38 protein-coding genes and 1 tRNA gene (2 of these 39 cut by a window edge) are annotated in these 57,671 nt (G+C 66.1%); 13 read left to right on the forward strand and 26 right to left on the reverse strand.

Annotated elements, in window-relative coordinates:
- The 6 genes from mobF to ssb form a co-directional block, all read right to left on the reverse strand.
- On the reverse strand, positions 1-3,362 hold the 5' portion of the coding sequence (gene mobF / locus ABZT47_RS28750) for a MobF family relaxase (protein ID WP_354848664.1). It extends 841 nt beyond the left edge of the window; only the first 3,362 of its 4,203 coding nucleotides appear in the window; it begins with the start codon at positions 3,360-3,362; its stop codon lies off the left edge, out of view.
- Between the two features lie 1,163 nt (positions 3,363-4,525).
- Positions 4,526-4,855: a MazG-like family protein gene (locus ABZT47_RS28755; RefSeq protein ID WP_354848667.1), complete on the reverse strand. Its 330-nt coding sequence runs from the start codon at positions 4,853-4,855 to the stop codon at positions 4,526-4,528.
- Positions 4,856-5,048: 193 nt separating this feature from the next.
- Positions 5,049-5,249: a hypothetical protein gene (locus ABZT47_RS28760; RefSeq protein WP_354848670.1), complete on the reverse strand. Its 201-nt coding sequence runs from the start codon at positions 5,247-5,249 to the stop codon at positions 5,049-5,051.
- Between the two features lie 470 nt (positions 5,250-5,719).
- Positions 5,720-6,697: a DUF4192 domain-containing protein gene (locus ABZT47_RS28765; RefSeq protein ID WP_354848673.1), complete on the reverse strand. Its 978-nt coding sequence runs from the start codon at positions 6,695-6,697 to the stop codon at positions 5,720-5,722.
- A gap of 141 nt (positions 6,698-6,838) precedes the next feature.
- Positions 6,839-7,222: a hypothetical protein gene (locus tag ABZT47_RS28770; protein WP_354848676.1), complete on the reverse strand. Its 384-nt coding sequence runs from the start codon at positions 7,220-7,222 to the stop codon at positions 6,839-6,841.
- Between the two features lie 475 nt (positions 7,223-7,697).
- Positions 7,698-8,198, reverse strand: a complete 501-nt coding sequence (gene ssb / locus ABZT47_RS28775) for a single-stranded DNA-binding protein (RefSeq protein WP_354848679.1) — start codon at positions 8,196-8,198, stop codon at positions 7,698-7,700.
- A gap of 97 nt (positions 8,199-8,295) precedes the next feature.
- On the opposite strand from ssb, the gene ABZT47_RS28780 reads away from it, so the two are divergent.
- The gene (locus ABZT47_RS28780; RefSeq protein ID WP_354848682.1) at positions 8,296-8,532 is read left to right on the forward strand and encodes a hypothetical protein; all 237 of its coding nucleotides are present in this window, start codon (positions 8,296-8,298) and stop codon (positions 8,530-8,532) included.
- A 227-nt stretch (positions 8,533-8,759) separates the two neighbouring features.
- Here ABZT47_RS28780 and ABZT47_RS28785 read toward each other — a convergent pair whose 3' ends face one another.
- From ABZT47_RS28785 to ABZT47_RS28820, 8 genes are all read right to left on the reverse strand, one after another.
- Positions 8,760-9,908 carry a DUF932 domain-containing protein gene (locus ABZT47_RS28785; RefSeq protein WP_354848685.1) on the reverse strand — a complete coding sequence of 383 codons (1,149 nt, stop codon included), beginning with the start codon at positions 9,906-9,908 and terminating at the stop codon, positions 8,760-8,762.
- Positions 9,909-10,267: 359 nt separating this feature from the next.
- Positions 10,268-11,140 (reverse strand): hypothetical protein, encoded by an 873-nt coding sequence (locus ABZT47_RS28790; protein ID WP_354848688.1) that lies wholly within the window; start codon positions 11,138-11,140, stop codon positions 10,268-10,270.
- Entirely contained in the window at positions 11,140-13,317 is a 2,178-nt protein-coding gene (locus ABZT47_RS28795) for a UvrD-helicase domain-containing protein (protein WP_354848691.1), read from the reverse strand. Before ABZT47_RS28795 ends, ABZT47_RS28790 begins: the two co-directional genes overlap by 1 nt.
- The gene (locus tag ABZT47_RS28800) at positions 13,314-19,796 is read right to left on the reverse strand and encodes a DEAD/DEAH box helicase (protein ID WP_354848694.1); all 6,483 of its coding nucleotides are present in this window, start codon (positions 19,794-19,796) and stop codon (positions 13,314-13,316) included. Before ABZT47_RS28800 ends, ABZT47_RS28795 begins: the two co-directional genes overlap by 4 nt.
- A complete protein-coding gene (locus ABZT47_RS28805) occupies positions 19,793-24,940 on the reverse strand; it encodes a class I SAM-dependent DNA methyltransferase (protein WP_354848696.1) in 5,148 nt (1,715 codons plus the stop codon). Before ABZT47_RS28805 ends, ABZT47_RS28800 begins: the two co-directional genes overlap by 4 nt.
- On the reverse strand, positions 24,940-27,858 hold the full coding sequence (locus ABZT47_RS28810; protein WP_354848699.1) for a DEAD/DEAH box helicase: 2,919 nt from the start codon (positions 27,856-27,858) through the stop codon (positions 24,940-24,942). Before ABZT47_RS28810 ends, ABZT47_RS28805 begins: the two co-directional genes overlap by 1 nt.
- 77 nt (positions 27,859-27,935) lie before the next feature.
- Complete coding sequence (locus tag ABZT47_RS28815) at positions 27,936-28,970, reverse strand: serine/threonine-protein kinase (RefSeq protein ID WP_354848702.1); 1,035 nt, start codon at positions 28,968-28,970, stop codon at positions 27,936-27,938.
- Between the two features lie 211 nt (positions 28,971-29,181).
- Positions 29,182-29,520 carry a hypothetical protein gene (locus ABZT47_RS28820; protein ID WP_354848797.1) on the reverse strand — a complete coding sequence of 113 codons (339 nt, stop codon included), beginning with the start codon at positions 29,518-29,520 and terminating at the stop codon, positions 29,182-29,184.
- On the opposite strand from ABZT47_RS28820, the gene ABZT47_RS28825 reads away from it, so the two are divergent.
- The 10 genes from ABZT47_RS28825 (at position 29,446) to ABZT47_RS28870 (ending at position 44,468) form a co-directional block, all read left to right on the forward strand.
- Entirely contained in the window at positions 29,446-29,646 is a 201-nt protein-coding gene (locus ABZT47_RS28825) for a hypothetical protein (RefSeq protein WP_354848802.1), read from the forward strand. The genes ABZT47_RS28820 and ABZT47_RS28825 overlap by 75 nt on opposite strands.
- A gap of 4 nt (positions 29,647-29,650) precedes the next feature.
- Positions 29,651-30,877, forward strand: coding sequence for a helix-turn-helix domain-containing protein (locus tag ABZT47_RS28830; RefSeq protein ID WP_354848800.1), 1,227 nt, complete (start codon positions 29,651-29,653; stop codon positions 30,875-30,877).
- 54 nt (positions 30,878-30,931) lie between these two features.
- Positions 30,932-32,185, forward strand: coding sequence for a hypothetical protein (locus ABZT47_RS28835; RefSeq protein WP_354848704.1), 1,254 nt, complete (start codon positions 30,932-30,934; stop codon positions 32,183-32,185).
- On the forward strand, positions 32,182-35,484 hold the full coding sequence (locus ABZT47_RS28840) for a hypothetical protein (RefSeq protein ID WP_354848707.1): 3,303 nt from the start codon (positions 32,182-32,184) through the stop codon (positions 35,482-35,484). Before ABZT47_RS28835 ends, ABZT47_RS28840 begins: the two co-directional genes overlap by 4 nt.
- A gap of 168 nt (positions 35,485-35,652) precedes the next feature.
- Complete coding sequence (locus tag ABZT47_RS28845; RefSeq protein ID WP_354848710.1) at positions 35,653-38,553, forward strand: RNaseH domain-containing protein; 2,901 nt, start codon at positions 35,653-35,655, stop codon at positions 38,551-38,553.
- Between the two features lie 357 nt (positions 38,554-38,910).
- Complete coding sequence (locus tag ABZT47_RS28850) at positions 38,911-40,923, forward strand: P-loop NTPase fold protein (RefSeq protein ID WP_354848712.1); 2,013 nt, start codon at positions 38,911-38,913, stop codon at positions 40,921-40,923.
- A gap of 125 nt (positions 40,924-41,048) precedes the next feature.
- Entirely contained in the window at positions 41,049-41,660 is a 612-nt protein-coding gene (locus ABZT47_RS28855; RefSeq protein WP_354848715.1) for a hypothetical protein, read from the forward strand.
- A gap of 11 nt (positions 41,661-41,671) precedes the next feature.
- Positions 41,672-43,027 (forward strand): Qat anti-phage system QueC-like protein QatC, encoded by a 1,356-nt coding sequence (gene qatC / locus ABZT47_RS28860; RefSeq protein ID WP_354848718.1) that lies wholly within the window; start codon positions 41,672-41,674, stop codon positions 43,025-43,027.
- The gene (locus tag ABZT47_RS28865; protein WP_354848721.1) at positions 43,024-43,782 is read left to right on the forward strand and encodes a TatD family hydrolase; all 759 of its coding nucleotides are present in this window, start codon (positions 43,024-43,026) and stop codon (positions 43,780-43,782) included. Before qatC ends, ABZT47_RS28865 begins: the two co-directional genes overlap by 4 nt.
- A 605-nt stretch (positions 43,783-44,387) precedes the next feature.
- Positions 44,388-44,468: transfer RNA gene (locus ABZT47_RS28870), tRNA-Val, on the forward strand.
- Between the two features lie 80 nt (positions 44,469-44,548).
- On the opposite strand, the gene ABZT47_RS28875 is transcribed toward ABZT47_RS28870, so the two are convergent.
- The 9 genes from ABZT47_RS28875 to ABZT47_RS28915 all read right to left on the reverse strand — a co-directional run bounded on the left by ABZT47_RS28875 (position 44,549) and on the right by ABZT47_RS28915 (position 51,683).
- Positions 44,549-45,685: a site-specific integrase gene (locus ABZT47_RS28875; RefSeq protein ID WP_354848724.1), complete on the reverse strand. Its 1,137-nt coding sequence runs from the start codon at positions 45,683-45,685 to the stop codon at positions 44,549-44,551.
- The gene (locus ABZT47_RS28880) at positions 45,685-47,349 is read right to left on the reverse strand and encodes a replication initiator (RefSeq protein ID WP_354848727.1); all 1,665 of its coding nucleotides are present in this window, start codon (positions 47,347-47,349) and stop codon (positions 45,685-45,687) included. The genes ABZT47_RS28875 and ABZT47_RS28880 overlap by 1 nt, the downstream gene beginning before the upstream one ends.
- Positions 47,346-47,507 carry a hypothetical protein gene (locus ABZT47_RS28885; RefSeq protein ID WP_354848729.1) on the reverse strand — a complete coding sequence of 54 codons (162 nt, stop codon included), beginning with the start codon at positions 47,505-47,507 and terminating at the stop codon, positions 47,346-47,348. The genes ABZT47_RS28880 and ABZT47_RS28885 overlap by 4 nt, the downstream gene beginning before the upstream one ends.
- Positions 47,504-48,925 carry an FtsK/SpoIIIE domain-containing protein gene (locus ABZT47_RS28890; RefSeq protein WP_354848732.1) on the reverse strand — a complete coding sequence of 474 codons (1,422 nt, stop codon included), beginning with the start codon at positions 48,923-48,925 and terminating at the stop codon, positions 47,504-47,506. Before ABZT47_RS28890 ends, ABZT47_RS28885 begins: the two co-directional genes overlap by 4 nt.
- A 94-nt stretch (positions 48,926-49,019) precedes the next feature.
- Positions 49,020-49,328 carry a hypothetical protein gene (locus ABZT47_RS28895; RefSeq protein ID WP_354848735.1) on the reverse strand — a complete coding sequence of 103 codons (309 nt, stop codon included), beginning with the start codon at positions 49,326-49,328 and terminating at the stop codon, positions 49,020-49,022.
- Entirely contained in the window at positions 49,325-49,609 is a 285-nt protein-coding gene (locus ABZT47_RS28900; protein ID WP_354848738.1) for a hypothetical protein, read from the reverse strand. Before ABZT47_RS28900 ends, ABZT47_RS28895 begins: the two co-directional genes overlap by 4 nt.
- The gene (locus ABZT47_RS28905; RefSeq protein ID WP_354848740.1) at positions 49,606-50,025 is read right to left on the reverse strand and encodes a plasmid replication, integration and excision activator; all 420 of its coding nucleotides are present in this window, start codon (positions 50,023-50,025) and stop codon (positions 49,606-49,608) included. Before ABZT47_RS28905 ends, ABZT47_RS28900 begins: the two co-directional genes overlap by 4 nt.
- Positions 50,026-50,147: 122 nt before the next feature.
- The gene (locus ABZT47_RS28910; RefSeq protein ID WP_354848743.1) at positions 50,148-50,879 is read right to left on the reverse strand and encodes a GntR family transcriptional regulator; all 732 of its coding nucleotides are present in this window, start codon (positions 50,877-50,879) and stop codon (positions 50,148-50,150) included.
- 444 nt (positions 50,880-51,323) lie between these two features.
- A complete protein-coding gene (locus ABZT47_RS28915) occupies positions 51,324-51,683 on the reverse strand; it encodes a hypothetical protein (RefSeq protein ID WP_354848745.1) in 360 nt (119 codons plus the stop codon).
- 376 nt (positions 51,684-52,059) lie between these two features.
- Between ABZT47_RS28915 and ABZT47_RS28920 the strand changes: the two genes are divergently transcribed.
- Together ABZT47_RS28920 and ABZT47_RS28925 are read left to right on the forward strand one after the other, a co-directional pair.
- Complete coding sequence (locus tag ABZT47_RS28920; protein WP_354848749.1) at positions 52,060-53,487, forward strand: helix-turn-helix domain-containing protein; 1,428 nt, start codon at positions 52,060-52,062, stop codon at positions 53,485-53,487.
- Positions 53,484-54,011, forward strand: coding sequence for a flavoprotein (locus ABZT47_RS28925; RefSeq protein ID WP_354848752.1), 528 nt, complete (start codon positions 53,484-53,486; stop codon positions 54,009-54,011). Before ABZT47_RS28920 ends, ABZT47_RS28925 begins: the two co-directional genes overlap by 4 nt.
- 905 nt (positions 54,012-54,916) lie before the next feature.
- Here the strand turns inward: ABZT47_RS28925 and ABZT47_RS28930 are convergent.
- The 3 genes from ABZT47_RS28930 to ABZT47_RS28940 form a co-directional block, all read right to left on the reverse strand.
- Complete coding sequence (locus ABZT47_RS28930; protein ID WP_354848755.1) at positions 54,917-55,372, reverse strand: hypothetical protein; 456 nt, start codon at positions 55,370-55,372, stop codon at positions 54,917-54,919.
- A gap of 1,754 nt (positions 55,373-57,126) precedes the next feature.
- Positions 57,127-57,306: a hypothetical protein gene (locus tag ABZT47_RS28935; RefSeq protein ID WP_354848758.1), complete on the reverse strand. Its 180-nt coding sequence runs from the start codon at positions 57,304-57,306 to the stop codon at positions 57,127-57,129.
- A gap of 40 nt (positions 57,307-57,346) precedes the next feature.
- A protein-coding gene (locus tag ABZT47_RS28940; protein WP_354848761.1) for a hypothetical protein crosses the window boundary here: on the reverse strand, positions 57,347-57,671 show its end. It continues 374 nt past the right edge of the window; the window shows 325 of its 699 coding nt (coding positions 375-699); its start codon lies off the right edge, out of view; the stop codon is at positions 57,347-57,349.

The raw sequence follows: 57,671 nt of genomic DNA on the forward strand, positions 1-57,671 counted from the left end.
CCCTCACCGATGTAGCGACCGGTGATGAGCCAGGGCAAAAGAGTGGACTCCGGGGCGGCCTGGGGCGGAGCCGGGTGGCTCTCGACATGGTCGCGGATGCGCCACGCGAGCAGACGTCCCGGCGTCTCGGCAGTCAGCAGGTCGTCATCTCGTGCGGTGACGGCGAGGAGGTGCCGGACCGGCCAGCCGCGGGCTTCGGCCTGGGTGAGGGCGGTGACGGCGGAGGGCCATGCGTCGCAGCCGGTGATGGCCTGCGCGAGTGGGCGGGGCAGTGTCTGGTGGGCGAGGTCGGTGTAGGTGTGCTGGGCGAGCAGTGTGGCGGCGTGCTGGCGGCGGGGGACGAGCGTGGCGAGGGAGCGGGCGTCGTCGGCGGCTCGCTGGATGGTCTCGGTGGCGGAGATCTCGTTGCCCTCGCGGCTGATGATGTTGTGCAGGATCTCGCGGGCGGCGTATTGGCGGGCATCGTGGCGGACCCGGTCGAGGCGGTCGTCGGGGTCGTAGGCGAGCAGTTCGTGGGTGACCACGTGCAGGACGGTGCGGTGCCGGGCGCGGGAGAGCACGACGTAGAGGTTCTCTCTGCTCATCTCGGAGGTGATCAGCGGGTGGGCGGTGTCGACGGTGGAGCCTTGGGCGCGGTTGGTGGTCGTGGCGTACAGCAGCTCGACGTTGGCGGCGGCGTAGTCGGCGGGCAGGCGCACGCTGGCGCGGTGTTCCAGGTGCTGGACGGTCAGCGATCCGTCGCGGTGACGGGCCTGGACCGACCAGGCGTCACCGTTCTTCACCCAGTCCTTGCCGCGGTGGACGCGCAGTGTGCGGTCGTTGCGCCGGGTGACGATCCAGTCGCCGGCGCCCGCCCGGTTGCCGTCGTGCAGCGCAATACCCTCGGTCTCGACCTGTCCGGCTTCGATGCGGTCCAGCCGGGCTTGGGCGGCCAGGGCGGTGACGTTCACGCCGGTCGCGGCGGCCATGAGTGTGGTGCGTCCGGCGAGCATGTCGGCCTTCCAGCTCGCGTAGGCCTCCTCGATCATGGCTTGCCGCGATCCGGACCTGATCCGGTTCTGGGCGAGGTAGAAGTCCAGGCCGGTGGAGTCGCCGAGGCGGATTTTCAGGGTCGCTTCGGCTTCGGCGGGGTCGTTGAACCGGTAGAGGGTGGTGAGCTCGACCGCTCCGGCCTCGGTGGCGATAAGGCGTAGTGCGCCGCCGGATTCGACCGCGCCGAGCTGGCGGTGGTCGCCGAGCAGACGCACGACGGCGCCGCGGCTCGCGGCGATCTGGACGAGCTTGTCGAGCGTGAGAGTGCCCGCCATTCCGGCCTCGTCCAGCAGCACCACATCGCCCGGACCGAGCGCGAACATGCGCGCCTGTTCGGGCACCGGTTGCCCTGCCCGGAGCTGGGCGGCGTGACGTCCGCTGGTGTGCTCGTGGACGAACTTGTGCAGGTTCTCAGCACGCACGCCCAACTCTCTGCCCAGGACGTCAGAGGCGGCCGAAGAAGTCGCGAGCGCCACGAGACGTTGCCCGGCCTGCGCCGCGACGTGCGCGTAGGCGCGCATCGCGGTGGTCTTCCCGGCACCGGCCGGGCCCAGCCCCGCCACCACCAGCCGATCATCGGTGGCGAACGTGGTCACAAGCCGGCGCTGACCTGCGTCCAGCGTGACGCCATCGGCGTCGAACGCCCGCAGCGCCGCGGCGACCTGGGCACCGGTAACCTCCACCCAGGTCGAGGTCGTGGCGGCGGCGACCAGGCGCTGCTCGGCGTCCAGGATGAGGCGGCTGGTGAAGCGCGTGGCGGCGTGCTCAACGAACACTGAAGACCCGTCCGAGCGCCGCAGCGGCTCCGGTTCCGTGAGCGGTCCCGCCCGGTCCACCGGTAGGCACAGTGACGGCGACAGGCACGATTCGACGACCCGGGTGACCAGTGCCTGGTGCTGTTCGGGGCCGTCCAGGACAACCTCGGCGCGGACGAGCCGTTCGGCTTCGGCGCGCAGGTTCCACACCGTCCAGGTGGAGCGCATCTGCGAGACACCGGCGACGACCGTGGCGGCCAGAACTGCGATGTCGACATCCGATGCGGCTGCGGATGCGCGCGGCGGGCCGTCCGGGACGGCGCTCATGAGGCGGCCGATGGCGCCAGGCCCGAACCGCTCGGTGAACGACTGCGCCCAGTCGGCGCGCATCTCCTGAAGGGAACGCGGGGTCTTCTTCGCGTCGCGGGTTTCGAGGTTGGCTTGGCGGGCGAGCCGATGGGCGATCTGCCGGTTGGGGTCGTGACCGTGCTCGCGGCGGAACCGGCGCAGGAGCTGCTCGTAGCGGGCCTCGATGTCGGTGCGCCGCGAAGAGAAGAACTCGATGAACTCCAGGCCGATGCCGGTGATCTCCCAGATCGGCTCCCGCTGGTCGCGGGTGTCGGATCGCGCGGTGAAGGTGACCGGGATCCGCCGGCGCAGTTCGGTCTCGAAGGCGGTGTTGTAGAACTCGCTGGCCGCCACGGTGATGCGGTACAGCGCGCGGGCATCCAGGCTGCGCCACTTGCCGTCGACGCCTTGGACCTTGCTGGAGATGGCGACGTGGGTGTGCAGGTTGGGGTCACCGGCCCGGCTGTCGTAGTGGTCGAACATGGCGGCGATCAAGCCGTGCGTCTCGATCTGCGCGAGGCCGCCCTTGCCGGTCCTGGTGAAGGCGGCGTGCTGCTCAAGCATCTCCATCGCCGCGTCGCGGGCGGCTTCATGGGCGTGGCGGACGGCCTGCCGCACGTGCGGGCGCGTATCCAGCGCCCACAGCAGGGCGGCCGACTTGACCGGCGCGAACACGACGTCGAAACCGGCCACGGCGGCCCGCGCGCGCCGCGATTCCTCGGCCTGGACGCGGCTCACCTCGGCCTGGGTGGCCGCCCGGCCGGTCTGCTGCTCGATGACCTCCAGCCGCTTGCCGACCCGGCGGGTGAACTGCTCCAGCGGCTGGTACACCGGGAACCGCGACCCCAGCGTGGCCGCGCGGATCGCCGCGTCCTGGAGTGCGTCGAGCTGCCGCTCGGTCATGTCGGCCCTGAGGTGCTCGGCGAGGTGGCGCTGAATGATGGCGTCGGCACGCGGGTGCATGCCGGCTCCGTACAGGGCCTGCATCTGATCCTCGCTGACCTGCTGACCGTCCAGGCCCAGCAGAGCCGCACCCCGCCCCGTCCACCGGCCTGGGGGGTTGCCTTTGGCCGTGTAGTACTCGGCCGCGGACTGCCCTCGTTCCCACTGCACGTCCCCGCCCGCGACCTGCCGGGTGAGGTAGGTGTAGCCGTCGCCGGCGGTCAGTTTGTGGGTGGTCATCAACGCGACCACCCCGATGATCGTGGGCTTCGCGGGACGCGCCACCACAGGTTACAGCCATCGGACGGACGTGCCCCGGCCGGCTTGCGAACCGGCCCGGATGCACGCGGCGGACGCTCCAGCGTGCCAAGCGGGAAGGCTGCCGAAGACTGTTCGACGGGCGTGCGCTCGGCGCGGCCGCGGGGCTGGGCCGCACTGGCGGCGGGCTGATGCCGCTGGAGGTGCAAGAGGTGTCTTGTTGCCTTCGCTGTGGAGGTGGGCGTCTTCGCCGTACGGGCGGACGAGTGGTGGGGGAGCCGAGGCGGGTGCACGGGCCGGTGCGGGCAGGACGAGAGCGCGCACGCTGGGCCGGCGGAGGGCCGGCGTGCGTGTGCGGGGGGTACAGGGCGGATGCCACAACGGGGTCCTGCCTTGACAACGCTCATATACATCAGTTTAAGGTGGGGCGATGAGTTCGGCCAGCGTGTAAATGATGGTGAGGTGGCTGATTGGGGCAACGGACGACTTCTCGGCGTGCGGCCGCGCTGAGGAAGGCTAGGGAGGCCAAGGCCGCCAGGGACGCCGAACGACTGCTGCGCGAGCGCCGCATCGAAGCGGCGCTCGCGGACTTCTTCGAGTCCTCAAGCCTGGCGGAGCGGATCAGACAGGACGCTGGCCGCAGAGCAGAGAGGATTCTGGCCGATGCCGAGCGCGAGGCGCGTCACGCTGATGCCGCGGCCGGCGCGGCGATTCGGGTGTTGCGTGAGCTGGGTCAGACCAACGCTGATATCGCTGGCCTGTGTGGAGTGAGCGTTCGCCTCGTCAGGAGCATGGCTAACAGTGCATCCGGCGAATTGCCCGACGTGCACGACAATCGGCGATCAAAGGATGACGCGGAAAGCCACGACGGGTACGGTCACGTTGCGGCGGTGCGCGGGCAGGTGAGCGCAGACGGCGGCCCTGTACCCGGTCATCCAGCGGGATTCTTCGCCGCTGGTGGGGAACCCCCCAGTGATATGGGTTCCCCGCATGGCGGGGGGTGGGGAAGCTAGCGTCCGGGGGCGGAGGCGCGTCTCCGCCCCCGACCGTTCACCACGAGGTGCAGAGGTACGCCACAGCGCTGCGCGCGGGCTGAACGCGGCGGTCGGCATGGCCACCGGCGCCTGGGCCGAACGGTAGTCCTCGTCACCCGGAGCTGTTCGCTGATCGGCCCCTGGTGGCGGTGCTGATCAGGTCTTTGAGGTGGATGCCAGCGAGCGGGCAGTCACCGTCGTCACGTGTGTGCGGAGCAGCTGCGAGGCTTCGGGATTGCGGGAGCGGAGCGCGACCATGGCGGTGAGGATGACGTCGCACAGTTCGGCGTCGACGTCCTGCCAGGTGTGGGTGAAGCCCTTGCGGGGGTTCTGGCCGAAGGCGCCGACCACGGCCGCGGCAACCTCGCCGGCCTCCTCGGAGACCTTGAGGATGCGCAAGAGCAGTTCGGTGTCCGTCGCCTGTTTGCTCTCACCGTCTAGCCAGGCTACGAGCTGTTCGACGTTCTGCCAGATGTTGGCGTCCATGACCGCGAGAGTAGCGGGCCCCATTCTGACCAAGGAGACGCAACAGAACAGGAGCGCCTGGTCCGTTCGCCAGCCGCTCCGGGGTGGCGCTCCAGCGCGGGCGGCCGGCTTCGCAGCGGCTTGCGGTGAGCAGGGTAATGCGCAGTCCTGTGGGATGCCGGGCGGAGGCCGCGCCTGCGCCCGGCGCCCACGTTCACCAGCGGGCGGCCATCTCCTCGGGCAGCTCCGTGGCGGAGGTCTTGGCGTTGGCGATCCACGTCGCGATCTCCACGCGCCACGGGTCCTGCTCACCGCAGTCCGTTGCCTGGGCAGCGAGGGCGCGGAGGTCGACGGGAGCGGGGAGCCACGCGGGACGCTCGGCGGTGGCGAAGGTCTGGAGGGTGCGGTGGTTCATGGTCGGGCTCCGTTCCGGGGCGGGAGGGGGAGGGCTCCCGTGCGGTGTTCCTGTGCCTCGACCCCCAAGCGGGCACGGCCGTGTCGCGCAACTTCCACGCCAGGGGTTCCAAGATGTTTCGGACGAAGGAGAAAGATCTTGGAACTCCGGAGCCGACGTCGGCGAAGCACTTGCTTCGCGGAGCTGGCAGCAGGTTGCGCGACGCGGACGGGTCTGCTGCGCTCGTGGCATTGGAATGCCGTGGGGGAGCCCGGCTGACGACCATGCGGTGCCCGGCGCCGCCAGCCGACCGGTGCGGTAACGACGGCCACCATTTCCTGCTTATGCCGTTGGTGCCGCCGAGACAGTGGGGCGTGCTGCATGTGGCGGAACCACGGCCCGGCGCAGAACGACGCCCCGAGCATCGTGGTGAAACGGCAGGCGCGTCTAGGGAGGTGCCGCCTCCTTGGACGCGTCTGCGTGTCCTGTCCTCAGGCGTCGGGCAGCATTTCCAGCATGCCGTCGAAGCGCTCACGCACGGTCTGCGGGGGGAGGCCGTAGCGCAGGCAGTCCTCGATCAGAGCGGCCATCCGGTAGGACGGGGCGACCTCGGCGCATCGCTCGAGGGCGATCTTGGCCAGGGTGCCGTCCCCGTTGATGTAGGCGAGGAAGGCCAGCAGCGCCGCCGGCGCGGCGGCGTACTCGCCGATCGCGCGGCGAGTCGTGTCCTGCCACAACCGCAACTGCTGCTGGGAGTCCAGGGTGAGCAGCCGGGCCCAGGCCTCGTCGCGTACGCGAAGGTGGATAAGGACGATCGACAGTCGCGCCGTCTCCTCGTCGGTGAGCCTGCGGTCCTCACCGATGAGCGAACGGACCAGTTGCAGCCCTTCGTCGAGCAGCAGCCGGGAGGCTGGCCCGTCGCTCAGGAACTCCTGCTGGGCGCGCTCGGTCTCGGCTGCCATCCACACCCGGTCCTCGCCCTCGACCGGTGCCACCATCGCGGCCATCTCCTCGCGGCTGCGGTAGGCGACCAGTCCGGCGAAGGTGGCCTGGGCGGCCAGCTGGGAGGCGTTGATGTCGTAGGGCCGTCCTTCCCTGGGACAGCACTGCGGGTCGGTACACATCAGAGACCACCAGCGGCCGCCGTCCACACGGACCACGTCCTTCACGGCGAGGGTGTCGGCCAGTGTGTCCCACGCCTGGGTCAGCAGCGGGACCGTCATGTCCTCGCTGCCGTAGCCGAGCAGGACCGCGGCCTCGGCGTCGTTACGAACCATGAGGCCACGCATGTGCGCCAGCAGGGCCTTGTAGTGTTCGCGCCTCACCAGATCGAAACGCAACGTGAAACTGCTACCCGGTCCCAAGCCGATGACGACCAGTGAGTCGGTGGGGTGGAAGCCGAGCAGGTACGGCGTGACCGCGACGGCGTTGGACGGGCTGGTGATGACGAGTCTGTGGGAAAGATTCACGGCGAAGTCCTTTACATACCTCGACAGGCAACAGGAGAAGCGAGAACGGCGGGAATCCGGCGGGACGCGCGGCCGGACCGTGCGGGGGAGATGGGGTCCGCGTGCCCCGGGCGACCTCGGCCGCCCGGGGCGAAGGACCGATCAAGCGGCAGAGACGCTCGCGAGGACGGAGTCGGTCTGCTGGGTCTGGACCGAGACGTGGCGGATCTTCTCCAGCGTGAAGACGGCGCTGCCAGAGATCCACTCGCCCTTCTTGTTCTGCCAGGGCTTCTCCACCCGGACGTTGTCGGCGACGATCTCGACGAAGGCGCCGAGGGGGAAGTCGCGGACCAGGCGCTCGGACATCACCGTGTCGTAGGTGACGATCTTGACGCGGGTCTCGGCGGTGGTGGGGATGCCGGCGGAGTTGTAGAAGCGGCGGGTGACCAGGACCCGCAGCTCGCAGCCGACGCCCTCGCGCAGGGAGAAGGTGCGGGGCGCGGTGATGAGGTGGCCGACGATGTGGGCGGACAGCTGGCTGTTCATGGGGTTCCTCCCGGGTCTGCTGCCGGGCGGGCCGGCCGCCGTGGTGGCGGCCTGGGGTTGTCTGCCCCGTCCCGGCAGCAGGCGCCCGCGACGCACGCTCGCCGGGGACGCAACCGGGTGGTCCCGGCCGCCAAGACGTTTTCCGACGAAGGAGGAAAAGATCTGTGGCAGGCCGGGGATGAGCGCAGCGAAAGCCCGGTTGCCGGACACGGCCAGTGCGACGCAGACTGCAAAGCCGGGTCAGGGAGCAGACAGGCCATCGGCACAGGCGGCTGAGTCGCCGTTCACAACCGGCCCCGGTCCCGCGAGCGGCCCTGGCCGTGTCCTGGCGGACGCCTCTCCTCGTCCGTCGTCCTCGTGCGCGCAGCGGACGAGGACGTGCGTCTCGGAGGTGATCATGCACTCGGAAGCGTACGGACGTAGCGCGATTGTCCCTTCCGTGGTGGCTGCGGCCTAGGTATCTGATCGGCTCGACTCAGAACGACGCCGATCCCGCGTCCTGCCCGACGCCGGCAGGGACCGGTGCACTCGCCCACGGATCGGCCGGAGCGGCATTCCAGGAGTTGAGGGAGGGGTGAGGCAGGTCAGCTGCGGGGGCCGCGGTAGTGACACGCTGGGTCTTGGTCATCCTGGCCATGGCGGTGGCCAGGCTGGGGCCGATGTCTTCGGCGTCCAGCTCCACCACCGTTCGGCGTTCACCGTCGGGTGTCTCGTAGGAGCGCTGCTTTAGCCGCCCGCGCACGATGACCTTGTGGCCGCGCTGGAGACTTTCGGCGACGTTCTCGCCTTGCTGTCCCCAGACGTTGCAGGTGATGAACAGGGTGTCGGCGTCCTTCCACTCGCCACTGCTTCGATCGAGGAACCGTGGGGTCGAGGCGAGGCGGACGGTGGCGACGGCTCGCCCTGAAGGGACGAATCGGAGGTCGGGGTCGGCCACCAGGTTGCCGACAACGGTGATGACGGTGTCGTTACTCATGCAGATGCCTTTCGATGTGCTCGGCTGTAGGTAGGGCCAGGTCGCCGCGCTCCGACGGCGCAGAGTCGGGGGCGAAGGAGGTGGCAAGGGGGAGTGGGTGAACGGGGATGCCGTCGAGCAGGAGACGAAGGCGCCTATCGCCTGCTTCGGTGCGCCGGTGAACGTCGACCACGATCGCGTCGCGGTCTTCCCCGGCTTGCGTGCTCAAGGCGGTGGGCCGGCCGGCGTAGAGGAAGACGACGATGTCACCTGCGTCGACATAGATGACCAGTACGCCATCGCGGCGCTCCAGGTGCTGTACCGACATCTCTCCGGCACCGGGCTCAGTCCCTGACGGGACCTCCGGCACGCCGTCGTCGCGCCAGCCCGACGCCTGGTCATTACCTGGGAAACCAGGCCGGCAATCCGGTGGGGAGCATCGAACACCGAACGCCGGACCGGTATGAGAGTGAGGCGTCAATATGCGACTTCCTGTGCGAGGGGAAGAGAAGCCGCCGCCTCCGCCCGGCGGCAGACCAGGGCGGAGGCGGCGACACAGAGGGAACTGAGGCACGCGGCGGATCAGCTGCGGGCGGCGAGCTGGAGGACCTGCAAGGCCCGTGACTCCATCTCGTGCGCGGTGTCGGCGTCGGTGAGGCTCTGGGCCACCGAAGTGACCGCGTGCATCACACCTCCGGCGGTCAGATCGCCGCCCTTGATGAAATGCCCCAGGATCGCGTCCTGGTGCTCCTCGGAGAAGCGCAACTGCTGGGAGACGATCTGGATCGTCTCAGCGGGACGGACGATCGGGACGCCGGCCTTGGCCTCCATCGTCGTGACGATCTTCTGCACGTAGGCGGGGGTGAGGAAGCGGCGGACGGCATCGGTGGTCTTGGCGGTGATGAGTTCGAGGTTCTTGCGGTGGGTCCGTCCGCTCCAGTCGATGACGCCTTCGTCGAGCTTGCCGCCCAGGTGCACAGCCCGGTGGGCGTCGGCGGTGATGGTGTACCCGTTGTCGCAGACCCGGACGACCAGGCGCGGGGTGATGGCGGCGGCTCCGCATCCGGTCTCGGAGTTGGTGATGACGAACCCGCCCCAGATCACCGGGTTGGCCGCGCCTTCGGCGCCGGTGAACGGGCTGCGGTAGCCCTCCAGCAGCCTCGGTGCAATGACCTCGACGGCCGGGGAGAAGACCCGCACGTACATCCGCTGCTCGGTCAGATCGCACCCCTGGACCTGAATCGGGACTCCGGCCTGCTCCACGCCGTCCAAGGCCGCGGTGAGCACGTCCAGGTGGTCCACCCGCTTGTAGGAGTCCGACAGTAGCGCCCGCGCGACTCCAGGGCCGTTGCCCGATCCGCGGAAGGCGCGGACCAGAAACTTCTGATCACGCGGAAGCCGGTCCAGCCAGCCGTTGACATTGGTGTCCCACAAGTCGACGGCCTCACTGCGGCATCGCCGCAGGTACGGAAGATTGATCTTCAGCTTCTCCGCGATGCCCTTCTCGCACGTGACCGTCGGCCGATAGGCACCGTCGGTGCTGGTTACACCGGTCGAGGTCAGGATGGGCTCGGCGCCGGAGATGAGCAGGCGGCCGCGGTCGGCTCGCAGCGCCGTGGGCGGGGTGACGATGTCGACCTTGCGGCCCTGCTGGTCGCGCAGCAGCGCCACCAAGTCCTGCAGGTCAGCATGCCGAGTGGTCAGTTCCTCGGCTGGAGCGGGCGTGGTCATGGGTTGAGGTCCCTTCCGGTCCGGGGGAGGAGCGGAGGGTCCGCCCTCCCGGCGGAAGAACCCCTGCGATGGCCGCCCGCGCAGGGCAACCTGGCGGTCCGGACGGACAAGATGTTCTCCGACGCAGGAGGAGAAGATCTCTGCCAGTCCGGAACGAGCGCAGCGAGAGCAAGGGTTGCCCTGCGCCAGGCCGGCGCCACACCACCACCGCCCGGGAGGGCGCGGCCCGATAGGCCGGTCAATGGCCTGGCCACCCCGGGAGTTCGCGCAGTCCGGTGGTGACCGCTCTGCCCCAATGCGGTCCTCGGCGTGCAGGCTACGCACCGCATCCCAGAGCACAAGCGCTAGCAACTCAGCGGTCACCCCGGGGACGCGGCCCGCCAGATGGTCAAGTTGTCGGTCTGGTAAGGCCAATGGTGTAGTAGAAACTGCGGATGATCTTGCTCCCACCCCTCCTGCAACGTCAGGTAGAAGTCGTCGTCGCGGCCCCTCATAGGCCCCATCCCCTGCGTGATCAGCGCGACCACGGCTGGTCGGTGACGGCGCAGGATGTTGATTAAGTAACCATTGCTGGGCCGCGGCGGCCAGCAAACGAATACCGCCCGGCCCGGGTGCTGTCCCACCAGCCCCTCGTTGGCGACGGCGACGGCCGTCCAGTTCGGTGTGACCGGCGCTGGGCGACCGGGTACGGCCCCGGTTAGCCAATGGTTGCACTCGGGGGAGTAGCAGTCGTAGGCCAGCACATCCCCGCCCAGGTCACGCAGTAGGCGAGCCCAGTAGCCGGCGCCCGCGCCGACCTCTATCAGCGGACCCAGCGCCAACAGGCGTTCCAGCGCGGCGCGGGTGGGGATGGCATGCGCATACAGCTCGCGCAGTTTGAACTGATTGACCTGATTGTTCACTCGGGGGTAGTCGTCCTCGCCGGCATGCTCCGCGAGCCGCTGCCACCAGCGCAGGTAGGCCGGCTCCGAGCCGTCCCAGGCCTGGGTGCGGTCCCGGGGATCGGGCAACCCCTCGGGCAGGGCTGGCAAGGTCGCAGTGGTGATGGGCATGGCGTCCTCTGTGGTGAGTCGGTGGATCAAGAGAGCTTGCCATGCGCTCTGGTTAACGTCGCTGCTTGCCCTGTCCTCGGTTGGGGTACCTCGGGTCGCCGAGCTGGAGCGCGCCTTGGCGGCCGCCGCGCGCGTCGCCGTGCAGGCCGCGTCTCGCATCTTCGCTTCGGTGATGAGCATTAGCGGAGCCCGATGAAGGGACTGGGCCTTCCGTGCCAGAAGATTGTCAGTGAGTCGCGGGCACGAGTCGAGGCGACGAAGAGTAGCGACCGGTCGCGTTGTCGCTCCCGCTTGTACCGCAGCGGATCGGCTGCGCGGTATGCCTTGATCGCCTGCCGGGGCACGATTCCGTCGGATACCCCAGCGATGATCATCCGCTGGAATTCCAGACCCTTGAAGCGGTGCATCGTGCCTACTCTGACCCCGTCCGGTCCGCGAGGGCCATCAGGGCCAATCTCCACGGCGGAGATACCTTTTTCCGCGAGCCGGTAGGCGACCTCGGTGACCATGTCCCCCGTCGGGACGCAGACGGCGATGGCGGATGGCGGGACGTCGTTCCACTGGGCGATCTGGTCGGCGATGGCGTCCCGCTCCTCGTCCCAGGTCTGCAGTCCCCGGAACGCGGGGTGGGGTCCGCGCAGCACCGAGCGGTAACCGGTGAGATTGTCGGTGCCATCATCCATGTCGTCGTAGGTCTCACCGGTCAGCAGGTCCTGGGCGGAATCGAGGATCTCGTGGGTGCTGCGATAGCTCAGGGTTAGCCGGGACGAGCGGCCGCCGCGGATGTTGATTCCCAGGCTGCCGAGCGACACGTAGTTGTCGTAGATCCGCTGGTGGGTGTCGCCGACCAGGAAGATGTCGTCGGGTCCGGGACGGACCATGGCGCGGAGCATCTTCCAGTGCGCGGCGTTGAGGTCCTGGGCTTCGTCCACGACAACGTGCTTGTACCGGTAGTCCAGCCAGGCGCCCGATTCCGCGGCGCGATGGATGAGCTCCTGCCCACCGAGCCGGGCTCTGTCCTCCTCGTATCGGCGGACCCTGGCCGCTCGTTCCATCTCCAGCCTGGCCGCGTGCTCGGCTACTTGCCGCCAGGTCCAAAGTCCTTTGTCGTCGAGGTGCTTGGTGAAGCGCTCAGCGAGCTGCCAAATCTTGGCCCGCTCGGGCCGGCTGATGGACCGCCCGCGTCCGGCCCGCCGAACCTGGAAGTAATCGGCGCGGGAGTTGACTGCCTGGCCGAGGATCACGTGGGACCATTCGGCGGCGAGGAACTCCGGATCCCAACCGGTCTCTCCGAGTTCCAGGAGCAGTTGCCGCCACTCGCGTACGGCCTGTTCGTCGGAGATGAGGCGGCGGTTCTTGCCCTGGGCTGACGCTTGGGCCATGAGTTCGTGAGCGAGTTTGTCGATGTTGACAATGTCGACTCGGTCGAGGAGTTGCTGCCCACCGAGTTCGAGCAGCCGCGTCTTAAGATCTGCGGCGAGGTTGCGGTTGAAGGTGGTCAGCAGGACCGGTTTGCTGTGTCCGGGCCCTATCCGGTCGATCAGATGCTTCACCCGGTGGAGGGCGACGATGGTCTTCCCGGTTCCCGGACCTCCGCTCACCCGCGCGGGCCCGTTGTATCTGCGCTCCACGACTTTTTTCTGCGTCGGGTGCAGGAACACCGTCCAGCGTTCAAAGGATTCGCCGAGCACGGCCTGGAGGGCCGCGTCGTCGGTGGTGACGAGAGTCGCGGGCCGGGTGGCGGCGGTGGCGAAGTCGTCGGCATCAATGTGGTCGTCGGCCTTCACCGGTCCGGTGATCTGCTCCCGGACCTCATCAAGGCTCTTGCCGTCGTGCAGCCCGAAGAGGACGTCGACCGTGAGCTGCGGCGCGGACGCGGCAAGGCCGCGTAGCTCTTCAAGCGTCGTGATCTTTGCGATGAGCGGCAGCAGCGGCTCGGCGACACCGAGCTCGAGTAGCTGCTCGGCGGTGTAGGCATCGAAGAGCCCGCGGGCCTCGGCAGGCCGTAGGACGGTGTCCTCGATCTGTTGGACGTCGACGAACTCGATTCCACCTGTGACGGGGTTGATCTGGTAGGCGAGCCGTTCGAGCTTGTCGTCGACATCTTTGCTGTGCAGCACCGACAGCAGCAGATAGTCCGCGTCCCCGACGTGCAGGAGCAGCGCCCGGTAGTCGGCGGTTACCCACGCCGTGTACAGTCGCGAGCCGTCTTTCAGCTGCGTGAGATTCAACCCGTGGCTGCGGGGGTTCTTGCGGAACTTGTGCTGGAACTCGTAGACGGCGCCTTTGACGGACCGATCGAGCTTGCCGACTTCCTGATCGGCCTTGTCCAGCAGCCGGAGGGTCGCCGCGGTCATCGAACTCCCTTGATCAGCTCAGCCAGTGAATCGGCGTTCCAGTCAGCCGCCGGACGCGCCAGCCAGCCGGCGTGGGCGTATGCTGCGTCCCGCCTCTCGGCCTCGGAGTCGTTCTCGCCGCGGGCGGCCAGCACGACTCCGACCTCGGCCGCGGGCCAGGCCAGTTCGGCCTGCCAGGCCCCTTCGCCCAGCTCGTAGCCCACCTCGGGCGCGGGGACCCCCCGTGCGGCGAGTTCCTGAGCGAGTTTGAGGAGACCCGGCTCCTCGATGTTCAGATACTCGAAGATTTCCGCCCACTCCCCGTCTCCCGGCAGCGCTTCCGGCACCGGAGATTCCACGAGCGAACGTGGGGGAACCACATCGTCGGCGAACAGGTCGATGGGTGGCTGGTCGCGTAGCGCGAGCATCAGCCCGGTTCCGCCCGTCACGGCGAGTTGCGCGGGGTCGAAGCTGGTGAGGGCACTCAAGGCGAGCTGTCCGCCGTCGCCGTCGCCCACCGACAGGAACTGCAGCACATTCCCCCAGTACAGCCAGGCGGCCCAGCGGCGCCGATGCGCGTCTTCGTCGGCGCTGATGGTTTCATCTCGGTCGTCGACGACGGTCAGCGCGGTGACGATGGGCGAAGCTCCTGCCCGTACATCCAGCAGGAGGGTGATCGGGCACCGGTTGTCGTCCTCGGCGCGATACAGGGTGATGGATCCGGTCGTGGGTTCCGGCAGGGATTCGCCGCGCAGCGCGGCCGATATCCGCTCAGCGATGCCGGAGGACGACGAAACGGTCTTCGCCACGCCGGGTTGGCGGATCAGTCCGGCCGCGGCGGCTTCGGCCCGGCGACGCCACTCGGCCTCCGGGGAGGCGAGGAAACTCAGTAGCAGGTCGACGGGGTTGGTCCAGATGTATCGCTCTAGGTCGGCCGGATCACCGTTACCTCGTGGGCCGCGGAGAATCCCGCGGGCGGCGTCCTGCGCGAGTCCCTGGTAGGGCGGCCAGACCCGGGGCCGCTCCGTGCCGGTCCAATCTTCCACGTCGTCCCAGGTGAGTTGGAAGACGACCACCCCCTGCGCGCGCAGTCGGGCCCGGATCGCAGCGTCGTTGGCCAGCCGGTTGTGCTCCACGTTGGCGTGGTAGCGGTAGCCGTCCAGGTAGACGGCCACGACGAGCCGCGCGGCGTCCAACCGCTCGAACACCACGTCGGGCCGGGTCCCGGGCAGGGTGTTCTGTAAGGTCATCCGCCAGTGAGTGACCGTGCCGTCCGGTCCGCTGATCCGCAGGTCCCCCGTGTGCTTGCCGTCGACCTTTCCGCTCTCGGTGAGACTGCCAGGTGAGCCTGGGCGGCCTGCCCAGTCAAGCAGACCCTGCAGGAAACGTCCCTCCAACTCGCTCTCCACCTGCTTCTCCAGAGAGATGCCGGCCACGCTGGACACCGGCGCGATGACCCACTTCTCCCCGTTCTCGCCGAGCAGCTGGTCCAGCAGGTCGAGCGCTTCGCTTCGGCTGACCACCTCGTAGTCCCGGCCGGACACATGGCGCAGCAGGCAGCGATGGCACGCCTGGCGTCCCTCACTCACGCAGGGACAGCTTTGGATGACCTCGCGGGCACGCAAGAGCACGTCCCGGAAGGCATCGGAGGATGCCAGCCGATGCAGGTACCCCGTCCCACCGGGCAGGGTGTCGTGCAGGACGAGGAAGTTCCGTACGACGCCGGTGGTGTGGTCGGGCATCCGCGCGGTCACGACGGCCAGGTGATCCGGCTCGCCACCATAATGCGCGTGGATCCCGGCGAGCAGGGCGGCCGTGAACGACAGCAGCCGCTCTCTGACCCTGGCGAGGGCGACCGGCAGCAGGATGCGCAGGGCCTCGGTGGGCAGCTCGTGAGCGAGGATCAGTTCCTCGTGTGTAGCCGTGCCCGGGGACCGGTAGTGCCTGCACCACGTCTGGTGGTGAGCTGCGGCCGGACTTGGTGCTCCCGAAACCGTCGACCCGGCGTCTACGACGTCAGGGCGGCCGTTGATCGTGGTGCCGCCGCAGGTCACGCAGGTGAAGAACGGATTCATCTGCACCAACTGCCCGGCGAAGGTGAGCTCGGTGCCCCGGTCTCCCCGGGCGACGCCCAGGTTGAAAGTGCGGACCACCGCGTGCCGGGTGAAGTCGGCGCCGAAGGTGACCTCCCCGTGCCGCCACGCCTCGGGTTCCACCCGCTCGGAGTCGATATCGACTGCGACGGCGTTGTTGTAGTAGACACGTTCCCGCTGCTCACGGTCGTCGCGGATGAGAGCGTCATCTCTGCGATCCCGCGCCGTCACCCGTCGGGGCCGCAGCACCTTATGCAGATGCTCACTGTCACCGATATCGGTGTTTCCGCACCGGGGGCACCGGCTGCTGTCCTGAGCCGCCCGGTCGGTACGGACGTAGCCGCATTCGGGGCAGATCCGCCACTGCTGCCAGCTGGGCCGCTCAGGCGACCCGATGTCGAGCCCTGAGACGCGGTGCTTGTATCCGCGGATGTAGAAGGAGCTTCCCGGTGCAAGCTCGGTCAACGCCAGCTTCGCCGAGCGGCTGTATTCCCGTAGCTCGCTGTGGTAGACCCGATCCCCCGCCGGGGTCTTCTCCTCCCAGGTGAGGGTGGCTTCCAGCGCGGTCCTGGAGTCGATGAGGGAGTAGTTGGGCAGCAGCCCGAGCTCCACCATCGTGGCGTGCGCGCCCGCCATGCCGATCTCGCTGAGATGCTCGGCAACGGCCCTACGCTCGGCCCGCAGCGATTTGATGACTTTGAGCTGCTCGGGGTCGGAGGGGACCAGCCCATCGGCGGCCTCGCCGATGGCCCGCAACCGGGCGCGCAGATCCTCGACCCGCCCGTTCCAGATCTCCTGCGCGCTGTCGACGGCCTCCTTCAGCCCGGTGAGCGCGAACCGAGTGAGGTCCGAAGCGGTCAGCGGGCTGACGGTCTCCTCGCCCCCCACGGCGGGGAACAGCGCCAGGAACTGCTCCGCCAGGAGCGCCCCCTCCCGCTGGGCTGCGGCGGCAAGCGCCTCCAGCCAGCCGAACAGGGCAGAGGCGAGCCGCGGCATCGGCGGCACCCCGGGAAATCTGTCCCGGCTCGCCAGATCCAGGAGATGCGCGAGGTACTGGCGGCGCAGGATCTCCACGGCTGACAGATAGCAGCCCGGCGGGATGATCTCACCGTCGATCATCTGGCGTGGTTCGGCCAGGTAGTACTGGTCCCGTGAGCGCCGATCAAGGATCGTCAGCACCAGGGCGTTGCCATTGCGCCGACCGGCCCGCCCGGCGCGCTGGACATAGTTGGCGGGTCCTGAGGGGAGCGAGGCCAGGATGACGGCCGACAGATCACCGATGTCGATGCCGAGTTCGAGGGTGGGGGTGCACGACAGCACGTTCGGATCGGTGTAGCCGGCAGGCTGCTTGAAACGAGCCTCGACGTCTTCGCGCTGTGCCCGGGTGAGCACACCGGTGTGCTCGGCGGTCACCACGCGGAATGCGCCGGAGGCACGATAGAGCGTCCGGTAGTAGTCCTGCCGGTACCGATCGTCTGTCGCCGGGACGAGTTTGCCCCCGCATCGGAGCTTCGGGCACGGCTGACCGTTCCAGTCGGCGATCCGGTCGGGGTGGAGGGTCTGTGCCCATGAGCAGACGTCACACTCCACTCCGGCATACGCTGCGGTGTCGTCTCCGAGCCTCCATGCCTGGATGTGCCCGGGGTGCAGGCCGTACACCCGGGTGCCGCCGTCGAGCGTGGTTCGCGCGGCGAGCACTCCGTTCTCCGCCAGGACCGGCAACAGCCGGGTCAGGTACGCCAGCGCGCCCGGCCGGTCCAGGCCCAGGCAGCGGCGCGTCCAGTCCTCATGCCAGCTGCCGGCCCGGGTGGCGACCTTGAACTGGGTCCCGGTCTTGGGCCGGTCAAGCAGGAACGCGGGCGCGGAGCGTCCCTTGGGGAAGGCCGGCATGCCGTCGGGACGGCCACCCCAGATGAGCCAGCGCCGCACTCCGGCCTGGTCAATGTAGGGGTCGAGCCAGCGGTGCCGCACCGCACCACGTCGGCGGAGCTGCTCCAAAATCCCCCGCACGAACGCGACGTACCTCGCCTTGCTGGGCAGTGAGGCCGGCGCGAGCAGATCCTCGTTCTCCTGACGCATCTGCTCGTGCAGGCTCTGGGCCAAAGCGGCGATCCTCGCGGGGTCCTCCAGCAGCACTTCGGCAGCGGCCGTGCGGGTCAGCTCCAGGGTGCGGCCCTGCCTGGAGTGCAGTCCGAATTCCAGCACCGTCGCGAACGCCAGCCGCTCGCCGATCAGGTCCCACGCCTCTCGCGACCCGCTGCCCCCGCTGGAGAGCAGACTGTGGATTCCCGGCCGGTCGTACAGGTCGGGCGGCACGACCGCGACGAGGTTGCCGGGCTCCCCGGCGACGTCGATGAGCGATCCAATGAGGTCATTCAGCGTGCTCGGTTCCTCCTCCGACAGTTGCGAGGCGAGGAGGGAACGGAGCGAGAACTGGTAGGAGCGGTTGGCGACGAATCCCGCCCGGTGCGCGGCGTCCTGCGTGGAGTCGTTGAACAGCAGCGTCTTGCGTTGCTCCGGCTCCAGGTAGCCGCCGGTGAACAGCTGTGTGATCGCCACTGAGGATAGGGTGGCAATGCCCGCACCCAGGAAGAGAGTGCCGTTGTCCTCCTGGCAGGCAGGGCACCGCTCGTCCCTCGCGGCCTGGTCGTTCATCAGGTCCGCGAAGACGAAGACACCACCGTCGATACCTGCGTCCTCGGCCTTCAGGTCCCTGGCGGACAGTGGACGCAGCCGACTCCCGCCGAGGTCCAGCACCGCCACCCCCGCGCCGGAGGCCAACCCGGCCGCGAGCTGCGCCCGCGCCTCCTCCACAGTGGCTGCGATGAGGAGGCGTAGCCGGGTCCGCTCGGTCGCCGACGCCCGGTAGATCCGCTCCGGTGAGACGACCAACTCGGCGGGGTTCTTCAGCGGCGAGACCGCCGCCCAGCCGGACCTGCCGCAGTGCCGGCAGTGAACAGCAGGCAGATACGTGTGGGACAGCAGTGCGGGCGTGTCGGGGCCGCCCGTGACCTGCGTCGTCTTGGCCGTGTCGCCGTACCAGGCGAAGATCGGCTCAGGGGTCACCGCCCGCAGGAGTCGGGAGACCGCCCTGACCCATAGGTGGCTCTCGATGTGCAGGAAAGGGCTGTCGTCTTTACCCCGGGCGTGAGCGAGCAGGCCGACGAACCGGGCGAGCGCGTCCGCGGCCAGTCCGGGATCCTTGCGCAACGCATTGTCCCAGCCGTAGGCACCATCGCGGGGAAGCGGGCCGAGCATCTCCGCCGGAGTCATCGGTCCGCCGTCCAGCACCTTCAGCACCGCCCGCGTGAACAGGTGGCTGCGAAGCGCCTCGCCGAGCTGCTCCTGGTCGAGCGGATGGTAGTCCGAGTCCGGCCCCCTGCTGAGGAGAAGCTCGGCGATCTTCTCGATCGCCGAGGGATCGGCGATCGGATCGGGCAGCGCCGCGAGTTCCTGAGGGCTCGGCACCGGTAGCCGGTAGTCGATCTCCCCCATGAACTCGTCGACGCCCAGCCGATCCTCTACAACGACGGACGCCGCCGGGAACGGCACCCCGAAGACCTGCTCTGCGACCTTGCGGATCTCTGTGCTGTCGCCGCCTTCTCCAAGAGTGGCCGAGGTGGCGACCGGACAGATGCCGCCCATCGGGTTACCCGGCTGAGCCTGGCCGACCGCGGCGGCCAGGCGCCGCAGCAGCATCGCCACGTCGGTGCCCTGCGCTCCGTCGTAGCTGTGGAACTCGTCCACCACGACGTACGCCAGGTCGCAGCCCTCCCACAGCTCCAGGTCCTCGGGGCGCTGTAACAGCAGGTCCAGCATTTTGTAGTTGGTGATGAGCAGGTCAGGCCGTTCCCGCCGGATGTCGGCCCGGTCGGTCAGCACCTTGCCGAACCCCTTAGCAGGGGTGTCGCCGATGTACAGACCGGCTTTAACTCCTGCAAGCCCCGCGTCGGCCAGGTAACGGTCGATCCGCTCGGCCTGGTCGGTGGCAAGGGCGTTCATCGGGTAGAGCAGCACGGCCTTGACCCCGGGCCTGCCCATCCGCTTGCAGTGATCGAGCACCGGGATCAGGAACGACTCGGTCTTACCCGAACCGGTACCCGTCGTGATGAGCGTCGGCTCGGCCGGGCCGTGGAGCGTGCTGAGTCGTTTGAACGCCTCCGCCTGGTGCCGGTACGGGCTGGGCAGACTCGCGGGCGCCCATCCGAGGCAGTTCCGCCAGTCCGCCTCGGCCTGCTGGAACGGGGTGCGGATCCGTAAGAAGGGACCGCGGAAGATACCCTGCTCCGGGTCGTTAAGAAATTGCCCGAGCGCCTCCCTGACCGGCCTCTCAGCGAGCGCGAACGTGGTGGACAGGTAATGGGTGAGGCTCCGCCGAAGCCCCTCCGCTGTCAGCGTCGGCTTCACTTCTCACCATCCCGTACGGCTCCGCCCTTCCAGGCGGTACGCAGCCGCTCGGCAAAGGCGGCGTGCGCCTGCCGGTACTCGCCTTCCCGGTCAGCCTTATAGAACGGCGCCGAGTATCCCTCCGGCAGCAAGACCGTCCCCGGATCGGCCAGGTGCTTCATGAGCTGCTCGAAATGTCCCTTCATCTGGCCGTGACCGTAAGCGTTGAAGTTTTCAGCCAGCTTGCGGCCGTTTGCGTCAAACCACATCGCACTTTCGTATGTGACCAACTGCGGGAATCGGGAGCGGTAAAGTGCCGCCAGCTCCTCAGCATCGATGCCGAGCATGAGAGCCACCAAGGCATCGAGCTCGACAAGGGCGGCACGGCGGGCGCGTTCAGCCCGCAGTGCGCTATCTGGAGTCCAGACCGCTCCAACCGTGCCGAGCGATGGAAGCCCCGGCCAGCTGGCGGCCCAGGAATCGCACGCCCACGAATCGTCGTGCAGTTCGGCCCAGAGTTCCGCGTAGGCCTCGGTGAGGCAGTTGAGCCGAAGCGTGCGAAGCAGGAGTGCATCGGCCAGTGGGTGCTGGGGATCCAGCGCCGGCATCGTCTTGGCCTCAGAAATGCGCAGATGGCTCCGCCCGGTGATCCTCAACAGATAGTCGAGGGGAAGCGATGCCCAAAATCCTGCGGCCAATGCCGTCATCCTGTTATCGCTCAACGCCATGCTGTTGACTGCATCAACATGTGCAGGCCCTGACGGCATAAGTGCGGCGTACAGGCTCCGCTCCGTACTGTTGGGTATCATCACCCGCCAAAAAAGCCTATAAAACTCGGTGTACCGGCGAGTGGCCAGCGGACGTAGCCGGACCTCCAGGTCCTCGCGGGTAACCAACTCCGGGGTGATCTTTTTGCTCGCCGCGAGAGAATTCCGAATCTCGGCGATCAGTTCAGTGTCGACTCGCAACTCCGCCAGCTTCCGATGGTCGAGCCACCGATCCTGGGCCTGTTGGTAGCGGTTGAGGTCGGTCGATCTCTGGTAGTCGGTTGTGGGTACCGCGTTCGGGGCGAGCGTGGCCACGTTCATGACAGGGTCATTCCGGCCCATCAGCGGAGGCTGCTTGGCGAAAGGGGTAGCGACAGTGAATTGCGGGCCGCGCATGATCACCTCCGACCAGTCACCCGGAGCGCCTACACGCCATTCGATTAGCCCATCCTTCTTGGCGTTTGATTCGTGATAACCAGCGCTGATCTGCGGATCAAATGCACTGAGCCGACACTCCACCTGAGAGAGCGCGGCGATGGCACCCTGCTCCGCGCTGGTCACTGGGTAGAGCAGCTTCGTCTCCGCGGCCGGGACGCCGGTCTCCCCGGTCAGCAGTTGCCATTCGGTCAGGACGTCCTCGTTCACTTCGATAAGCCGGTCCCGGTGCGGGCGCAGGTCCCAATATCCGTTGAACTTGATGCCCGGCCGCTCTCCCATACCGTCATGGTCGAATGACCCGGTCAGTGCGGCCACGTCGTACAGCCAGCTCACATGAGTGAAGCCGATCTCTTTCTCAGCTCCGTAGATCTGGACGGCATACTCGACGTTCCAGTCCACATCAGCGAAGATGAGTCGCCGGTTGTGAAAGTGGGCATGTATCCGAAGATGCCGGTAGGCTGCCGCACGGAGCCTGCCTTCCTGGGCTCCGACCATGTGGCTGTCGGGGTGCAGCAGGCCGGCGATGCCGGAGGGGCCGAGACTCCGCCAGGCGCGGACCATGAACGCCCGATACAGATTGACCTGCGTTCCCGCAAGCAGAGCGTGTGTCGCCACGGAGCTGAGGAATTCGACCGCGCCGACGTTGCTGGCCAGCTCGCCCAGGAAGAACGCCCGGTTCGATTCAGCAGTGAGCAGCGCCTCCTTCCTCGCTCGCCACTCCGCCACCGGGGGTTTGTCCGCGAGCATGAACCAGGGATCGAGCTCGGCCAGGACGGGCGCTTCCTCCCAGCGGGGGCGCACCCATGGGGGGTTGCCGATTTGGAGGTCGAAGCCTCCGTGTTTGAAGACGTGGGCGAACTCGATTTCCCAGTGGAAGAAGCCCTGGGCCTGGGCGATGTCCTCGGCGATGTCGAGCCAGGGGAAGCGGTCCTTGATACGGCTCGGCGGGTCCATGAACATCTCGTCCTGGACCTGGTCCTCGTGTTCGGCTAGTTGGTCGAGGTTGTCGATGTCCTCAGGGGCGAACCCCTTTTCCAGGTCGGCTCGGCCGAGGACGGCCTCGGCGAAGTCGAGCCAGTCGTCCAGGTCGGCGAGCGGGATCGTCGAGCGGACCCCGGCGAGGTGATCCACTGGCTTCGGCTGCGGCTTGGCTGTGGGCTTTGAGCCACCGGCCGCGAGCGTCAGCTGCTTGGGACCACCTCCGAAGAGCGAGTCCTGCTCCCACGCTTCGGGGAAGCCCGCGTTATCTCCGCCAAATCCGCTTAGGACTGATCTCTCCGGCTGCTCCCGGTCGCGAGAGCTGTAGGGAGTGGGAAGCGCGGCGGTGAGGGCTTGGAGGCGAGTGTAGATCTCAGCGGACCCGTCGAGGAGGTCGGCCTTGTCTACGGGCCAGAACCAGAGGGCGCACCAGGCATCCATGACGGTTTTGAGTCGCCAGTATGGCGCGCCGACCAGGTGAAGATCCCGGAGAATGTCCGCACGGTCGTATGCGTTCGCCGGCTGTGGTAGATCATCGGCGCCGTAGACGTCGATGCGGCGGCTGATCTCTCGTTCGGAGATTTCCAGGCGCTGCTGGACGAGCCGCCAGAGATATTCGGCGCGCTGAGCGAGTTCCTGCAGCCGCTGGATCTGGCTCCGCCGCTGCCCGGTCTTCTTGCCGGTCGGGGGCTGCCGAATTTGTTTGCGCCAGGCTGCGAGTTTCGCGGTGTCCTGTGTAGCGAGTTGCCTGGCTTCGTTCTCCCCCGCGACCGCGCCCCAGCCGAGCGCAGGGAGCAGGAAGTGATGGATCTTTCCCGGCGATAACGCGCCTGTGGCGAACGGGGCGTCCTCCGGGGCCTGGGTGAGCCAGGCGCCCTTGGCTAACTGCGGCGTGCTGTACACGCGGCGGCCCGCGCCGATGAGGGAGTTGCCGCGGCGCAGGTGCAGGCCGAACCAGGGGGCCTGCAGTCCGGAGTGCATGACGTTCAGCCAGAGCGAGACCTCGGCCAGTTCGACGGCGGTGTTGTTGAGGTCGACGCCGTAGGAGTTGTGCAGCGCGATGTATGCCTTGACTTTCTGAAGTTCTTCAGGGTACTTGTCGTCGTCGAACTTCGGCGCATCGGGCTCGGTTCTCCTTCGGCGGAGGTATTCGGCGGCGACCTGGTTGATGGCCTCATTGAGGAACGCACCAGAGCCAAGGGCTGGCTCGCAGATCCGCCAGTTGAGCAGCTCACGGGCCGGAGTGGTCATCCCCTCCTGGTCGAGGCGGTACTTGAGTGCCAGCTTGACGGTGACCTCGGTCAGCGACTGCGGCGTGTAATAGGAGGCGCTGGTCTGCCGGTCCCGCCCCGCGAGACGGTAGACGAATCCGCCCGGCTCTTTGACGACGCGCTGCATCACGCCGGTCTCCGGGTGCGGCCGCTTGACGAAGACCTCGTCGGCGTACTGGGCGACCTTCGACTCGGGAACCATCCACGAGCCATCCCTTGCATCGCCCTTGGCGACCTCGTAGAGCCGCTCGTTGGCGATGAAGCCCGTGTAGGACATCAGGCCCTCATACACCGCGCCGAGCTGGTTGATGCCGAGCTGCGCGTAGGAGATGAACCCCCCGCGTTCCTTCTTCCGCGCCTTGCGGAGCATGAGCCTGCGCAGGACTTCATGCAGAGTCGCGTTGCGGAGACGGGTGTCCACGACGATGCCCGACCCTGAACCAGGCATGCCTTTGCGGCCGATCAAGCTGATCTTCCCTGCGTCGAACAGCTCCGAGCGCAGCGCCTCAAAGCGCAGCCCTTCACCATCGGACCGCTTCCCATCGGCTCGTACAACTTTGCGCGGCTGGTGGCCTCCATTCACCATGCGGAAGAGCAGGTCCAGCGACTCATACAGGTGGAAGCCGTGGGCGGCCTCTCCGACGAGGTCGCGGACCACCAGGTCACCCAAGCGGGCCAGGCCATACCCCTCGACGTAAGCCTCGTCATCCACAGGGAGGATCTTGAGCTCAGGCCGGGCCTCGGCGTACAGCAAGAAGAGAATCCGGTACAGGTAGCGCAGCGACTCGTGGGTCAGCTGCCCGGGGTCGATGAACTCCTCGGGACGCACACCGGCCTGGCGGAGCCTGGCCAGCACCTCGTCGGCGATGAGTTCGACCGAGATACGGAGCCCTTCGCGTAGCTCCTCGGACACGCCGACGGCGTGCTGCCGGGATCCGTCGATGAGCGCGGAGAGGGCTTCGGCGCCGCCATTAGCAGCAGGCAGCAACGTGTCCGCGCCGAACAGCGCGGCGATCATGTCAAGCTCGCCGCCGGGCTTGAGATCGCCGCGGCCGAAGGCGAGGTCCAGGCTGACGCCGAGATAGCGGCGCTCACCCCAGGTGTGGCGGTCGGCAAGGATCAGCACGCCGCCGGCGAGTACCAGCACATACTTGGGCGGTTGCTCGGCGGAGAACAGGAACGAGGCGAGGTCTGCTCCGGTGTCGATCGACTCCCGGGGGTCCAGTTGGACCGGGGTGAGGAGTCTGCCTGCCACTGCCTGGTCCATGGCGGCATCGACGGTCGTCGCCCAGCCACACTCGATGGCGATCACACTCTGGTCCGCGTACGCCACGGGAACCTGACAGTTCCTGCCGGAGTTGACCACTTCGATCTCTCTCGGCTGCGCTAGAAAGCCAAGCGCGCCGAGCACAGCGATGTGCAGTTCGTGCAGTTTCTTGTCACGCTCCGCCCGTTCGGCCTCGGCGGGGGGGTCGTCGTCGTCGGGGCGGGAGCCGTACTCGATGAAGAAACCACGGTCGTCGAAGAAACCCCGCTCTCCCTTGGCAGGGCGGCGCAGGGCGCGAAGGCCGAGCCGCGGCGTTCTGCAGCCTGCCTTCTCCTCATCGGCCCAACGGGCCAGGACGCCGCGCTTCAGCTCACCGGCCAGGATCTCGGCCAGGTAGTGGCTGGAGAAGTACTCGCCACGGTTGACCAGGGAGTCGAAGGCCATCAGCGGCCCTTCCTGGCGAGCACGGCCAGCACCCGGATGAGCGGTTCACCCGTGGTCATCAAGCTGTTCACCAGTTCCTCCTGCCTGGTCGCGGTCTCCACAACGGCGTCCTTGTCCCGATCCTTCGGCAGGCCGGGGAGACTGTCCTGCTGCCATTTCGCCAGCCGGCTCCGGTAGTCCTCCAGCGGCGCCGCCACCTCCGCGTCCCACCCGGCCCGTCGCTCCTCCAGGTGGTTACGGGCCGCCTGTACCGCGCTTCCGACGAGGGTCTGGAGGTGGGCGAGGTCGACCGTCTCGTTCGTGTTGCTGAGGCGCGGTCCGACACCGGCTCGTTCCAGCGTCTCGAACATGTCCCGCACGACCGGAGCGCTGGGCAGGCCGGTGACGGCCATCCAGGCCACGACGGTGGGCTTGCCGTGGGCGTTGGAGTAGATGCCCTGGGCCAGGAAGACCGGTTCGCCCACCTCCGCGACGATCACCGGTGCCTGTTGGCGGCCGAGCCGTACGAGAACCTTGTCGACCAGCCATTCGACGACCGGGTGGATGTCGCTGAGGTAGGCGATGTCCGGCCAGATGGTGTTCTCGTCGTTGCGGGCGAGGTCGAGCCGCTCCTGGGCGGTCTTGCGGTCGAAGGTGAGCCGGAGTTTCTCCCGGATATTCCGTTCCTTGAGGTAGGACGGAGGAAGCAGCGAGAGCCGGTGCCACAGGTCCGGTGGCGGGGTGAACTGGAACATGTCCGCGTCCCGCTCCAGTTTCAGGCCTTGATCGCCGTATACCTCGCGGATGGCCTCCTCGACGAAGTCACGGGTATCCGTGAAGAGGCTCGGGACCTTCGCGCGGGCGGGGGCTTCGATGGCTGGCGCGACGTTCTCTCCCATCAACGCGGCCCAACCATCGTCCAGCGGCGCCGACTCGTCCAAGGACTGATCCACGGTTTTCCCTGCGAGCAGGTCCTGGATGAGCCTGCGCTCCTCCTTATCCGCCCGGTAGAGGCCGGTGACCGCCTCCGCGCTGCCCAGGCTGGCATGCGCCGTCGCCTCCCGCTCCAGGAGCCGCTTTGAGACGGTGTTGTCGTCCTTCGCACCGTTGCGGGAAGTGAGCATGAGCGCGTGGAACTGCGGCTGCTCACGCTGGCCGTACCGGTCAATGCGGCCGTTGCGCTGCTCGATCCGGATGAGGCTCCACGGCAAGTCGTAATGGATGAGGTGGTGACACTGCTTGTGCAGGTTGACACCCTCGGATGCCACGTCGCCCGTGAACAGCAGACGCACCGGGCTGCCGCCACGGCCGAACTCGTTGATGATCTCCATCTGCTCGATGTCGGAGCACGTCCCGTCCATCCGCCGGACGGCGCTGCCGTCGGTGAACTCGAGCAGGGGCGGCACGACCTCGGCGAGCCATTTCAGCGTGGCGATGCGCTCGGAGAAGACGACCACTCGGCGGTCGCTGCGCGGGCCGACTCCAATCTCCCTCAGAAGCGTCACCAACCGGGCCAATTTGGCGGAGTCATGGTCGGTCATCGCGCCGGCGAGCTCGCCGAGGCGCGCCAAAGCGTCCCACTCCGGTTTGAGGCTCGGCGCGATCTTCTCGCCCAGACGCTGAACCGCTTCCCGCTTGCCCCGGAGGTCGAGGCTGCCCTTCTCTCCCACAAGTCGGCCCAGCGCCTCCCGCTCCTGTTTCAGGCCGGTCTGCTCGCTCATCGTGTGCAGCCGGGTGATGACTGTCGCGGCGAGCGCCCGGTGGGAGGAAAGGAATGACTTGAACAAGGTGTAAGGAAAAAGCCGCCTTTTGTTATCGACCAGACCCTCACCGGCGAGCCACACCTTCGACAGCTCCGCGAGAATCGTCTCCTCGGCGGGGGTCGCCGGGCAGTAGACGGGGACCGAGGGCCCACGATTGGCCCACTCCTTGCCGACGGCGTTTCGGACCTCTGGGCTGATCTTCATGCGCCGGATGTAAAGATGCGCGATCTGCTCGGCCGAGTAGGTGTCCTTATCGGCGATGGCCGCCGGGTCGAGGAGATTGATCAGTTCGGCGAAGGACTTCTTGTCACCGTTGTGCGGGGTGGCACTTGCCAGGATGAGCGCGTCGGCCCGCGGCGCGAGCACCTTGGCCAGCTGGTTGCGCAGGCTGGCCTCCCCGATGAGATTGTGCGACTCGTCGATCACCACGGCGTCCCACTGGATGCTCTCCAGGTGGTGTTTGTACATGTCACGGTTTTTCAGGGTGTCGATCGAGATGATGACCCGCTTGTAGTGCGTGAAGGGGTTGCGGCCCGCAGGGATGCGTTGCTGGATCCGCGAGATCCCGACCGAGTCCAGCCGGATCAGCGGGATGGAGAACCGAGTCCACAGCTCGTGCTGGAACTGCTCCAGCACGTGCTGTGGAGTTACCACGAGGATGCGGTCTCCTCGGCCTCGCCGGATGAGCTCGGCGAGGAGCAGCCCTATCTCCAGGGTCTTGCCCAGGCCGACGACATCGGCGATCAGGATCCTTGGCCGCAGGCCGCGCAGGGCGAGCTCAGCGGGACGCTGCTGGTAGGTCTTCGCGTCCATCAGGAAGGCGTCGGGCAGCGCGAGACCCCGCTCAGACTGAGGTAACGGCGTCTTGCGGATCACCGCTTCCAGGAAGAGCCGGCTCTGCCTGAACCGGGAGCTGGCGTCGGCCACCAGGATGGTCTCCTCGGGCCGGAGCAAGCTGATTGGCTCCAGCTGGGTGAAGAACGTGGCCTGCTGATCTTGGACGAAAGGCGAGATACCAACGGCCTTGATCTTCGAGTGGAGGACCTTCCGTCCTTCCACCTCCTCGATGCCGATCGTCTCGGAGTTGCGGACCAGCCATTCCTCGTCCCGCGCGAGAATCCGCGCCCCCGGCGCGAAGGCGGTCTCGTCCCGAACGGCCTCATCCTGGGTGGTCACGCCGTCCCCTTCTCTTGCCATGGATTCCGTGCTCCCTGCGCCGTCGTCGGCCCTGACTGTCACAACCTCGTGGCCGGTCACAGGGACGGCTGACGTGCATACGACCGGCGGAGCCGATCAGAGAGCCATTCGATCGGCCCTGGCGAACGCTGGGATCCGGCGAGTGGGAACGGAGACGCGACGAGTTCAGTCGGTGCCTCCGCCTCCTGCGGTAAGACAACCTCCGGCCCTGGACCCTTGACGCCGAAAGTCGCTGTCGATAGACCGGTACGCGCCTCGGCCACCGTGATCCCACCCTCGGTGGCGATGCCAACGAGGCGGTCGGTTACCTCGGCCAGCGAGGGACGCTCGGCAGGGGCGAACGCCAGCATGGCCGCCAACAGCTCCTTCAGCGGCCCATCCGCTCCGGACAGATCCGGGGCGATGTCCTCTTGTCCAATTCGGTAGATCAGCACCCGCACGTCATCGGCGCGGAAGGGGTAGTGCCCGGTCAGCGCGTAGAGCAGAGTGGCAGCCAGCGCATAGACGTCGGTCGCGACCGTGAGCTCTTCGATTCTGGCCTGCTCCGGTGCCATGCAGACGGGAGTACCGATCGGGACACCGGATTCGGTGATCACCTGCATCCGCTCGGCCAGCACAGCGAGGCCGAAGTCGATCAGCTTCGGGCCGCCCTCACCCAGGATGATGTTGTGCGGCTTGAGGTCGCGGTGCAGCAACCCCTCCGCATGGATCGTCGCCAGTCCTTCAGCAATGGTCGCGCCGAGGATCGCCACTAGGTGCGGCGCGAGCGGCCCCCGCACTCTGACGTGGGTGTCGAGCGTCTCACCTGGGACGAACTCGACCGCGAGCCACGGCGGCTCCGCCAAGGCGTCGGCCTTCTCCAGGGATGCGATGCGAGAGCCGTACACCGCCTTGAGCACCTTGACCTCTCCGGCGAACCGCTGCCGAATGTCCTGGCGATCGAGGAGACCCTCCCGGATCACCTTGACGGCGACCCGCTGACCGGCCGGCGAGACCCCAAGGAACACCACCCCCATCCCGCCCTGCCCCAGACGCCCCTCCAAACGGAACCCCCCGATCTCACGTGGATCGGGGTCACGCAGAGGATCCATCGGCGCCTACCTGTCGTCGGGGAGATCGGGACGTACAGATGTGACGCCTGATCCTTGCCCGGGGATGACTAAGAGACGTCAGACAATGCCCGGATCTTAAGCGATCTTTAAGCAACTACGCCAACCCCCATCAAGCTGCGGCTTTCATGGGTTTACACGGTGAAGAAGTCCTCGCCGTGGTGGAAGGTCACGCCGAAGGTCCGGCCGATGGTCACTTCCTGGCTACGCATATAGCTGCTCCTGCCTGGGCGAAGGTATCGGCGATCTCCTCGCGGGTGGCGCCCGCGGTCAGCAGGGCGGTGAGCAGGATGCGGGCCTTGTAGGGGTGCAGGAAGCCCGTACTGATCAGTCCCCGGGCGAGCAGGTCGCTCTCAGAACCGGGGAAGCCGTAGGTGCGGGATAGCACAGAGCCGGCCCCTCCACGTGAGGCGAGTACCACGGGAATGCGCCCGGTGGCCTCCGCCAGGATCGGGACGTGTCGTTCGGGTACGTGACCGACGCCCATCGCCGCGACGACGAGGCCGTCCATATGGTGTGCGACGAGCTTCAGGGCCTCTGCGTCGTCGCCGAGGGTCGCGGTGACCAGCGCGACCCGGCGCAAGCTTTTGATGCCGGCCGTACGGTGGATTTTCGGCAGGCGCACAGTTGCAGTGAACAGTTCGCTGCGTTTTCCTAGAAACATGGCGCAGTCGATCTCGTCTCACGCTCTCGCGCGTCAGCGCGAGTTCGTAGGCATGAGTGTGACGGAGCTGGCTGAGGCCGTCGGCGTTACCTCGCGCGCCGTCCGCTACTGGGAGGCTGGAACGCGGACAGTGGGTGATCGTTCATTTGGGCGGCTGCTTGAGGTTTTGGGTTGTGATGCACAAGATCTGACTGGACGTGAGCGAGGAACTGAGACCCTTACGGACCTGCGGCGCGCCGCGGGTATGAGCGCGGAGGAGAGCGCATCCGCGCTGCGAGGCAAACGAGCTGCGCAGGGGTTGAATGTCAGTGCGGAGAAGATCCGTGACCTGGAGTCGGGCAGACAGGTACGCGGTTGGACGTGGCGATCTCCGGAGACTCTTGGGCGGGTAGTGCGGTTGCTGGCCCAGGTGTACGGGGTTCCTGATCGCCTGATGATGGACGCGTGGCGTCGTAGCCGCCCACAAGATCCGCTTCCGGTACTTCCTGCTCGGCGACCCCGCCAGATCTCAACCGAATCTCTGGTTGCTTGGCATGGCCTCAACGAGCGGCAACGCAATTATCTGACCTGCATCTTCTTGCAGGACCAGGAGGCAGAAAAGGAGCAGCGGCGAAAGCGGCACGCCGGCGAGGTGAGCCAGTCGGCGGCTGTATGGCGACGTATGACTATGGCGCTCTCGGCCCCACCCAACATCGTTGGGTACACCACTTTGCAAGAGCGGTTGCGCCGGGCCGGCGTTCATGATCCGGGGGCAGGATCTTCGATGGCGGCGCTGGAGCGGCGCGATCTAATCAGGGCATATCGGGACCGGGTTTACATCGACGGTCTAGGGGATGTGCCACGTACTCGGGTGGAGATGACCCGGCGTGGCAGGGCTGTTGCCCGTGCGGGTCTCGGCGTTCCTCGCGAAACGGGGCCGCCTGCGCCGCTGCTTTCACAATGGTTGTGGAAGATCATGATCCGGGTCGCGCGGGCTGGTGAACGGGGTGTGGACGGTAGCCTGGCCGGGCGTGGACCACACTACCTGGCCGTGGGGCAAAGTCCTGACGGACACACTCCGAGCAGGGGGTTCATCGTGCTCCGCCACCCAGATGGAGTGACTCATGGACCGTATCGGTGGTTTCTCACCGACTCCGGGAGGCGTCACATTATCGACTACCTTGACACTTACCGCACCAAGTATCCGGAAGTCGATACTAAGAGCGTCGAGGCAATCTTCCGTTGATCCTTTCAGGAAGTTCTCCGCTTTTGTCGGTGCCTTGACGTAGGGTTCCGGCTCGTGACGCAAGCTGAGGACACGATCGACTTTCAGCAGACCCACTCCCTCCTGGAGATCGTCAAGGCGTTCGCCGTGTGCGAGCACGCGATAGCTGGCGAGGACCTGGATGGTCCAAAGCGTTTGGGGCATCTCATTGAGGCCCACGCCATCCTGATGGCGGTTTGCGGGCCTGGGCATTTAATCCGGTTCGAGGAACTGCTGGGCAGGCTGACCGGTGACCGAGCGGGTTCCCTTGAGGGCCTGCTGCCCGACTGGATCGACACTGAGGCCCTTGCGGGTGTGCGGCTCCTGGACAGCGAAGGCGTGGCTACCGAGGACGGTTTCGACTTTCGGCACGAAGCTCAGCGCGTTATCCGGGCTGCGGAGAAGGTCGGCAGGTTCAGCGGCCAGGTGACGAAGCCCAAGCTCGACGACGAGTACAGCCAGGAAGCCGTCTTCAGCGCGATCAAGGGTCCCTTTTATGAGAGGCACCGCACCACGTTGGTGGAGAATCCGACGGTTCGTGTCGGCGGACTCACCGATCTCAAACTGCCGTCCCGCGCCAACGGCTTCTACAAGCCGGTCCTGCAGTACGCGCAGCACAATGGATGGTGGTGGCCCTGTCCAGCGTGTGGGTGGCCGATGAAAGTTACGGTCACCCGTTCGGGCGCACGTACCCTTGGCAGGGTCCGGTGCCTGTATCACTGGCATGAGGAGACGGGTGCGTCCTACGAGTTCGTGATGACCTCCAGGAAGAAGACGGCGCCTGAGCTGAGTCCGACCTTTGAGTGCCGAGTGCCGTCGGGACGGTCCGCCCGCTTGTGGACGGGTGCCGTGCCGCGGTTGCCGGAAGCCAAGCTGGTCGAGGACTACATGGCGCTCGTGCGGCCCGTTTGGCGTTACACGGTTGTTCCGGGCTTGCCGGAACTGAGTCTGCATCGGGCTATGGCAGATGCGCTGGAGGGTACTTCTTGGACGTCTCATCTGTGGCCTAACGGGGACCAGTGTGATCTGTGGATCGCCCAGCAGGACGGTGAGAAACCGATGTTTCCCGCCGACTTCAAGGACTATACGTGGGTGAATCATCTGGTCAGCAAACTGCACCTCGACGGCGGTGACAGGGGAGGCGCGGAGTATCTGGTTGTTCCTGATCATCGGCAAGAGCAGGTGGCGCAGCTCGACATGGTGTGCCGCATTTACGGGATGAAGGCGGCGATGACTGCGACCGCCTATCTGGAAATGGTCGTCAACGGGGTCGGGGAAGGCCAGGTATGAGCGGGGAGATGACGGGGCGCGAGGCGGGTCTGGCGGGAGCACTCGCGCTGGCGGCGCTCTACTTTCCCCGTAAGGACGATGAGGGCCGCATCCTGGCGGGATTCGAGGAGGCCACGTTCTTCGCGCACCGCAAGCCGCAGGCATGGTCAGGATGGGCCGGCCTGCCAGCAACGGAGCGCGACGCCATCCGCCAGGTGATGGTCTTGATGTCGCCGGAATGGACGGATCCGAAGAAGCTCAAAGCGGCGGTTCTCGCCCTGCTCGGTACGCATGCCCCTGATCCGGTCCTGGCCGATAAATCAGGTGGTTCTCTGCGTCTACCAGAAGGCGAGCCCCACCTGGCTGACGCGGTCATCCCCCGAGTGGGAGGGGCCTACCTCGCGTACGCACAGCGTGTCACCGGCCCGTTCTTCACCTTCGGCAAACGCCCTAAAGCCCAGGCATTCGCGGGTCCGGGAACCTACAAGACTAGAACCACCTACCTGGGTAAGGAGCACGGCACGACCAGCCGCACCATCCACATCCCAGAAACCCCTGGCTTCCTCGAAGCACCCGGCCACGAGGCATTGCCTCAGGTGAGGACCCGCCCGCAGGGGGACAGGGTGGCGCCGTCGGTCGAGTCCCTCCTCAAGGTCGCCAAGACCCTGAGCGAGCAGGACAAGAGCGTCGCCTACTTGCATCAGACCCTCAAGCGCTTCTTCAAGGGCATGAAGACCACCCGAGGAGAACTGACTGAGCTCGACTTGACGTCAGGAGACCTTCAGGTTCTAAACGCACCCACAGGAAGCGGCAAGACGGTACTCGTCAGGGTTCTGGCATCGTGGGCGACTCTCAACGACATCCGGATCGCTCTTGCGGTGACCGACGTCCGCGCCACCCTGGACATGGCCTGGGACATCAACAAGGACCTCGCCTACTTGCATCGGATCGGAAAGCTCGCGGGTCCAGCTCACTGCACTCCGCTGATGTCGCCGACCAGCATGCACCGTCGGGCCATGGACTACGCGGCCCTCAGCCCGTCTGGCCGGATAGACCAGTGGGATCTCCGGACCAGGACCGATCTCGGCCTACTGTCGGCGGGCTGCGCCCAGCGAGCCTTGATGGATCCGCCGAGCCTGTATCCGTACGGCGAGGAGAACTGCACCTCACTGACCTCCGCAGCTAGTGGCTCAGTCCGTCACACCTGCTCCTTCGCACCGGTGTGCGGCAAGTTCCAGCAGTTCTACCAGGCGACCGACGCGGCCGTGATCGTCACCAACCACGCTAACCTCCTGGAAGGACGCACCCGCATCGGCGTCGTCCTGGACGGACAGGAGTTCCACGGCAAGGCCCGCGGTACTAACGGCATGAGCGTGCTGGAGCTGACGCTGCGGTCCTGCGACGCCCTCATCATTGATGAGATCGACGCCTTCCAGACGCAGGCCATCAGCCGCTGTACCTCCGAAATCACCCTGGCGTCCCGGAAGCGGACCACCGCGCTCCGAGAAATCGATCAGGACGCCAAGAACCTCCCTCTCGCCCATGAGATGGACCTGGTCTCCCCCGTCAGCCATGCCAGGCTCATGGCGGAGATGCTGCTGTTGTGGCTCTGCTCCGATAGCGGATTAAAGCTGAACCCGGGCAACGAAACGGACGGCCCAGATGGGGCCAGCCGGGACAACGCTGGCTGGCGACTGGCCCGCTCCCGCGACCGAGAAATCCTCGAGCTACTCTTTCCGGACGAGACCTCAGCCGAAGAGATACCCCCAGAACTTTTTTCGCTCCTCGACGAGCTCATGCCCGCACGCTGGTACGACGACTCCGCGCCGGGTGAGAATCCTGGCTTCCCCAGTGGGGCCGATTGGGAAGCCATTCAGGCTGCCCTCACGATTCTTACCGCACAACGCGGTCAGGACTACCTCACCGAGACTCGCGAGGAAATGCGCAAACTCCTCGCGGACATCGTGCCGAACGTGCACAAGCGGTCCGCCACGGTGAACCTCCTGGTCACCCGCAGCGTGCTACGAGAACTCGACACCGCTTTGGACAACCTTCGGGAACAGGCACAGGCGCTGCGCTACCTCGATCTCGGGTCCGTCCGCAAGATTCTCGAAGCCATGCGGAGCGGCACAGTCGTCACTCTCTACCCGCTGGCGATGCTGGGCCGATCCATCCACGGTTACCAGGTCAAGGGAATGGAGAACAAGGAGAGGGAAGCCGAACTCCTTACCCGCTCCTTCGGTGGCGACCCACACACCTTCGTCTCCGAACTCGGGGGCCTCACCTCCTTGCTGACCGCCGGCGTGCAACGCCCGATCATGGGACTGTCCGCAACCGCCTACCTCCCACAGGCGGTACAGGAACACATCCACGCCCCCGTCCGCTGGTGGCTGCCCGACACCCGCCCGGAATCCATCGTCACCGTTCCTACTCCCGTCCGCGGACACAACGGCGATGCCATGAGGATCGGAGGACTTCCACCAGAACGGAAACCCAACGCCCTGCGGGATCTCGGCAAGGGTCTGTACGAGCAGCAGCTCGCCAAGCGGTTGGCTTCCTTGGAGCGGAGGGACGAAGACCGGGCCCGTGTCATCCTCGCCGTCAACTCCTATGAGCAGGCCGCCTACCTCGCCTCCGGGGTGGCTCAGGCCGACGGCTTGAGCCACCGGGTATGCCTCCTGGTGAAGAGGTCCGAGAAGCAAAGCTACGAGGAGCACCTCCCCGCGCAGGTCGACAGGATGGTCCGGGAGGAGCTGAAGGACTTCCCCGAACGTGGAGAAATACTGATCGCTCCCCTCGCGGTCATCGGACGGGGCCTCAACATCGTGGTCGGCACCAGATCGGCGGTCAGCGACATCTACCTGTGTGTTCGCCCCGTCCTCAGCATCGAAGACACTGACTGGCTGCACGCGAGCGTCAACGCCGTCGGCATCAATTCTCTCCCCCCAGGGGGGAGTGATGAGCCCCTGGCCGCCCTCATGACGGCCAGCGACGCATCCTGGAGGCAGCTCTCCAAGATTCTGCGTTCGCCAGCCCGGTTCTCCAACATGGACCACGACCTCCGCAAGGAACTCGTGGCGAGCATGCTGGTCATGCTTATCCAACTCGCGGGCCGCGCGCGCCGAGGCGAGACCGATATGACGCTTCACATCGTGGACCACTCCATCCACGACAAGAAGTTCAGTTCCGACCTGGCCACGATCATCAAACAGATCCACGCCGACTGGAACCCGGAACAGCGCGCGGTTATGAACGAGCTCTACGGCCAGGCACTACAGGCATTCCTGACGTACGCGGGCCTCGACAGCGCCATCATCTGAACTACCGAACCCGTCTTCGTCTCCCCCGGGACGGAGGTCGGCATGCTTCCCACATCCGGGGGAGGAACCCGAAAGGCGAGGTACCCCACGATGGGGCGAGGCAACATGCGGCGGGATCTCACCGCGCACACCACATCGATCAGGTGCACCAGGGAACTCCTGGACGGCATGACAGCCCTGGTCTGGGACTTCGGCGATTACCACTCGCCGACGCGCCGGGCATGGCGGGACCTGGGGAGCCTGGCCGCGCGGAACCAGAAAAGGATCAACGGAGAGCGGGAAGCCGACCCGTTCCTCATCCCCTATTCCATCGCTGTCACTGTGCTCCAGCAGATCACTGATGGCTATGTCTACCTGGACAAGTCCCTGGCATTCATGGTCACGCTCAACCCTGTCGAGCCCGCGATCCTCAAGACCGTCTTCACCTACCTGGAAGGCGTCGTCCGAAGGATTCCTCTTGACGAGATCCCCTTCATGGACCCGCCCGACCTAGCCCGCCGGATCTCGACTACCAGTGCACAGCGCCTTAGCCTCGCGGACAACATCCTTCACAAGGAGGACGGCCAACCCGCCAGCCCGGACAACTGGGCCTATGAAGCGGTGAGATGGCACATCGCCAAGAAATTGGCTTCCGTTTCGTTCCTCGACCGGGAAATGGAGCCGATCCGGGAGGAATACGAGGGCAAGGACGGTGAGACCAAGTACAAGACAGTCGGCTGGAGGCCCTCGGGCAATGTCGCGGCCGTGGACTACCGGCCGACGAGCGACGGCGACCTGATCGCTTGGGAAGATCCGATGGGTCCGATCCCGGCGCGTCTCGCTCACCCGGTCAAGCTCAGCGATGTGGCCACTGCCCGCCCCGAGAACCCCACCCGGTCTCAGGTTCAGTACGCGCTGTCCCGCCTCTCGATCAAGATGGCCACCTACACAGCCGAACCCGTTCCGATCCTGAACCTGGACGCCCATGTCCGTCGCATCAACAACACCGTGATCCACGCCAGCACCGTCCTCGTAGATCAAGGAAAGGACCGGCCGCTGCTGTCGCTTTCTCTGGACGGTCGCGGCCTACACCGGACGAACAAGCACGCGCTGGAAATCCTCTCGAAGATGGACGCCGACAGGTCCTCTCTCGATCTCATCGAAGACCGTGTAAAACATGAGTACAGCCTGCTGAACGTCTTGGATGAAAACGGCAAGCGAGTGGAGATCCTCACCCCGGCGCCTGGAGCAGTCCGGCCGACCATGCCGAAGACAGACACCTTCGCCGTCGGAGCGGGCGCGGGTATCCACCATCTGGCGCTGCTCAGGGAACACCTCGAGCGCGTATTCGGCGACAAGGTTTCTCCCTTCGACCTGCGGTCGAAGGGAAACGTCTTCGGGAAGAGATCCCACGAGCCGGCTAGCGCCGCCGAAGGGAAAGAGCGCACACAGAAGAAGGAAAAGGGGGAATACATCGACCTCGTGGGTAAGCCGTCCCCCGAGAGCATCCGTCGGTCGATCGAGGCAGCTGGATATCAGAGGCTTCGTATCCTCTGCCTGTGGTATCGGCACGAGACCCGGATGCGAATGATCCACGGCCTCGCCCACTCCTACCATCTTAATCCAGATGATCTCGACCCTGTCGACGGTGAATTCATCCCAGTCGCGCCCGGAATCGAGGCCGTCTTCCATGACGCCCGAGATCTCCTGGAACACGGGCCCGGCACCCAGCGGGCTGCGGACACCGAAAAGATCACCACTCGGTTTGCTCAGTCGGACGTCCTCCTCGCCGCCTGGTGCGAAACAGAACTCCCCGTGCGCGGCGAAGCTCATCAGGGCATGAAAGCCGCCGATGTGAAGAAGGCTCTGGAAGAGAGCGACGCCAAGCACCAGGTCGTGCGCGAGCTCGCCAAAGCAGCGGTGCCATCCCAGTTCCTCATCGGCCGCTCGTACGACCCCTTCACCAAGACCTTCAACGTCATCAAAACGCCTGAGAAGGCATTCGAGGACCATCGCGTCTACATGGGGCTGCTGGACCTCTACCGGTCCTGCGGCATCGTGGACGACCGCTTCGAACGCGCGCTCTACCCCGACGACGACCCCTACCCACTGCCTCGTCTGGCGTTCTGCGGCATCCACATCCGCAAGCAGGCCACCGACTCCAGGTACAAGGGAGAGCCCAAGAGGATCATCACCGCCTGCGCGATCATCCCCTCCGCCAAGCCTGGAGGCCCCTGGCGCATGCTCGGCTGGAGCAACATCCACCCGAAATGGGAGCACTACACCCAAGCCCAAAGCCATTTCCACGCTGTGGACTACCCCCTTCACACGGAGGACGGGAATAGCGACTTCCAACGCTGGGCGCAGGCCGGCGAAGATGTCCGCATCGCGCTAAAAGAGCTCCACGACGAACTCGACGGACTTCCATACGTTCTGATGATTGATGGCCACGCGTGCCGCCGGGTATGGCCTGGCCTTCAGAATAGCAAACAGGGCCTCGGGAAGAAGCCCGACGATCCGCGGCTCTGGCTCCCCGGAACCGGACTCCCTCCTTCTTGGAACCCCGTCAGCATCATCCGGATGAACTGCGCACAGAAAGAAATGCCGCGCCTAGCCTCCGTTACCGAAAAGCAGAAGAACGGCAAGACTGTTCCGCTTAAGACCTCCAGCGACCTGTACTATCCGGCGGATCAATCCGAAGGTCATCCGTGGTTTCTATTCACCGAACCGAGAAACTACGGCAAGAAGCGCCACGGTCAATGGAAGACGCGCTGGCGCGCCGACCCAGGTCAGGCGTCAAAGAACGCCGATGAGCGCAAAGAAAACGAGCTCAACGCCCCGTGGTACGCCATGACCACCCGTGAGATCACCCCGATGTACACGAGAGACGGCTATAACCGGGAACCTCTCGCTGTCGCAGCCGCACGGCTGAGCCACCAAGCCCTCTCATGGTCGGACCGGACTCGCTACCCTGCCCCTCTCCACGCCGCACTTCAAATGGATCTCGGTCACCCGCAGTACCGTCGCTCTGCACCGAAAGACCCCGAGAGCATGGAGATCCTTAGGCAGGCCACTGGTAACGACGTGTAGGGGCAACCTCTGCCTCTCGGGAGGCGTGATCTCGTCGTCATCCGGCTCCGTCGGCCAAACGCTTCTGAGGCTGATATTCCATGGAGTCTCGGATGTCCCGCCAGAAGAAACATCCGAGAGAGAGGATGTGTCCAGTAAACCGTACAGTCCCACGCGAGTAGATCGCCGCTGGCTGTGCAGCGCGCCACCTGCACCGTGATTGCGACACGTCGATCACCCTCTAGTAACTGAGCGGTAACATTACGTGGTACATGCCGACACGTCTGTTGATAGCCGATCTACCCTCGATGTTCCCCTTCGGCTGGCGGCCACCGAGGTGCGGAGACGTCAAGCTGCCGCGTCGGACGGAGCTGGGCGATGTGGGCGGACAACGAAACCGAGGTTGATCTTCTCGGCTTCGACTTCCTGGTGGACACCCTTTTCGTAGCGCTCACCGAACCGCGGCTGCTCCCGCTGACGGTGGGCCTCCTCGGGGACTGGGGCTCCGGGAAGAGCAGCCTGATGCGTATCGCCCAGCAGGAGCTGCTGAAAATCCGAGACGACGAGGATTCGCCGTCACGGTACGTGTGTGTCGAGTTCAGCCCTTGGCAGTACGAGGACTACGACGATGTCAAGGTCGCGCTGATGACCACCGTGCTCGACGCGGTCGGCACACGAGCCGGCGGCGATCAGCAGGATCAGATGTCTAGGCTCCGCAGGTTCGTCCAGGGCCTCGGCCGGTGGGGGCGCAGGGGCGGACGGGTCGCGGTCTCTGCCGCTCAAACCGCGACTCCGCTCGCGATCCAGGCAATGGATCCGAGCATTGATCCGCAGGTTCTGGACGTGACGAAGGCTGCGCTGAACGCTGCGGCGAGTGAGGCCAACAAGCTTCTCGAAGACCCTAAGCCCAAGCAGACCGCCTCGGGTAACGGCATGGCTGATGCGATCACGGACGCTGGGCGGTTCCGCGCGGAGTTCGCGAAGGTCATTGCGACCTTAAAAGACGTCGACGCTGTGGCTGTGTTCATTGACGACCTCGACCGGTGCCTGCCCGAGACCGTGGTGGACACCTTCGAGGCGATCCGGCTGTTCCTCAACACGCCCAAGACCGCCTACGTCCTGGCGGCCAACCAGGCGGTTGTTGAGTCCGCGATCGATTCGCGCTACCCGCAGCTGCGGCGGCCCGACGGCACCGGGATCGGTGCCGACTATCTGGAGAAGATGCTGCAGCTTAAGGTGGCCATCCCGCCGCTGTCCGCCCCGGAGGCGGACACCTACGTTAACCTGCTGCTAGCCGAACTGCGCCTCGACAAGGAACAGTTCGCCAAGGTCCTGGACGAGACCCGCCGCCGCCGCGAAGCCGGCAACCTGCAGGTGGCGTTCAACATCGGCGTGGCCGGAGCGGTCCTCGGCGACGTCCCACCCGACCTTGTGCGCGACCTGAACTGGGCGGCGAGCATCGCCGAGGTACTCGGGGGCGGATTGCGTGGGAACCCTAGGCAGCTCAAGCGGTTCCTCAACAACCTGTTGCTCAAGCACCGCAGCGCGCAGCGCCGGAAGATCGCCCTCGACCTGCCGGTGCTGGCCAAGCTCATGGTCCTGGAGGAACAACACTTCAGCGACTTCCAGCGCCTGTTCGACTGGCAACTCACCTCGCCCGGTCCTATCCCGGAGCTCGCCGCTGCGGAGTCCATCGCGCGGGCCGGATCGACCACCTCTGAACCGGACGACGAAGGGGGCACGGCACGGCCAGACGAACGCGAGACCGCCGCCAAGTCTTCAGGCGCCCGCCGAACACCCGCGGGCCAGCGGGGGCAGAGAACTCCCCAACAGCCGAAGGTCGCCGAAGAGGTGCGGGCGTGGGCGAACAAATCGCACGTAGGCGCGTGGCTGAGGCTGGAACCTCCGCTTGGTGAGGTCGACCTAGGACCGTACTTCACCTACTCCCGCGACAAGCTCGCCTTCGGTGTCGCCGTCACGCGGCTGCCTCCGCACCTGCAGGAGCTGCTCACCAGGGCGCAGGCCGAAGTTGCCGGAGCACGACGACTCGCGTGTGAGGAGATCGGAAAACTGCCTGATTACGAGCGTGTCCAGCTCGTGGAAGCGTTGGTGGAGGTGCTGACGCGGCGACCGGGCGGTCCGGCCTTCGTCGCCGCGCTCGAACTCGCTGAGCGAGCGCCCGACACTCTGTCGGCCATCTGTGACGCCTTGATGCGGATCCCGCCCGAGGCCGTTCCGCGCGGGCAGGCTGGGAACGCCGTCCGTCGTCTCCCTGCCGATAACCCGACGGTGTCCGCCCTGCTGGATCGGTGGGAAAGCAGCAACGCGTCCGGTCTGAAGAGCGTGATCAGCGCCGCGCGTGAAGCGCAACGACGCAGCGGTCGGCGCTGATGGGCACCTCGGCTGATCGGGCCACGGGTAGCGGCGGAGCGTGGACTCCGCTTAAACACGCGACCACATCCTACGTGCGTGGGCTTACCTCCGGATCTCCGAGCACCCGCACCTATGCCCAGCGGGTGCTGGCTCGCCACGTTCCCGTGTTGGGTGGAGCTGGCGGTGCTGCCGCCGGCGCCCGTGCCGGACGCAGTGGCGTCCAGCGCCTCGGTGCCTTGCTTGCTGGAGTCGGCGGAACCGGGCTGGAAAGCACGCTGACCTCGCTGGGACTGGCCACCCTCGTTGGCCGGACCCGGTTCGATGTACTGGACGAACTGATCACCTTCATCGCCGGAAATGGCGATGACCTGGACTCTCAAGCCGCCCGCGACGCCGCGTGTGACGTGCTCGACGAGGTGTTCGGCGACGCCGATACGTGGACCGAGTTATCCGACACCGCTGAAATGTCAGTTTCGCGGGAGAACCTGCCCATCTTGCTGGAAATGTTCCTCGCTCAGTACGTCTACAACCGGGTTCCCGTCATCGCAGAACGCCTCAGCCGCATCCCCGATCCACACGCAGTACGCCAAGCCGACGAGGAAATGCGCCAGATCATTCAGGTGCTGGTCTCGCTACGCATCCCTAATGACCCTTTCACGGTCGACTGGGCCGGCCCCGAGGGGCGCCAGATCGCAGAGGAAACCGTCCGTATGACTTACAAGGCTCTGCAAGGACTGGACGGAGACGCACAGTGACTACCTACCTAGTGCGCACCGATCTCACCAGCTCGGTGACCGAACCCGACGAGGTCCGCCTGCTCGACTGGGCCCCGGCGAGGACCGCGGCCACAATCCAAACCGGCGACACCGGACCCGAGTTCTTCGCCGACTGGCGACCACCCCGGCCAGCCGCCGACCTCTTCCTGCTAGGCGCGGCCGTGTACTGCGCTGACAAGACCGCCCCACGGCGCGGCACACCGGACTCGTGGACAAGGGAAGTCACCCTCCGGCTTCCCGTCGAAGACACTGCCGCCTGGCACAGCGCCGGTTTCGAGGCGACCCTGCGGTTCCTGACCGGCGACCACTGGGAGATCAGCCCATACAACTCCGACCGGCACCCCCTCGCCAGCGTGGCCGGCGTTCCCAGCGAGGACCAGCCGATCGGGCTCGACGTGGACGGCGTATGCCTGTTCTCCGGCGGCCTCGACTCGTTGTGCGGCGTCATCGATCTTCTGGAAGAAGATCCCAAACGGCGGCTGTGTCTGCTGTCCCACCACGAAGGCGGACAAGCATCCACCGCCCAACAATTCCTCCTCGACGCACTCAGCGAACACTACGGCGCCGAGCGCATCGTCTCCCGCCGCCTCTACCTGCGCCCCGCTCCCGCGAACATTCATCAAGCACGCTCACTGCCAAGGCCACGCGAGAACACCACTCGCTCTCGGTCGCTACTTTTCCTCTCCGCCGCCCTGGCCCTCGCCACCGCTGATGGAACCGCAACGCCGGTGTACGTGCCGGAAAACGGCTTCATCGGCATCAACGTACCCCTCACCCGATCCCGCGTCGGCAGCGCGAGCACCCGTACCACTCACCCGCACTTTATGAACCAACTCGGCGCCGCCGCCACCGTGATCGGCGTGCCGAATCCGGTGCTCAACCCGTACCGGCTGAGCACCAAGGGCGAGATGCTCGCCGAATCCCGGAACGCCGAACTGCTCCGCCGACTGGCGCCGATCAGCGTCTCCTGCTCACACCCCGAGACCGCCCGCTATGTCGGCCGCAAGCAAGGCAACTGCGGATACTGTTTCCCCTGTCTGATTCGCCGCGCCTCGCTGGCCCACGTCGGATGGGACTACGACGAGTACGCCTACGACGTGTTCGATGAGCAGGACGTCACGATCCTCCTGAACCGCCGCAGCCGCCGCGGAGCGGACCTGCGGGCCGTGATAGCCGGAGCCTTCGCGGAACGACCGGATCGGGACGTCCTCCGCAACGGCCCCCTCCCACAAAGCGAACGCGCAGCCTTCACTGGCGTCTGGCGCCGAGGACTCGCGGAGCTTCGCGCCTGGCTAGCCAGCAGAGCCCGCGGGGCCCTGACCGAACTGGTGGAATCGCGGTCGTGACTATTCCGGTGCTGACCGACACCCACTGCCACATCGATGCTTACGACAACCCGCTCACAGTCCTGGATGACGCCCACACTGCGGGAGTACACGTAGTCGCCGTGACTGAAGATCCCGGCAAGTACCGCCTTCTGCGCACCCGCCTGGGCCGGCGCGACGATGTCGACGTCGCGCTGGGCTTCCATCCACTTCGCGTAGGGGATGCATCCCCTCACGATCTCGCCCGATTTCTTCGACTCTTGCCACAGGCGACCTGGATCGGCGAGATTGGACTCGACTTCTCTCGCATCGGAGTGGCAACCCGTAAGCAGCAGCTCCGCGTGTTCGACGCAATCCTGGCCGACTCCCAGGTACGAAGCAGGCCCGTCACCGTCCACAGCCGCGCTGCCGAGCGTGAAACCATCACCCGACTAGCGCAAGCGCAAGTGCCAGCGATCCTGCACTGGTACACCGGGCCTCTAGCCGCTGTAGACGATGCGCTTGCTGCAGGGCTCTGGTTCTCGATCAACCCGGCCATGGTCCGGTCGAAGAAATCCGGGCCCCTGCTTCAACGGCTTCCGAGGGAACGTGTACTGCTGGAATCCGATGGCCCCTTCGCTCGCTCCGGAAATCGCTCAGCCGTTCCTTCCGATCTCGTCGGCACACTCGATCACCTGGCGCGGCTTTGGGGCATCTCGACCAGCGAAGCCCGGAGGACGATAGCGCAGAACCTACTGCGGCTTCACACCTATGATGATGAGCCGCTGGCTGACTAAGTCGATTTAAGCGTCTTGCTGAGGCCAGGGGGAGGGCCAGCATGCGCAGCCGGGTGCCGGGTGACAAACTGAGTGACAACGCCCACGGACTGGCCGGAGGGGATCGGCACGGCCGAGACGGTGTGCGCCACCGGCCGCCTGAAGTCGAACGACCACTTCCTGGGGCCTTCACCCAGCGCGCCAAGGACTCCGGCTTGCTTCGGGGAGCCTGAGGGGTGCTTGGCCCGGAGCCTCGGTAGCGTTCCTCGGCCGGCCTGTCCATCGGCTTGCGTTGTCGTCGGGGAACAGCTCGCCGGCCTGCCGCCGCTTGAAGCTCTCGCTGCAAGCCCTCTCCAGCATGGCGAGCTGCTCCGACTGAACGGCTGCGGCGTTCTCGTCTTCGTCGTAGGCGGCGCTCCCCGGCACGCGGGGATGGTCCCGAGGGCGAGCTGCTCGTCGTCCCTACCGCCGAATGCTCCTCGCGCACGCTGGGATAGTGATGGGGGGAGGAGCAGGCTCGCTCGGGCCGACGTGATGCACATCCTGGGTGACAAACTGGGTGACAACGGGGGTGGACGAGGCTGGACGGTGGGGGACTGCTGGGGAGGGTATGGGCAGGTCAGAGCGGGTGTTGGTGCAGGTCCTGCACCTTCCTGGTTTGACTTACAAGCGAGGGGTCACTGGTTCGAACCCAGTAGCGCCCACCAGCCAGAACAGCCCCGTCTCCCACCTCGGAAAACGGGGCTCGTGCCATTACCGTGCCATTAGCAGTCACCGGCGATCTTGTTCAGTGACCACTCGCCTTGACGGGTAGCGCCTTCGCGATCTTGCCGTCCATCGCATCGGCGATCTTCCGGTCCGCCTCCGCCGTGCTGTGCTGATAGATCATCGCGGCACGCACGCTGTCGTGCCCCATCCGCTCCATGAGGTCCCGGAGGCTTGCCCCCGATCCGGCCGCGAGCGTGTTGCCGGTATGCCGGAGATCATGGAAGTGCAGACCGGGGAAGCCGATCTTGCGTGTGGCGCTCGCCCAGTTGGCCGCCCGCCGGAAGTTGCTCCGCCGGAGGATGCCACCCCGAGATCCGGTGAAGATCAGCGCGTCGTCTTCCGGACCGGTGTAGCTCGCAAGATGATGTTCAAGCGTCGAGATGATCCCCGAGGGGATCGCGACGGTACGCACGCCGGCCCGCGACTTCGGCGGACCGACCAACAGCTCTCCGGTGTCCAGCTCCACATGCTGTTGCCGAACGCTGACCGTTCCCGTCTTCAGGTCCAGGTCCATCCGCCGGAGTGCCGCCACCTCGCCCCATCGGAGGCTCGCGAACGTGGCCAGTAGGACCATCGCGCGAAGGCGTTCCGGCATCAGGTCGGCGAGCTGGAACACCTGGGCGACGGTGAGCACCGGCCGCTCGTCCGGCTTCTCCTCGCCGGCGCCTTTGATGCGGCAGGGATTGCGCGGGATGATCCGGTCATCCGCAGCCGTCATGAGCACGGCACGAAGGAAGCGGTAGGACTTCGCCACTTCCGACGCACCCACGCCCTTGCCGACGAGCACGGCCCGCCACTCTCGGACCACCGCCGTCTCTATCTTGCCGAGAGGCACGTTGCCGAGATGCGGCACGATGTACCGACGCAGCAGACCCCGGTAGATCTCGACCGTACGGGGCCGAAGGTTGGTCCGTTCGGTGATCCATTTCTCGGCGTAGTCGCCGAGCTTGACCTTGGAGCGCTGCGGGTCGGTCCACTCGCCCGTGATGAGCTTCGCTTCCACGAGCGAAAGCGCCTTGTCGGCGTCTCGTTCAGTGGCGTAGGTGGACTCACCGGTACGCAACTGCCCATCCGGTCCTGGGTACCGGATCTGGAAACGGCCAGAGGGTAGCTTGCGGATGCTGCCGAAACGCCGACGTCCATCCTTGTTCGCCATCAGGCAGCCCTCCCCGTTGCTGAAAGATCGTGGATCTGTTGTCCGTCTGCGCGTGCTTGGGCCTGCTGAAGTGCGGCGCGCCATCGCTGCCGTTCGGCGATCTCTCTGAGCAGTCGTTCGGCCAGTGACGGCACATCGCGGTCGGCGGGCTTGACGACCCGCCATAGGTACTGGTGGGGGTCCACGGGCTGAGCCTGGTCATTGGTTGCCGAAAGGCCGAGCTGTTCGAGCACCCAGGCCCGGCGGTCCTGTTTGTGCTCCGACAGGGTCTTGCCGGACCACTTGCGCGAGACCAGGACGCGGCGGCCCGCGTAGCCCAGGTGCTCGGGCTTGTGAGCCTTGGACCGGCACGAGCCCGGACGCATGCCAGCCTTGGCGCCCTTGGGCTGGACGCCGTACCGCAGCCAGTTCGGGCAGGTGGGTGCGCATGGCTCATAGCGGAGCACGTTCATCAGCCGTTCCACGTGCGCCCGCTGGGCGTCGCTCTTGGCCTCGTGGCATTCGGTCAGTGACTTGGTGAGGTACTTGGTTAGGTAGTACAGCCCGAGATCGGCGCCAGGCGACCCGGCGAGGATGCCCTTGACGTCGATCTGTTGCCCAAGACGCACCACGTGGAAGGGCTTGGCGTCTTCGTCGGCGTCGAGCTGGTCGAGCGCCTGTTCCCAAGTGGGCAACACTTCGCCAGTCGCCGGGTCGAGGTAGTCGCCGGCCTGCCCGTCGCTGCGGTCGTCAGCCACCCAGACCGGCAGGTGCTCGCCCTCGAAGCGGACCACGTCGCACGACGGCCACCACACTTGGTGATAGGTGGCCGCGGCCACGGCCTTGACCTCGGCCCGAGGCATGGTTCCGCGTACGGCCATGTGCAGGTGGGGAGCCAGCCGCCGTTGTGGTTCGACGGTGGCGAAGTACTGAACCTCATACCCGGCGACCCGGCGAAGGTTCTGAACGAACCGGTCGACCACCTTGGGAAAGTGGATGGCATCTCGTGCCGCGCGCACGTAGTCGTACGTCGAGGGGTCGACCGGGGTGCCGTCGTGGCGTACCTTGCCGTAGCTGTCGCAGGTCAGGGTGACGAACAGCGACGGCCGGTAGACCTTGCCATCGGGCGCGTTGAAGGTGCGTCCAACGGTGCGGTTCTCTCGCTGCCGCTTGGGCAGATCCGGAGCGTCCTGCCGGCGACGGGTCGAGCGTGACCGCCGCGGCTTGCCCTCCCCAGGGATGACGCTGCCACGCACGCCCGAGGTGGTCAGCTCGTCTTCCAAGGTGGTGATGACCTCATCCCAGACCGCCACGTCCCCGCCGCTCTGCTCGGCCAGCTCTCGGAGGACATGCGCATCGGCGCGTTCCTCCATGAGCCAGAGCTGACGGTCGGTCGGTGCGGCAGGTTCGGCGACCGGTTCGGCCTCCAGATGCCAACCCTCGCGACACTGGGCCTTGCGGAGCTGGACGGCCCGGTTGGCGCACGGCTCACACTTACTCGCCAGCGTGGCGCCGCAAGGCACGTTGATGACTTCAACCTTCCCGGTCTGGACATCGGTGCGCTTGAGCGGAATGGGCTGGATGCACACGCCGTGTTGCTTGGCAACCTCCTTGATGACGTCCAGGGCCAGCGGCATCGAGGCGCGCACCGCCCGGGGGATCGATCGATCGGCGGGGTTGGTCACCGGGCATCACCGCCGTCCTTAGCCGGGAGCGTGATCGCGGTCTGGCCGCACTCGCGGCACTCCACCAGGCCCCGCACCGGGTCCAGCCACAGCACGTCGAGGCAGCGGCAGATCTCGCAGCGCAAGCCGTCGAGGAGGTGAACGAGGCTCGTCGTCATCGACCCTCACCCACCACGGCGAACTCGGCCACCATGGCGCGGATGTCGACATCGGAGACGTAGGCGGCCCGCACGCGGACCGGTTCGGGGGCGGCCTCCAGCCGCACGTATCCCACGCCGGCGCCGATCATTGGGCTTGAGGAGATCTGGTCGGCCAGCGCGCCCCGGTCGCGTGCGCCGTCGCCGAGCACGAGATCCACCTGACTCGGCTCGTCCAGCCGTAGGGCGATCTTGTCGGGGAACAGGTTGCGGATGTTGAGCACTTCCTTGCGCGGGTCCTGCAACGCCGCCAGTATCCCGACACCGACCGCACGGCCTTGGGTGGTCAGGGTGGCCAGCGCGGCGGTGATGCGCTCTTTCAGCTTGCGGTCGGTCTGGTACGCGGTCAGGAACGCCACTTCGTCCACCACCACCAGGACGAAGGGGTCATGCACGGTGGGGACGTGGTTGCGCTGGACACCGGCGAACCGGCCCGCCCGTTCTTGCATGACCTTCACGGCCATCTCCAGCAGTTCCACGCATGCCTCAGGGGTGGCGGCGTAGTGGTCGAACAAGTCTCGTCCGTAGGACAGCTCCATGAGCTTGGGGTCCAGCGCCCAGATCTCCACCAACCCGGCCCGGCGAGCGGGCAGTAAGCCGCGGATCGCCGACCACAGCCACGACCCCTTCCCCGCCCCGGTCGCGCCGGCCACCAGCACGTGCGTGCCATGTAGCTTGAGCCGGTAGGAGGAGCCGTCTTCGTGCAGGCCGATCGCCACCGCCGAGACCTGCGCATCACGGAGGATGGGCAGCGCAGGGATCGGCGCGGCGAGCAGGTCACGGTGGGGGAGGACCAGGCTGATCCGGCCGGGCTGGTCGAGCTTAATCCGGCACTGCGCATCGGCGAAACCGTGGGCGAGGTTGTCGGCCCGGTCTTGCCACTCGGTAACCGACTGGCCCGACAGCATGCGTACACGCACGATGTCGGCGGTTGGGGTACGGGTCACCTTGAGCAGACGCGGCAGGTACTCACGCCCGCCGATGTGCGCGGCCAGACCCGAGACGACCATGACTGGTTGCCAGTGCCGCCGGTAGGTCCACATCCACCGCCACCACGCCCGCAGCCGAAGCCCCACCGAGGCCGAGAAGGTGACCGGTTCGGCCAGCCGCCACCCGGCCAGCGTCGAGACGGTCGCGACGACCGCCACCAGGGCAAAGCGCCAGCCGTACAACACCCCCAGCGCCAGCGGAGCGACGACGACCAGGCATGCGACGGGGTGACGCCAGACGATGCGGACCAGGCCGGCCACGGCACGGAAGACGATCGAAACGATGGTGAAGATGGCCGGGGTCTTGAGGACGACTGGGCGGAACACCACCGAGTTCGGGACGGTGGAAACGATGTCCCGGGTGTAGTCCCCGGGGAGTTTACGCAGCATAAACTGAACCCCTCTCTCGTGAAATGAGTCTCATGGGAAGAGATCCAGGGGCCGCCGGAAGTTGCCGCTTCCAGCGGCCCCACCTGATCACCCGTCAGGCAGCCTTACCGGGCGTCGCCTGCTGGGTGTGCTGGTCGCGCAGGCGCTCGCAGTCGGCCAGGAACCGCGCCGCTGCGTCGAACAGAGTGCGGGCGAAGGTGACGTGCGTGTCGGTGACGGTGGTGTCGGAGGTCGTGCCGATGTTCACCCAGGCACCGCCGTATTCGACCGACAGGAACGCGCGGGCACTGTCCCCCGCCGCGTAGTAGTCGACCCTGGCGTGTTCGTCGGGGTGGATGCTCACCCCCACCCGGGGTGACTCGCCCGGGTGGATGCTGATGGTGGTGTAGCTGTAGCCGCTCATGCCACGTTCTCCCCTCGCGTCATGTTGTGCGTGTTCTGGTGGTGGTGGATGCGCTCGACCTCGCGGGCGAAGATGGCCGCCTGTTCGGCCAGCTCCCGGGCGAAGACCCGCAGCGCGTCATCGATGCGGGTGGCCGGAAGGACGAGCTTGACCACGCTGGCCCCGGCCGACAGCTCGAAGATCGGCGTGCGGTCGGGGTAGGTGTGGCAGGTGGCCGCCCCTCGGCCCTGGACGTGCAGGAAGGTCTGCGTCCAGGACACCCCCGACCGGCGCGAGGTCACGCGGCGTCCTTGCTCGCGGCCGGGGCCGGCTTACCGATGGACCGGGGAGCGCGCATCTCCCGAGCCCGGATGGAGTAGGCCAGCCGCCCGGTCGCCTGGTGGACGTACGGGGTGACGGTCATGCCCTCGAACTCCACCGGGGTGATGGGCAGGCCCGCCATGGGCGCCGGGGGAACCGGCTGCACCGGAGCGAGGATCTTTACCGCCACCGTCTTCTGCGCGGCCTTGACGGTCGGGTCGGCGTCCATCACCGCGACCTGCCAGACCAGCTCACCGGTGTTCTTGTCCCGCCCCTGGACGAACTTGCCGCCGGTAGAGGCTTCGAAGTCCTTGACCGGCTCGACCTCGCCCACGATGTAGCAGCCGTGCGGGAAGACCTGCTCGAAGTTGATCGGGATGGGCCCCTGTAGCGCCATGTCGTATCTCCTTCCTGTCATCTGCTCAGCCAGGTTGACTGGTCAAGCTGCCCGATACCAGTAAACGCGAAGCCCGCTTGGCTAGTCAAGCAAACCAAGCGGGCTTCATCGGGAAACTTCGATTACCGGATCGGATAGGCGTCCTCCAGCTCGTGACGGTCCCCCGGCAGCACGGTCTGAAGCACCACATGCGCCTTACCGGTCGCATCACAGGCCACCGCATACAGATCCAGCAGCGCAGCCGATGCCGCGACGCCGAGCAGGCCACGTTCCTCCTTGGTCGGGTTACGCGCGGTCAGATGCTCCACGATGTGATCCAGCCCCACCCCGGCCGCCGACTCCACCAGCCGGCCGACCCCTTGCGACAGCTCAGCCGACGCAGCAAGCGCCGTCCCCTCGGCCAGCTCCGGCCGCAGCCACACCGACACGACCTCCGAAGGCTCATCACCTTGATTGACCACCGTCTTGCGCAGCACCACCGAGGCGCCGTCATCCAGACCGAGATAGGCGGCGATCCGCCGAGGAGCCTTGACCAGCCCAGCCGAGACCAGCCGCGTCGTACTCGGGATCTCTTTGCGGTCCAGCAGTTCCCGGCCGGTACGCGGATGCTGCCCCGCGGCCAAGGCAGGCCGGCCACGCACGAAGCGGCCCTTGCCCTGCTCGGAGATGATCCACCCGTTATCCCGCAGCACCCCAAGCGCCTTGACCACCGTCGGACGCGCCATGCCGAACTCGGCCATGAGCTGATGCTCACTGGGCAGCGGAGAACCCGGCGGATACTCCCCGGACTCGATCCGCCGTTCTATCTCGGCGATCAATTGCGCGTACTTGGGGGGTGTGTACTCGAAAGACATCCCGGAACCCTCGCATTCAGCCTGCCTGCCTAATCAAGCACGTTAGCAGGACAGCCAACCCGTGCGTAGGCCCTACCAGCGACAACGCGCACGACCCGACAACCCGGCGAAAGAATCAGCGCATGCGGACGAGCCCCCACGATCAGGAATTCGTGGAGGCTCGCCCAGGACAGGGTCAAGTAGCCCGAACCGGCCCAACGTCGGGGGGAGTACGCGGCGCTGGGACAGCCAGTCCCTTACGCCGGGCTTCCGCCCTGTCCTGCTCATCCAGCCGAGCCGCAAGATCGGCGAGCGTATCGCCCCCCACCACATTGGCGATACCGAACACCGCCGCGCGCTCAGACCAGGAATGATGCCGGTAGGCGACCCACCCACCATGAAAATCGAGGATCTGCCACGTCCTACCGTGACGCTGCTGGAGTAGCCCCAGGGTGATGACAGCGGTCATCGCGACGCCTGCCAATCCCGCGCCCGGCCCACCAGGAACGCCAACGCCTCGGCCGCCTCCTTCACAGGAAAGAGGAAACGCAGGTCGTCATCAACTGGACGCACGCAATACGCCAAATCCTTGCTGCTCGGCACGATCGTCACCGTTGCCCGAAGTTGGCGATCCGCCCCGCGCACCTCCAGCTCAGGGGAGACGTAGCGCGGTACGGCGTAGTCATGAGGGCACAAGCGCAGCCGGATCACCCGGACCACGCGCCCGGCGACGCCGTACCTTTTCAGCTCGTCATTAAATGCAGCGAGCACCGTCCCATACAACGCCGCCACATCCCGAGTCACCAGGTCAGACGCGACCACCATGCCGGCTCCCTTCACTCAGACCAGCAAGCACACGACCCAGAAGGTCAGGCCGCTTCGCCCTCCACCACTGGACACTCGAAGCACGCCACCCGGCGCAGAGCCACGGGCTCGCCCGCCAGTCGAGCCTCCGCATTGACCCGATGAGCCCTGACGAAGCGCCAGCCGCGCCCTCGGCATGCCACGCATCCCGTCTGGTTCTGTTCGCCCTCTAAACGCATGCGTCCAGAGTCGTAAAAGCCAGATTGACAACCCATCCCGGCTCGTTATCCCTTGACGGGATAACCCAAGGTCCCCTACCTGTTGTAGGTCGGCCATCCGTGACGACCTGGGGGACCAGCGCATGCGGGCACAGGCGAGCGAGCCCATCGGCCTATCTATGGCATTCTGGCAGCGCCAGGACGTATTCGACGCGCTATGCGCTCGGGATATCGGGCATGTGTTCCGCCTAGTCCGCCAATACGGCGGTATGAGCCAAACCCGCATCGGTATCGCGGTGAACCTCAGCCAAGGCAAAGTCAGCGCCATCATGAACGGGTCCGCGCAGGTCACGGCCCTTGAGGTTTTCGAGCGCGTCGCCGATGGACTGGCCATGCCCGACCCCGCCCGTATCGCTCTAGGGCTCGCCCCGCGCAGCAGCCCCACGGTTATTCCGTCCCGGGATACCACTTTGCTCCCGCCCGGGACGGTCACCTCGCCACCGGTCGACTCCTCGCAGATAGGGCCACCTACTGTGGATCTCGTCCGCTCAGGGGAGGACGAGGACACCATGAGACGCCGCGACTTCGTCGGACTGACAGGCGCCGCCCTATTCAGCGCCGTACTCCAGCCCGCCCCGAGCAGCCGGCCAACAGACGGAATCGAAGACCTCGCCGCCGCCCTGGTCGACTACCCTGCCGCGACAGACCAGCCGATTGACATCACCGCACTCGCCCGCGGCGTTGCCCAGGCCAAGAGCACCTATCAGGCATGCCGCTATGCCGAGGTGACCGCGATGCTTCCTGGCCTGCTGCGATCTGTACGCATCGCCTGTACGAGCGTGATTGGCGACGCTCGGCATCGCGCCCACGGCCTGGCGGCCGAAGCTCACCACGTCGCGGCGTCCATCCTGCTCAAGCAAGACGACAAGGGTCTCGCCTGGCTAGCAGCCGACCGCAGCACCCAAGCGGCTCACGCCTCCGAGAACCCGTTGATGATCGGTTCTAGCGCACGGATCATCACCCGCGCCCTCATGGATGGCAAACACCACCGCGCTGCGATCAACGCCGCCAGTGCCGCCGCGCAGCGCATGGACACCGCCGTCACTAGCCCGAACGACAACGACCTTTCGATCTACGGGTCTCTGCTCTTGTCCGGAGCCGTCGCCGCCGCCAAGACCGGCAACCGGCACACCGCTACCGAGCTGCTCGATGAAGCCGACCAGGCAGGCCGCAGACTCGGCCACGACGGTAACCACATGTGGACTGCCTTTGGCCCCAACAACGTTCTATGCCACCGGGTCAACATCGCCCTCACCATGGGCGACGCCGGCACCGCCATCGACTTCGCTCGACTAGTCGACATCAACGCTCTACCGATCAACGAACGGAAAGCCACTCTCTTGCTCGACACCGCCCGCGCGTTCCTCACCTGGAACAAGCATGACCAGGCCCTATACGTGCTCCGTGCCGCCGGCGAAATCGCGCCCGAGGAGATCACCGGGCGCCCCGCCACTCTCCGCCTGGTCCGCGACCTGCTCGCGACCGCGCCCATCACCGTAAGGCGCGACGCCCGCGAATACGCCGAATCTCTCGGAGTCTCGGCGTGAGCAAGGTTCTCTACATCATCGTGTGCGCCGCCGGTCCCGCCGCAGACGTGGGCAAGCTCGTCACCCTGGCCCAAGACGACGGATGGACCGTCCAGATCATCGCGACGCCATCCGCCTTGAACTTCATCGACTTGCCAGCCTTGGAAAAGCAGACCGACCGCCCTGTACGCAGCGAGTACCGCAAGCCGGGGGAGCCAAGGTCACCCCAAGCAGACGCCATCATCGTGGCCCCCGCCACCTACAACACCATCAACAAGTTCGCCCAAGGCATCGCCGATACCTACGCCCTGGGCCTGCTCGCCGAAGCCCCGGGACTCGGCATTCCCGTCGTCATCCTGCCGTTCGTCAACAGCGCCTTGGCCGGCCGAGCACCCTTCCGCCGCAACGTCGACCAACTCCGAGCCGAAGGCGTACACGTCCTAATCGGCCCCGGCCAATTCGAGCCCCACGCCCCCAACTCCGGAGGCGACAAGGCCGACACGTACCCGTGGCACCTGACGCTATTGCATCTTGAACTCAACTGACCCCTCCATGGTGTGAACATGTTCCGCGACCAGAGGAATGGGATAGCCACCCATCTGCGCACACGGTCCCCGAAACGGGGGGAAGAGTAGGTATGGTTACAGGTATTTGTGGTGGCAGATAAATTTCATGTGGCGGCTCGTAGGGCAGCGGAATATTTGGGTACCGCTTCTGCCACTCATTCTGTAATCGTACTAGCTTTTCCAGCTCGTGTTGGAACCGCTTCATTCCCGCCGAGTTGCGAGCCGTTGTATTGAACGCACGCCATGCCGAGCGCTCTCGCCGGGTTTGAGCGTGAAGGCGAGCAGTCAGATCCGCCGAAGCTTTCAAATCCGATGCATCCACGTGTCCCGCAGGATAAGTCCCCAGAGGCGATACGATATCTTGCAGCGGTGACACGGTGGCTTGTGGCGATGCGGAGTAGGGTTGGCCGCATCCTGCGATCAAGGTTAAGGCGCAGATGCCCAGTACAAGTCTCATGTATCGACGATATCCGGGCAAGCGTTGTCACGCCTCGTTCCCGGCGCACTCGACGACTCGTTGCCGAATTGTTCTTTTAGGTATCAAGGCGGCAGCGCTCCGCGCCGCCGCACGGCCCGCCGCCCGCTCCGCCCGGCCGGGCGTGCGGCGTGGGCGCCGGTCCCGGCCGGCGGCGGGAACGCGGGCCGCCCGCCGTACGCAGCGCCCGCCGCACCAAACCTCACCCGCCGACCAGGCACGCGCCGCCGCCCAGATGCAGCACGACGATCGCCATGCTGTGGCTTGCCATCTCACGGGGTCGGGGGCGATCGAAGGTCCGGGACTTCGTACCTCAGCCCCGGCCCATCGAGCCAACGGGAGTGAGCCGATGAGACCAACGCAGGTTTCAAGTTCAGGCTTGATCGTGTCTAAGCGCGGTCCGCATAAGCTATTTACGAGAGCGAGGGAAGTGATAGACGCATGCGCTATAATTTTCGAAGCGCTGCGGGCGCCTCGCCTGCTTTATTTGTCCCATGCCCCCGCCCCGGAGATCCCAATACCAAACAGTATCATACGAGGCGTATCCTGGAGCGATGATCGCAGACCCCTTGTAGCGCCCCTTCTCTGTGCAATTGATTGCAGTTAAAGCAAATTGGCGCCCGTGGTCACCGATCGTTAAGGTCTTCGATTCGGCGCCAATTCGATAATCGATGCGGATGTCAAAAGTAACAGCATCACGAGTGATGCGGGACTGAATGTAGAGGGCTTCTTCCTTTCCATTCTTGACATCAAGCCGCTTCTCCTGGAAAAAGAGAGGGCCTGGTTTAATGCCGCTCACATTTCCCAATTCGTAGCCCTTCACGGGAATGCGTGCAACCGGAAGGCGTTCGTCGAAGTTGAACATCAGCTTGACGGTGTCCTCTGGCCCCTGAGGGGGAATTGTTAGATAAGTTCCCCTATATGGAGGCATGCGGTGAATGTTTACTGGACTGACGTTATCAATTCGAATTGCCTGATTACGCCGGCCCTCCAAAGTGATCAACAAGTTCAGGGTCTCAGGCGTAGCCGCGCCAGCAGCGCGCATATCGGATACAAGCCGATCAAGGCTGCGCCATCGCGTCTCCTGCAAGAGCTTCTTCTGGGCAGAAGTCAACTCTACCCCGGAGGGCAGGACAAGCTCACTGCCAGCGTCGAGGTATCTTACGGTGTACCGGAGATCGTTATCCTGTCTCACAACGCTACGTATCCGATCCTTCAGGGCAGGACTGTCAACCACCTCTGGGCCAGCCCAGGAAAGGAGGCCGTAAGCGATGCTGGCAAATACAGATGCCGCAATGCCGAGCATCCAAGTCGCAGGCGATCTGATCCACTTTCTCCACCCCGTCAGGGTGCCCTCGTTTCCAGATTTCTCGGGAGTTTCTCCCCCCACGACAGAACTCGGCTTAGGCTTCTGCTCGCTCTGTTTGGTAAGCGTGGAGGCGCGACGCCGCTTCCTAGGCATCAGCCAAACCCCTCTTCTCGTCGTTGACGACTCAGCTTGCTCGGAACGCTGCCAAAGTATGACAGAAACATCTGCAAGAGCGCTGGAGTTTGGCTTGAGTCCTCGAAGCCGCGTCTCGTTGGCCCGGTGCTGCCAGAAGGATATTCGGTAACGCGGGAGTTCAAGATCCGGAATATACGCGGAATGCACTAGTGCTGGACAAGCTCATGACATAGCCGAGTCGCAGGCGGAGGCACTCAAAGATGCCCCAGCCGTTACGCCCGCAATACCATCGACAGTTGCGGTGGGATCGCGGTGCAGTTTGGGTTGCAGTTCAGAGGCGTGCAGAGCCGTTCAGGGTGGACCACGTATGCCCGTTGACCTGCATTAAACTGCCTGGAACCATGATCGTCCGAGCTTTTAATCCGTGAAGCGCGGGTTGCAACCGGGCGCGTTGAAGGATGCTCAGGAAGGGTGCCTCCGGCGGGGACGCTCGGCTCCGGGGTGGGGTCATGGGGGCGGCTATCGGGTCGTAGGTGGTTGAGGCGGAACTGATCACTCCGTCTGCCGCAACCCAGGCAAGACCAGCAGACCAACTCCTCCGGCACAAGCCCGTCTGTGACCGTTGGCGTCCCATCGCCGAGGAACGGGGACCAGTGGACGTACACGCGAAGACGGGCTTGTGCCTCCGTCGTCGACCTGCTGCCGCTTCGCGGTGGGTCGAGGCAGACGGGGTGATCAGGTGGGGGAGTTGTGCGGGTTCGCGCGGGGTTGTGCATCCGAAGGCGATGTGCGTGCCATCTGCGTGCCTGAGCGCGTGCCACTTCGTGCCATTCGGCGTGATCAATGAGCAGGTCATGACCGTGATCACCGTGCCATTAGCGTGCCATTAGCCAGCCGGGAGCGCGGTTGCTCACGGTCGACCGAGGGTGTTGCGCCGCAGGTCGGGGGAGTGGTTAGGGGATCTTGGCTCCTTACAAGCGAGGGGTCACTGGTTCGAACCCAGTAGCGCCCACCCGGCGAGCCGGTGGTATCGCCCGCCTCCGGCGCAAGGTCCTCGCCTCCGGCTCGGGCGTTTCTCAGCGGGAGCCTTCGGCTCCGGACGAGGGGCGAGCCCCCCGAACTCCCACCTACCACTACCCCGATCTTCACAAGCCCTGGGCATGCGCGTCGCCATATCAGCACCAGAGTGAGCGGGTCAGATTCTGGCGGCGATGATGGGGGGCGAGGCGGTCGGCGATCTCGACGTGGCCGGTGTCGTTGGGGTGGACGGAGTCGCTCAGGTCCGAGCTGGAGAGCCAGCCCTCGGTGTTGACGTAGAAGACCTTGGCGTCGCCGCCGTCGTTGAGGGTCTTCACCGCCGCCTGCGTCTGCGCGGCGCGATACGCGTTGCGCCGGTCAGGAGGTCACGAGCACGTGGACGATCCACTGCCGTTGCGGGATCGTGCAGCCGGGTGTCGTGTGCAGGCATGGGTCGTCGGTCATAGTGACCACGTCCACCGTGCCCGGTTGGGCGGCGCTGTAGGTGGCCGTCAGCGGTTGGCCGGTCGGGAATCCGCCGCTGAGCTGTCGGAGGCTGAGCGCCGGGCCGGTCAACTTGGTCGGCTGGTAGTTGCGGGGAAGGCTCACGACGAGCGTGTCACCGACCCTCAGGCTCACGGTCCGCTCGCTGTCCCCCTCGGTGACCGTGGTGGTGGGGTTGGCTGGTACGACGATGACGTGC

Origin of the sequence: Sphaerisporangium sp. NPDC005289, assembly GCF_040607455.1 — a bacterium.
GTDB lineage: Bacteria > Actinomycetota > Actinomycetes > Streptosporangiales > Streptosporangiaceae > Sphaerisporangium > Sphaerisporangium rhizosphaerae.

What these genes read in the sequence shown, in the direction of transcription:
- ABZT47_RS28755 (WP_354848667.1), bottom strand. Translation starts at nt 4,855, where the DNA reads ATGGACGCCAACATCTGGCAGAACGTCGAACAGCTCGTAGCCTGGCTA.
- ABZT47_RS28785 (WP_354848685.1), bottom strand. Translation starts at nt 9,908, where the DNA reads ATGACCACGCCCGCTCCAGCCGAGGAACTGACCACTCGGCATGCTGAC.
- ABZT47_RS28790 (WP_354848688.1), bottom strand. Translation starts at nt 11,140, where the DNA reads ATGCTCATCACCGAAGCGAAGATGCGAGACGCGGCCTGCACGGCGACG.
- ABZT47_RS28875 (WP_354848724.1), bottom strand. Translation starts at nt 45,685, where the DNA reads ATGGCGAACAAGGATGGACGTCGGCGTTTCGGCAGCATCCGCAAGCTA.
- ABZT47_RS28920 (WP_354848749.1), top strand. Translation starts at nt 52,060, where the DNA reads ATGGCATTCTGGCAGCGCCAGGACGTATTCGACGCGCTATGCGCTCGG.
- ABZT47_RS28805 (WP_354848696.1), bottom strand. Translation starts at nt 24,940, where the DNA reads ATGGCCTTCGACTCCCTGGTCAACCGTGGCGAGTACTTCTCCAGCCAC.
- ABZT47_RS28885 (WP_354848729.1), bottom strand. Translation starts at nt 47,507, where the DNA reads ATGACGACGAGCCTCGTTCACCTCCTCGACGGCTTGCGCTGCGAGATC.
- ABZT47_RS28815 (WP_354848702.1), bottom strand. Translation starts at nt 28,970, where the DNA reads ATGGATCCTCTGCGTGACCCCGATCCACGTGAGATCGGGGGGTTCCGT.
- ABZT47_RS28840 (WP_354848707.1), top strand. Translation starts at nt 32,182, where the DNA reads ATGAGCGGGGAGATGACGGGGCGCGAGGCGGGTCTGGCGGGAGCACTC.
- ABZT47_RS28895 (WP_354848735.1), bottom strand. Translation starts at nt 49,328, where the DNA reads ATGAGCGGCTACAGCTACACCACCATCAGCATCCACCCGGGCGAGTCA.
- ABZT47_RS28830 (WP_354848800.1), top strand. Translation starts at nt 29,651, where the DNA reads ATGGCGCAGTCGATCTCGTCTCACGCTCTCGCGCGTCAGCGCGAGTTC.
- ABZT47_RS28905 (WP_354848740.1), bottom strand. Translation starts at nt 50,025, where the DNA reads ATGGCGCTACAGGGGCCCATCCCGATCAACTTCGAGCAGGTCTTCCCG.
- ABZT47_RS28890 (WP_354848732.1), bottom strand. Translation starts at nt 48,925, where the DNA reads ATGCTGCGTAAACTCCCCGGGGACTACACCCGGGACATCGTTTCCACC.
- ABZT47_RS28910 (WP_354848743.1), bottom strand. Translation starts at nt 50,879, where the DNA reads ATGTCTTTCGAGTACACACCCCCCAAGTACGCGCAATTGATCGCCGAG.
- ABZT47_RS28930 (WP_354848755.1), bottom strand. Translation starts at nt 55,372, where the DNA reads ATGTTCAACTTCGACGAACGCCTTCCGGTTGCACGCATTCCCGTGAAG.
- ABZT47_RS28795 (WP_354848691.1), bottom strand. Translation starts at nt 13,317, where the DNA reads ATGACCGCGGCGACCCTCCGGCTGCTGGACAAGGCCGATCAGGAAGTC.
- ABZT47_RS28845 (WP_354848710.1), top strand. Translation starts at nt 35,653, where the DNA reads ATGACAGCCCTGGTCTGGGACTTCGGCGATTACCACTCGCCGACGCGC.
- ABZT47_RS28915 (WP_354848745.1), bottom strand. Translation starts at nt 51,683, where the DNA reads ATGGTGGTCGCGTCTGACCTGGTGACTCGGGATGTGGCGGCGTTGTAT.
- ssb (WP_354848679.1), bottom strand. Translation starts at nt 8,198, where the DNA reads ATGAGTAACGACACCGTCATCACCGTTGTCGGCAACCTGGTGGCCGAC.
- ABZT47_RS28850 (WP_354848712.1), top strand. Translation starts at nt 38,911, where the DNA reads ATGTGGGCGGACAACGAAACCGAGGTTGATCTTCTCGGCTTCGACTTC.
- ABZT47_RS28760 (WP_354848670.1), bottom strand. Translation starts at nt 5,249, where the DNA reads ATGAACCACCGCACCCTCCAGACCTTCGCCACCGCCGAGCGTCCCGCG.
- ABZT47_RS28770 (WP_354848676.1), bottom strand. Translation starts at nt 7,222, where the DNA reads ATGAACAGCCAGCTGTCCGCCCACATCGTCGGCCACCTCATCACCGCG.